The following is a 53,740-nucleotide window of genomic DNA, read 5'->3' as shown; positions in this document are numbered from 1 at the left end:
GGAACGGTGCGTAGCTGTACCCGACGGAATACAACGCAGACGCGTCGCCGTCGGCGATCGCCTGGCCCACCAATTCGACGCGCTCTGCTGACACCGGCAAGCTGATCACGCCGAAGAAAGTCTCAACCAGCACCGCCGCCTGTTCGTTGGGCCGCTGCAAGACATCCAACTCGGCTACTGCCTGCACAGCCCGGCTGGCGGCGCCGTCGACGGCGTCGCCAGGGGTGACGAAGTGCACGCGGCCCGCCGGCGCGCCACAGATCGCGCAGCTGATGTCAGGGAAGGCAGTAGCCACCGTCGATCACCAGGTCCGAACCGGTCATGTAGCTCGACGCCGCGCTGGCCAGGTACAGGTATAAGCCGTTGAGTTCCTCGGGCCGGCCGATGCGACCCATGGGAATCTTCGGCTCCCACAACCGGTGATACTCAGCGAGAGGTTCGACCAGTTCGGTCATGATGTAGCCGGGGCTGATGCTGTTGACCCGGATGTTGTGCGGTGCAAACTCCACCGCCATCGCCTTCGTCAGGTGAATCACCGCCGCCTTGGACGTGCAATAGTGGCCCACCTGCTGCGGGATGTTGATGATGTGGCCCGACATCGACGCGGTGGTGATGATGGAGCCGTCCCGGCCCTGCGCGACCATTGCTCTGGCCGCCGCTTGCGCGGTGAGAAAGACGCCGGTCACGTTGGTGTTCTGGATGCGTCGGAACTCTTCGAGGGACATGTCGAGCATCGGGGTCACCGAGACGATGCCCGCGTTGCACACCGCGATATCGATGCCACCCAATTCTGCGGTCATCCGGTCCACCATCGCCGTCACCTGGTCCGGCTGAGTCACGTCGCACGATATCGGCAACGCCTTGCCGCCGGACCTCGCAATCTGTTCGGCGAGCGTCTCCAGCGCATCCAAATGCCTTGCCACGAGTGCTATCTCGGCACCGGCTTCCGCATAGGCCAGGGCAACTTGCTTGCCGATGCCGCTGGACGCCCCGGTCACCAGGGCCTTCTTGCCGCGCAAGTCGAACAGATCCAAGACGCTCATACCCCTAGTGTGTCCGGTATGGGCAAGTTCGCCAAAGCAGAGATCGAAGATGCCGTCCGGCACTACACCACCGTCGTCGAAGGGTGTAGCGCTTCAGGCGACTGGCGCCCGTTCGCCGACCTGTTCACCCAAGACGTCGTTTACACCGAACACCACTACGGAGTCTTCCACGGCCGCGAGGAGGTGCGGCAGTGGATCGTCGATGTCATGGCGCCTTTCCCGCACATGCGATTTCCGTCGGGCTGGACGGCATACGACGAGGACAACGACGCCGTTGTCATCATGATCAAGAACCTGCTCGACCATCCGACCGACCCGGCCGGTGAGCCGTTCTGGTTCCCCAACTGGACTCGCCTGGTCTACGCCGGTGACGGCCTGTTCTCCAGCGAGGAGGACATCTACAACCCCAACCGCGACGTGCCGGGCGTGGTCGGAGCGTGGATACGGGCCGGCGGGAAACTCGCCACCGACGCGATCCCCGCGCCTAAACGCTGACCGTTTGGCGCCTGCGCCGCCGGGAGCGCGCCGCCGACAGCGCCTGCTCCCAGGCCAGCAGCATGGTGGCCTTCATATTGGCCGGCTGAACGCTGTCCTTGGACAACAGGGCGGTCGCGGCCGCCTTGGTAGTTGACGAGGCCTTCGAGATGTGGCCGGAGTCGAACGGGGGCTGCGGGTCGTACTCGATCGCCAACTGGATCGCTCTGGCGCGGCTGTCTCCGGCCAGCTGCCCGGCCAACCACAACGCAAGGTCGATTCCCGCGGAAACGCCTGCACTGGTGATGATGTCGTCTTCGTGAACGATACGCTGATCGCCGACCGGAGTGACGCCGAAAGCTCTCAGCGCCGGAAGCGCAATCCAGTGCGAGGTGGCGCGTTTATCCCGCAGCAGGCCGGCGGCCGCCAATATGACCGATCCGGAGCACACCGAAGCGGTCCAGGTCGCGGTTCGGTGGGCCTGCCGTAGCCAGGCGAGGAGCTTCTCGTCGCGCGCATGCACCGGAGTCGCCGGGCCGCCAGGCACGAGAATGACGTCGGGGGAGGGCGTTTCGGTCAGGGAGTGGGTGGCTCCCAGGACTAGTACCCCGGAGTCGGCGGTGATCGGTCCGGCCTCATGCCAGACGAACCGTACGTCGGCGTCCGGCAGTTGACGTAACACCTCGTAGGGGCCGATCATGTCCAACGCGGTGAACCCCGGGTAGGCCACGAAAGCGATCTGAGTCATTGCGGTTTTCCTTTCTAGGCGAAAGCTTTTCGGTACTGGTCGGGCGGGATGCCGATGCGGCGGATGAAGTTGCGCCGCATGGTTTCCGCGGTGCCGAAGCCGCAGCGGGAGGCGATCGCCACGACGGTGTCGTCGGTCTCCTCCAGCTGCCGGCGGGCCGCTTCGGTGCGCACGCGCTCGACGTAGTGCCCGGGCGCCTCACCGACCTCCTCGGTGAAGATCCGGGTGAAATGTCGCGGACTCATCGCGGCCCGCCGGGCGAGCTCCTCGATGCTGTGCGCGCCGCCGGGTTCGGCGTCGATGGCTTCTTGCACGTCGCGGATAGACGGTCGTTTCGCGCGAGGCATCCACACCGGGGCGGCGAACTGTGTCTGGCCGCCCGGCCGGCGCAGATACAGCACCAGCCACCGGGCGACCGTTTGGGCTACCTCGGTGCCGTGGTCGTCCTCGACGAGCGCAAGCGCGAGGTCGATTCCGGAGGCGACACCGGCGGCTGTCCAGATCTGGTAGGAGCTGCGGATGAAGATTGGATCCGGATCGACCTCGACCTCCGGGAATTCTTCGGCAAGCCGGTCGGCGAAAGCCCAGTGGGTGGTGGCACGATGCCCGTCCAGCAATCCAGCTTGTGCCGCCAGAAACGCCCCGGTACAGACGGTGACGATGCGGCGAGCCGTACCGGCGATCGCCTTGATCCATCCCAGAAACTCGGCATCGGTGCGAGCGGCATCGACACCGGATCCTCCTGGCAGGACGACAGTGTCGACCGGTTCAGCCGGAGAGGGCAGCGGTGCGGCCACAAAACCCAGACCGGTGCCGGTGTTGATCGGTTGTCCGTCACGGGAGGCGACGGTCACCTCATAGCCGCCCTTGGTCAGCAGCGACGCGCCGGTGAAGACCTCGTAGGGTCCCACCAGATCGAGGGCCTGAACGCCGGGAAAGCCGGCGATGACCACCTTGCGAACCATGACAACAGTGTTGGGCACAACCGACCGTGTCGTCTACGCCACGTAGCCCACAAATCAAGACATCGGACCTCGGCGCACCGCTGTCGCAGGGCTTTGGCAGACTGAGCGGATGGCACAGATAACCTTGCGCGGAAATGCGATCAACACCGTCGGCGAGCTCCCCGCCGTTGGATCTCTAGCACCAGCCTTCACGATGACCGGTGGCGATCTGGGCCCCTTCAGCAGTGATCAATTCAACGGAAAAGCCGTGCTGCTGAACATTTTTCCGTCGATTGACACCCCGGTGTGCGCAACCAGCGTGCGGACCTTCAACGAGCGCGTCGCCGGCAGCGGTGCGTCGGTGGTGTGTGTGTCCAACGATCTGCCATTCGCCCAGCAGCGCTTCTGCGGTGCGGAAGGCATCGAGAACGTCAGCGTGGCGTCGGCGTTCCGGGACAGCTTCGGCCAGGACTATGGCGTCACCATGGCCGACGGCCCGATGGCCGGCCTGCTGGCCCGGGCGGTCGTCGTGATCGGGGCCGACGGCAAGGTCGCACACACCGAGCTGGTGCCGGAGATCGCGCAGGAGCCCGACTACGACGCGGCGATCGCCGCATTGGGCGGTTAGCGGCTCGCGGGGAGCAGCGGTCGGCGCCGATCGACGGTCACGCGCCACCGTAGCCGCGGCGGGCGGTGCAAGAGGCGGTTGGCGTGCAGCAGCGGTAGCCGGGCCAGCAGCTTGGAGTCCAGGGTGGTCGTTTCCGTGTGCTTGGAGTAGTAGGCGCGCAGGTCCGCGGACTGGGTGGTGGGCACCATCGAAATCGGGCGCCGCGCCGGCGAAACCAGGACGCGACCGGGGCCCATTCGTTGCGGGTCGGCTCCATCACCACACGCAACGTGTCCTGCTCACCCGAGTCCGATGTCTTTCCAGAGTTTTCGAGCTCGGCAGGCCGAGTGAAGAACTTGCGTCCGGTCCACAGGAATGTCCCGCCGCAGCTGGCCAGCGAGTCTTGGTGGGCAGCGCGGCAGGCCAGGTCGTTACCCAAAGTCGGTTCCACAAACCTCCTTTCGTCGGGGGTCAGACAGTCCGAGTCCCGACGGGCATAGCCCAGACATTCCGTAAGCAGAAGTCCGCTGTCACGCGGCTCCAAGTTCCCGAACAGAGACGCCTGCCGGCTCAGACCGTGCCCCGCGGACGACCACTCAAGAACACAGAAATCACCAGGGTGTTCCAGTCGGTGGTTAGGCCGTTCTTAGGCACGCACCAAACCTAAATGTCGGTGGTCCTTCGTAGAATTCGGGTATGGCCGTCAGTTCGCGTGAGGAGATCGTGGAGGTCTTCGATGCACTGGATGCTGTGACGGACCGGTTGTGCGCGTTGACCTTTGAGGCCCTGACTACCCCGGAGCTGCTGCGGGCCCTGGAACGTGAAGAACGCCGGGAACGTCGCTCGCGGGCGGTGCGCCACGCCTTGATCAACCAACTCGCCGCCCAAGCCACCGAAGAAGAACTCGGCGGCAAACTCCCCGCAGCGCTGGTTGACCGGTTGCGAATCACCAAAGCCGACGCCAACCGCCGCATCGCCGAAGCCGAGGCTCTGGGCGAGCGCCGCGCCCTCTCCGGGGAACACCTGGGCCCGCTGTTGACCGCCACCGCCGCCGCCCAACGCAACGGCCGCATCGGCGACGCGCACATCAAGGTGATCCGCAACTTCATCGCCCACCTACCTACCACCATCGACGTCGGCACCTGGGAAGCCGCCGAAAAAGACCTGGCCGGCAAAGCCTGCGACTTCCGCCCCGACCAGGTCGCCAAGTACGCCCACGAACTCATGGCGCACTGCACCCCGACGGCGACTACACCGACGAGGAACGCGCCCGCAAACGCGGCCTGATCCTGGGCCCCCAGCAATACGACGGCATGTCGCGCATCAGCGGCCTGATCACCCCCGAACTCCGCGCCCTGATCGAAGCCGCCTGGGCCAAACTGGCCGCCCCCGGTACGTGCAACCCTAAGGACGAGGAGCCGGTCGTCGACGGCGCACCTGACGAACAAGCGGCCCGCCGCGATACCCGCAGCCAATGCCAGCGCAACCACGACGCCCTGGTCACCGGCATTCGCGAACTCTTCGCCTCCGGCGAACTGGGCACCCACAACGACCTACCCGTCAGCATCATCGTCATCACCACCCTGCAGGACCTCGAGCGCGCTGCCGGCCGGGCCCGCACCGGCGGCGGCACCCGCGTACCGCTGCCGACACTGATCCGCTGGGCCGCCACCTCCCATCATTATCTGGCAGTCTACGACCACGCCAAGCCCCTGGCGCTGTTCCACACCAAGCGCTTCGCCAACTTGGCTCAGCGAATGATGTTGCTGGCCAAAGAAGGTGACTGCACCCGACCTGGCTGCGACACCCCGGGCTACCACTCGGAAGTCCACCATGCCAGCGGTTGGACGAACACCCACGTCACCGACATCCACGACCTCACATCTGCTTTTGGGGGCCTACGGCCCCGATAACCGCCTCGCCGAAAAAGGCTGGAGCACCCGCAAGAACGCCAAAGGCGACACCGAATGGCTGCCGCCAGCCCACCAAGACCACGGGCAACCGCGAATAAATACATTCCACCACCCCGAAAAACTCTTCGCACCCGATGATGACGAACCCGATTGACCACAGTCGAAGTGGTTCTGCGCCTTCGGCTTAGCCGCCGCTGCAGGGAATCGGCGCATGCGAACAGCGTCGTGGTTAACCGCGGCCCCGTTACGCTCATGACAAGCACCGATAGCCGCATTGCCGCTGGCGTGATCGCCGGCCTGGTGGCATTGTCGTTGTCCGGCTGCAGCAGCAAGTCGACGATCAAGCCCGAGGGGGCCGCGCAGTCCGTCGTCGACGTCGTCGCCAAGCAAACCGGTTTCCGCCCTGTGGATGTCAGCTGCCCGTCGGGAGTGGAAGCCAAGGTGGGCCAGCAATTCGACTGTCACTTCACCGGACCCGAGGGCAAGCCCTACACCGCGCGCATGCAAGTCACCAAGGTCGACGGCGAGCAGGTGTTGTTCGACGTCAACTCCCGGCCGAGCTAGGCAGCCGATCGGCGGTGTCGGCCAACACTTGCCGGCATCCCGTCCACATTCGGGCAATGATGTCGGCGGCCGGTGGAAGATCGTCGATGCGCCCGGCTACCTGACCGGTATTGGCAACGCTGGCGTCCATGTCGCCGTCGAAGTAGAGCCGCTGCACCCGCTGCAATGCCGCACCGCCGGCCTCGAGAGAGGCAGCCGCATCCAGTTTTTCAGCGGCTGGCGTTCGAATCACGCGCATCATCCGCCTGCCGTCCAGGGGGAGTAGTACCGTGGACGTCTCGTTGGCGCTGACCACCGCCTGCTTGAGGTTGCCGTGTACCGGCGAGTCCGCCGAGGCGAGCAGTCGGGTGCCCATCTGCACACCGTCGGCGCCCAGTACCAGCGCTGCGGCCATCGACCGGGCGTCGCAGATGCCACCCGCGGCCACGATCGGGACGTCGACATGTGTTGCCACCAAAGGCAGTAGCACCATCGTCGAGGCGCCGAAGCGATTCTTGAACCCGCCTCCTTCAACGCCTTCGACCACCAGGCCGTCCACGCCGGCGTCGACGGCTTTGCGCGCCGCCGCCAGCGTGCCGACCACGTGGAATACGGTGATACCGGCGTCGTGCAGTCGGGCGGTGAACAGCGACGGGTCGCCTGCCGACGTCGTCACGAAACGAATGTCGTTGGCATATAACAGATCTACGACGACGGGGTCGCGATTAAACGGCAGCGCGATGTTGGCTCCGACGGGCCGGTCGGTGAGTTCGTGTACCCGCTGCACATCGGCACGGCCCTGTTCAGACGTGGTTTCAATGATGCCGAGCGCCCCGGCATTGGACACCGCCGCCGCCAATTGAGCACCGGCAATGTAGGTCATCGGCGCCTGAATGATCGGTATGTCGATGCCCGCCAGCGCACATAACCGGTTGGTCTCATCAATCGGCATGGCGCCCTAGACGTTTGGCGTCGCGCGGGTCGATCAGGTCGCGGAAACCTTCGGAGCGAATAACCGACGCGCCAAGGCTCCGGACCCGATCGGTCAGCGCCCGGTCCGATGTGACGACCTGAATTTCACCAGGCTGCCGGTCTGCTTTCACCAGCCGTACGATCTCGTCGTCGGCCGAGTTGGCCGCCGCCCTCGGCGCATACGTCACCTCGATCACCGACGAACGGATTGGCGTCGACGGCGGTCGTTCGAACACCACCGTGACGATCTCCTGGTGAGCCTGTGCCCAATCGTCAAGTTTGTCCGCTAGCACGACCATGGCACGCTGACGGTCTTTCCACCAGCCGTCCGGGCGGGTGCCTATCACGTTCATCCCGTCGACGACCCACCGCCGGCGCTTCAGAACCACCGGCGCCTACGGGTACTCCTGCCATACTTCTGAGCGCTTTCCTCCAACGCCCCCAGCGCGTTGATGACCTCCAGCTGCGACAGGATCATCAGACCGTTCAACTGCTTGAGGCGTTCGGGGTTTGCGGCAATCGACTCCTCATCATCGACATAGATGAGCAGAAAGTCCCGCAGCGCCTGGCTGCCCTTCATCCGCTCGGGGACCTTCATCTGCCGCAGGACAGTCGCCATCTCGGGCTCGTCGGTCACAACAGCGCTCCTTCACGTCGAGTGTCACGCGTTAGCGTAGATGCCTCGACATGGTGAAAGTCAGAGCAGCCGCTCACCAGCCTGTTCGTCGTCCTGGCTCTCAGGCTTACGCTCGTCCTGGTCGTCAGCGGGAGAGGTAGCCGACGCCAAACCGGCTTTCGAGGCGCCACCAGACGTCCCCGCGCCACTCATGCCGCTGCCCAGCGGGGCCGCGCCGCTCATCGCTGATGAGCCGGCGTTGACGGCGGTCGAGGTCAGCGACGACGACGGGGCCTGGGCGAGACCGGCCACGACCGGACTGCGGGCCGCGGCACCGAGTTCGCTCTGCAATGCCGCAGCACTCAAACCGCCACCGCCGCTTGACCCGGCCGCCGAACCGAACCGGGACATCGCAGAGGAGCTGAAGGCCAGCGCGCCGGCCGCGGATTCATCCGATTCGCCATACATGCGGGCGATGTCGGTCAACGCCGTCCCGGCTCGCATCAGTTCTTCTTGAGCTGCGGCGTTGGAAGCCAGCATGGTGGCCGCCTCTTGGGCGAACGCCATCACCGCCTGCATCGACACCTCTTCGCCGCCGGCCGGCACCAGCCCGCTCAACACCGACACGGCCGCCGTCGAGCCGGCACTGATGCCTTGACTGCCGATGTCGACCAACTGTGAACCGATATCGCCGGCCGCCGGATCGTGGGACATGGAATCCATTGCCATCTGCCTGCTGCTCCTGTGTTCGTGCGCGGTTACGACTGCAAACGCGCCCAGTCCAACCGCGCTGGACAACAACTTAATTCTAAGGTCTCCGAGGGGGGTCCCGAAGCACTTTCTGGCACGGGCTCATGACGATGAGCACAATGCGCAAAACCACGAAATCGCATCTTATTCCGTCTATCGCCCACAACCGCGACATGGCTTCCACGGCGTCGTAGGTTCGCTCTTAACGAATTGCGCGGCGGCCCCGCGCAGAGTCTTGAAACAAGAGTCGTCATCCGCGCGTGGCAGTGCCGCCGATTTGCGCATCGCAGTGAAATTCGCGCCAGCACAAAGAGGAGTCACCAATGCAAACCATGACATTTCACCCCGTCGTCGGCGATCTCGCAGCACAGCTCGTTCAGCTGGGTCTCACCAGCGTGCAGGCCGGGGACCATGCGCAAGCCTCGATCACCGGGCTCACACCCGCCGGCGCCGACGAGGTATCGCTGCAGGCAGCGACCGCATTTCACCAGGAGGCCGCGTCAATGTTGAGTCTGAACAAGGCCGCGCAGGAAGAGCTGATGCGGACCGGTGCGGCTCTGGTGCAAATCGCGCAGACCTACACCGACGTGGATCAGTCGGCTGCTGAATCCTTGGTATTCAACGCGCTGCCGATATCGAAGCCCTGGATCAACGAATAATCAGCATCTACACACACACCAGGAGACGTAAATGAATGTGATCGACAATTCGGCTGAATGGCCGCCACTGTCGAACGAAAGCGTCGACAATGTCATCGATCTGGCCGATCAAGCCATGTTTCTCGGCGAGCAGGCCACCGGAGCCACCGGCCTGTTGCAATGCGCTTGGGTTTACCACCGGTCGATCGACCTCGAGGGCCTGCGGACCTTCCATCGCCACCTGCAGCGGGGACGGCTGTGCCGGAGCATCGAACGGTCACCGTTGCCGTTCGGGCGCCACCGTTGGGTGATTCCCCGACACTTAGCCGACATCGAGATCGTCAGGTCGGCCCGACCGCGCGCGGAATTCGATACGTGGCTCGTCGAGCAGGCAAACACTGCACTGGACGCCGAGCACGGACCGCCGTGGCATCTGGCGGTGCTGCCGTTCGTCGAAGGCGGCGCCGGCGTAAGCCTGGTGCTGTCGCATTGCCTGGCTGACGGCCTCGGGTTGTGCGAAGCGCTGGCCGACGCCGCGTCAGGGCGCGATAGCACAATCTGCTGGCCCGCCGCCGGGTCGCGCCGGCGGTCCCGCCTGGTGCGCGCCGACATCCGCCGCATCGCCCGAGACCTCCCCGCTACTGGCCGCGCCCTCGGCGCGCTTGCTCGGATGGCCTGGCGCGGGCAGAGTAACGCAGCGCCAGCGGCCGGCCGATCCGCCGGCCGCAACGAACGGCTCACGATGCCGATGGCGACGGTCTTTCTCGCCGGCGATGAGTGGGACTCTCGCGCGCACGCAACGGGTGGCACGAGTAACGCGTTGTTCGCCGCGGTCGCGGCCCGGCTCGCTCAGCGCGTGGGGCGGGTCGCGGTGGACGGATCGCTGGTGTTGGCGATGCCGGTAAACGAACGCATTCCCGGAGACACTCGTGCGAATGCGGTGAGCAACGCAGACATCGCCGTCGAGCGGGTACCGAACTTTGCCGACCTGCGGGAGATCCGCGCCACGATCAGGGAGGCGCTGATCCGCCACAACGAGGTACCCAATGAGCGGTGGGCTTTGATGCCACTGGTCCCGTTCCTGCCGAAGCGCTTGGTCAAGAGGCTGGTGGGCGTCGCGGCCGGACCCCCGAACACCGTCATTGCGTCAAACCTCGGCGCGCTCGACCCAGCGGTTACCCGCGCGGACGGAACACCAGCCGACTGCTTCGCGATGATGTCGCTGTTCCCGGGTGTGACGACGTCGATGATGCGCACTACCGGGGGACGGTTGGCGCTGGCTTCCGGACGTGTGCACGGCCGGATCTTCATCTCCGTCCTCGCGTACCAGCCGGGCCGGCTCAACACGACTGACGTTCTGCGGCAGGACCTTTTAAGCACGCTGGAGGAGTTCGCATTGACCGCTACCGCTGGCTGGCCACAACCCGGTCCACTCGATGACGCCGCCTGACATGACGAACGACGTCACCTGACAGGCAGTCTTCAGCGGCCGGAGTGAGCCGGCCGGCTGCCGGCGGCGAACTCTTGTTCCGGTCTTCCCGTGGTCCCGTAACGCAACCCCACGCTGACCTCACCGGTGGTCGCCAACGACGCCAGATACCGCTGCGCCGTCGCTCGTGAAATCCCGATCGCACCGGCCACCTCGGCTGCGGACATGGGCGACTGCGCCGTCTGCAAGGCCTGCAGCACCAGCTTTTTGGTGGGGGAGGCCACGGTGGTGGGGGACTGAGCAGGGACGATCCGTGGGCGCAGTGCGTCCAGAGCGGCGTCCACCTCCGCGCCGGTGAGGTTCGGGCTGGACAGGATCTTGCGGTAGCGCGCATATCCCGACAGTCGCGCGGCCAGTTCGGTGGTCGCAAACGGTTTGACCAGATAACTGACCGCACCTGCCGCCACAGCGGCACGGATGGTGTCGGCTTCGGTGGCCGCCGTGAGAACCATGCTGTCACTGTGTAACTCGCGGACGAAGTCGATACCGGAGCCGTCCGGCAGGTAGACGTCGACCAGTGCCAGGTCGACCGGGGCGGCCCGGCGCGCGGCAGCCAGGGTGTTCGCGGTGTCTGCCACTGTGAAACCCGGTAGCGCCGCGACGATTCCGGCGTGCATGTTGGCAACCCGGAAGTCGTCATCCACCACCAACACGGTCAGGTCTGCTCCGCCCATTGCTCCTCCTCGGTCATCACATCCGGCAGACGGGCGATGAACTCAGCACCTGCCAGCCCCTGCCCCGCGGCCGGATTGCCTGGACTCGACAGCCAAAGCTCGCCACCGAGGGAACGGCTGATCTGGCGGGACAACGCGAGTCCGATGCCCCGTCCGCCGGGTATCCCAGAGTCCGGCTTGGTCGAGGTGCCTTCGGTGAACAGTTTCTCGACGAAATCCGGCGCGACACCATCGCCGCTGTCGGCCACCGCGACGTGCAGGGTCGAACCCTCCTGCAGCAGTTCGATTTCCACTTCCTTGACCGGATTCTCGCCGGTCCGGGCGGCGTCGATCGCGTTGTCGATCAGATTGCCGACCACCGTCGTGACGTCCACCGGAAGCTCGAGCCTGCCTGAAACCCAGGTGTTTTGACCGATCTTCAGCGTTACTCCGGCCTCCCGCGCAGCTGCGGCCTTGGCACCCAGGAACGCCTGCAGGTGGTTGTCGCGGATGGAATCGATGCCCGGTACCGCCGAACCGAGCGGACCGGACCCCAGCAACTCCTCCAGGTACTGCAGCCCCTCGTCGACATGACCGCTGTGTAACAGCCCGTTCAGGAGGTGCATCCGGTTGGCGAATTCGTGACGCTGGGCGCGCAACGCGGTGCTCATCACCTGCACGGCATCGAGCTGGCGGGTCAGCGACTCGACGTCAGTACGGTCGCGAACCACCAATACGGTGCCCAGTTGACGACCATCCCGCTGCACCTTGCGGGCCGAGACCACGACGATGCGGTGCCCGACGGTGGCCAGCGTCGGGGCCGAGTCCGCTGTCTCGAAAACGTCGAGAACGCGTGGCGTCAAACCGATTTCGTGGATGCGTCCGCCCAACTCAGTGCCGATCTCCAGCAGCCGGCATGCTTCGTCGTTGACGAAAGTGATGACGCCCGTCTCGTCGGCAGCCAGCACCCCCTCACCGATGCCATGCAGCACGGCCGCCTGCGTGCGCACCAGTTCTGCCATCTCGGCAGGACTCAGACCCAGCGTCATGCCACGCCAGCGGCGCGCCAGCGCTACTGAGCCAACCACCCCGATCAGCAGGGCAGCGCCACCCAGTGGGGCAAGGACCCGAAGGTTGTTGGAGAACTGCTCGTCGAACTCCTTCGTGGAAATGCCCACGCTCACCATGCCGAGCACCCGATTCGTTCCTGGCTCCACCACCGGTACTTTGGCGACGATCGACCGTCCCAGGGTGCCGGACTGGTGGAGTACCTCTTCCTTCCCGTCAAGGACTTTCGAGGGGTCGGTGCTCACCCGAAGTCCCAACTCGTCGCGGCGGGGATGTGCAAGCCGGATGCCACGGTCGTTGGCGATGACGACGAACAGCACATGAGTGCGTTGCTGCACGCGGGAGGCCACGGACTGCAGCGGCCCGGTCGCGAGTTCGTCGATCAATGCCGAAGGCGCGGTCACGGTCGGGGTTAGCGGGACATTCTCGTAGCGCCCGATGTTGTTCAGCACAGTGGGGGACGAGGCGACCACGCGGGCGATATCCATGGCGTGCACGCCGTACTGCAGATCCAGGCGGTGACGATTGAACTGCGCGAACAGCACGAACGCCACGATCAACGTCAACGTAACCAGGACGAGTTGCAGCAGCAGCACCCGGCTGGCGAGTCGCAAGTCGATGCGACCCCCGGTGGCCATGGACGGACCCTACCACGGGCGGTGAGCAGAATGAGCAAAACCGTGCGCATCATGTGCTGAGCACCGCACCGATACCATCGGCGCATGCGTGCCTCGAAGATCCTCCTCACCGGGGTGACCGGACAGGTCGCCACACCGGTGGCCGTGGCCCTGGCGGCGGACAACGAAGTCTGGGGCATCGCCCGATTCACCGACCCCGCTGCGCGTACCGGCCTCGAGCAGGCGGGCGTTCGATGCGAGCCGCTCAACCTAGCGGACGGCGATTTCGGCCGCCTACCGTCTGACTTTGACTATGTCCTCAATTTCGCCGTGGCTAAGAGCGGCAAGTGGGACAAGGATTTGGCGGCCAACGCCGACGCGGTGGGCCTGCTGATGGCCCATTGCCGCGGCGCGCAAGCGTTTCTGCACTGCTCGTCGGCGGCCGTTTACGACCCGCCGGACGACGCGCCGCGTACCGAACAGAGCGCGCTGGGCGACAATCACAAGCCGTTGTTCCCCACCTATTCGATTTCGAAGATCGCAGGGGAGACCGTCGCCCGCACGATGTCGCGGGTACTGGAGTTACCCACCACAATCGCCCGCCTCAACGTCCCCTACGGCGACAACGGGGGGTGGATGTATTACCACATGGAGATGATCCTGGCCGGAATCCCGATCCCGGTGCCGCCCGGTGAACCGGCGCGCTACAACCCGATCCATCAGGACGACATCATTGCGAGCATTCCGAAACTGCTTGCGGCCGCGTCGGTTCCGGCGACCACGGTCAATTGGGCCGGCGATCAGATCGTCAGCATCCAGGAATGGTGCGCCTACCTCGGCGCACTGATCGGCCGGGAGCCGGTGTTCGTAGAGAGCCCCCAGGCGTTGCGGGGCAATCCTGTCGATGTGAGCCGGCTTCATGAACTGGTCGGTGCTGGCAGCGCCGTCGACTGGCAAGACGGGCTGCGGCGGATGGCCACCAAGTTCCACCCGGAGCTGATCAATGGATCTTGACGACCGCTGCGGCAGATCGACGCGACCCGGGTGTGGGTGCAGAACCGCAGTCGCAAGAATCCGGTTGTGGCGCAACGGTGTTGCCGGTAGACGGGTGGTCTAGCGCTGCCGCGCAGTGGCGCAACCGCCGACACGGTCACCAACGCGACGAACAGCTACGGCGTCACGAACCGAACCGGTGCGGCGAGGCGGTTGAGCCCCATCCAGCGAGCCTGCGGTCTCGCCTGAACGACGCATGGTCCCAGTGACTCGGGACCATGCGGTCTGATCAGGATACTCAGAGCTGTTAAGAATCAGCGCCCTTGTGGTAGCGGGTCAAGAATCCGACGGCGCCCACCGCTGCGGCGGCACCGACGGCGAGCGAGAAAACGATGTGGAAAGCCATCGCCCCGGCGAACACACCGAACGCCATCGTGATGTAGAGCATCCAGATCAAGCGGAACAGGCTACCGACAGCCAGAACGGCTAAGCCGATCCCGATCCACAGGCTCCGCTGCCTGTCGACGCGGTTGATTTGTGCCTCGATGCCGGCGGGGACGATGTTCATCTGCAGCATTCCTTTCCTGGCGCGCCGCCTTGGTGGCGTCGTCGTTGCACCAAGTACAGGGGTGCCGCACGGCTACCGATCCCAAAAAACCTCAGATGCGCTGCAACTCGATCACCGGGATGACCCGGCCGGTCTTGGACTGATATTCGCCGAATCCCGGCGCCTGCTCAACGATCCGCGGGTAGACAGCGTCGCGCTCGTCAGTCGGCAGCTCACGGGCCCGCACGTCATAGGCATCGGTAGCGATTTCGATGTGAGCCACCGGGTGGGCGCGCAGGTTGTGCAGCCACGCGGGGTCGACATCGGCACCGGCGTAGGAACCGACGATCAGCAACTTGCCGTCGACATCGAATGTCATCACCGGATTGACTCTTTCCTTTCCGGATTTGGCTCCGGTGCTGTGCAGCAACAACAGTGTTGCTCCCTCGAAGGGGCCGCCGACCTTTCCGCCGTTGGCGCGGAACTCATTGATGATGTCGGAATTCGCGGAAACATCGGGACGTTCAGCCATGCTCGATACTCCTGCCTGCGGGTGATTGGTCTCAGCTTGGAACATCCGGTATCGCCGGGCTCAACCGGGTCCCGCTGCGGATCCACGCACCACACCGGCGGTTGGTCACATCGCGGTGTAATGCCGTTGCAACAGTGCGGCTTTCGCGCTACGCAAGGTAGACGCCGCCGGAGGTGATGACGTCGCCTGCGGTCAGATCACTCTTGGCGAGCTTGCGAAACAAGACTCCGATAGTGTCACCGGTCCCGGCCCTGTCCACCTTCTTGCGGAACGCCTCGATCCCATCGACAGCCACCGACGGTCCATCGTTGATCCGTACCTGGTCTCCGACCCTCAGCTCGCCGTACTCGACTCGTCCGGTTGCCACCGTGCCTCGCCCCTTGATCGCGAACACGTCCTGCACGGTCATGCGAAACATGATGGCACGCTAATCGGGACTCATCGTCGCGGCGTAGGCGACCGCTACGCGTTGGTGGTAGCAAGCCGGGACAGCAGGACTTCGGCCAGTCGCTCCCCGCGGTCCTCCTGCAGGAAGTGCGCGGCGCCCTCGATCCGCACCTGCTCGCCCGCGGTAGGAATCAGATCGCAGAACAGTTGCCCGGCCTTGGGGTAGGGAAAGATCGGATCCGAATCCGAAAAGGCAACCAGCGCGGGCTTATTCCAGCGGGAGAGTTCGTCGTTGATCGCTCGCATCCGCTCGGCGCCGGGCGCGTCCTCGGTGATCGGAACGAGCAGCGGGAATTGCGCGGCGCCCGCCTTCGATTCGGTCGTGGGGAATGGTGCGTCGTAAGCGGCGAGGATATCGTCGGGGAGGTGGGTGGTGGTGGCGCTCTGGATCACGAAGCCAACCGGGAGGTCGGGGTTCTTCTCCGCGAAGTTGCGCCACGCCATGAAACCCTTGGACACGTTTCCGGTGAACAGACCGGTGTTCATGATCATCAGAGCCTCGACCCGGTCCGAATTCTCGGTCGCCCAACGCAGCCCGATCGGGCCGCCCCAGTCCTGCACGACAGCCGTTGCGTGGCGCAGATCGAGCGAAGAAAGCACCGTCGCTACCAAGTCGCTGTGGCGGTCATAGGTGTACCACCGGCGGTCGGTCGGCTTGTCAGACCGACCGAAGCCGACGAGATCGGGCACAATGACGCGGCGTCCTGCCGCGACCAGCGGTGGCAGCATCTTGCGGTAGAGGTAGGCCCAACTCGGCTCGCCGTGAAAGCACACAACGGGTGCGCCGTCGCGCGGCCCCTCGTCGAGATAGTGCATCCGCAAGCCGTCGACCTCGAGGTAGTTCGGCGCGAAGCCGTATCCCGGCAGATTCTCGAAACGCGCATCCGGGGTGCGGAAAACCTCGGGGGTGGGCGAATTCATCGCGGCGATCTCCATTCGTCTCGGGGGTCGGACCACAACGTAACGGATTTTTGACCGACCAGTCAACTACGATCTACGCTGAGCCCATGCCACGCACCTCGGACGCGCGGAACCGCATCGTGTCGACTGCCGCCCGCCTATTCCTCGAACGCAGCTATCACGATGTGGGCGTCGAGGAACTCTGCGCGGCCGCCGATGTCCGTAGAGGCAGCTTCTACCACTACTTCTCGTCAAAGGCCGATCTCGCCAAAGCAGTAGTCGACCTGCACCTCGGGGTCTTTCAGGCGCGCTTGGCGAGCCGGTCGGGGGCCACGCCGGCCGAGCGCCTGCTGGCGATTCCGGACGCGATCGCAGGGATCCAGACCGGGCTGCACAAACAATTCGGGCGTCTGGTCGGCTGTCCGTTCGGCAACTTGGCCGCGGAGCTATCAACCACCGACGAGGCCGTACGTCGCCACCTCGCCGAGCGGCTGGCCGCACTGGAGGGCCACCTGGCCGGCATCTGCCGGGACGCCGCCGAAGACCGGACGCTGCGTCACGGCGTCGACCCTGACCGACTGGCCCGAGCCCTGTTCGCGCACTACCAAGGACTGATCCTGCTCGCGAAACTGCACGGATCGACCGCGTCGGATCTGGCGCCCGCGTTGCACGAATTCATCGACGGCTATCTGAGTGACCCGCTCGGGACCGGTGGTTAAGTGATCTTCACCATCAGCTTGCCGACGTTCTTGCCGTCGAAAAGCATGTTGATGGCCGTGGGCAACTCCTCGAACCCTTCGACCACGGTTTCCAGTGGCGTCAGTTTGCCCTGACCGATCAGTCCGGCGATCTCGCTGATCGCTTCGGGCGCACGGCCGAAGTGGTCCAGCACGATGAATCCCTGCAGCTTGGCGCGCTGGATCAGCAGATTGCCGAACGCCCGCGGACCGGGCGGCGGATCGGCGTCGTTGTACCCGGAGATCAAACCGCACAGTGCAATGCGTGCATTGATGTTGAGCCGCGCGAAGATGGCGTCCATGATTTGACCCCCGACGTTCTCGAAGTCGACATCGATGCCGTCGGGGGTTGCCGCGACCAGCTGGGCGTGCCAGTCGTCCGCTTTGTGATCGACCGCTGCGTCGAAGCCGAGCTGCTCGGTCAACAGGGCACACTTTTCCGGGCCGCCGGCGATGCCGACGACACGGGCGCCGTCCGCCTTGGCAAGCTGTCCGGCCACCGAGCCGACCGCGCCCGCGGCGGCCGAAACGACCACCGTCTCGCCCGGCTTCGGCTTTCCGATGTCACGGATACCGATCCACGCCGTCAGGCCTGTCATTCCGAGCGCGCCCATGTAGGCACTCGGCGAGACGCCCTCGGCGACCTCGACCGGCATCAATGGCATCTGGTCGGATGCCACGACGTACTCCTGCCAGCCGACCAGACCCTGCACGATCTGACCGACCGGGTAGCTCGGGCTGTTAGACGCGATCACCTCGCCGATGCCGCCGGCGCGCATCACTTCGCCGATCCCTACCGGCGGCAAATAGGTCGGCGCATCGGTGATCCACATCCGGTTGGTGGGGTCAAGGGAGATCCAGTCGACGCGGACCAACGCCTCACCGTCGCCGATCTCCGGTATCGACTGCTCGCTGAGCATGAAGGTGTTGGGTCCGATGCGTCCGGTCGGTCGTTCGTGCAGGAGGAAACGGCGGTTGCGGTCGGCCATGAGCGAACCGTACCCGACGCTGTTATGGCGCGATATGGGCGAACAGGTTGTCACCGCACAGTGCTATAACCCACCGTATGGCAGGCGCCGACTATGTCATCACACACGTTTCCGATACAGCGCGGTGGACGGCATTGCATAGGGCCACCGAATCAGCACGTCCGGATGCGCTGTTCGACGACCCACTTGCCGAGCGGCTCGCGGGTCAGCAGGGTCACGCCATCGTCGCCCGCGTTCCGAGGTCGACCCGCAACGGCTGGTGGCTGGTCGCTCGCACGAAGATCATCGACGACGCGGTTCTGCAGGCCGTGGCCGAGGGGTGCGACCTAGTGCTCAACCTCGCCGCCGGACTGGACACCCGCCCCTACCGGCTGGACCTACCAGCGGATCTCGCCTGGGTTGAAGCGGATCTGCCGCAGCTGTTGGCGCAGAAGACACAGCTGCTCGCCTACGAGCAACCTCGGTGCCGGCTGACCCGGACCGCGGTCGACCTGGCCGACCCTGATGCTCGGGCCACCTTCTTCGATGAAGCGCTCGCAGGAGCCGCCCGGGCGCTCGTGCTCTCCGAGGGGCTGTTGATGTACCTGGACGACGATGACGTCGCGGCCCTTTCGGCCGCGATCAGCCGACCCGAGGTCGCCTGGTGGATGCTCGACTTCGCGGGACCCGGGTTGAAGAAGATGATGAACCGCAAGATGGCCGGACTCTCGGAGAATGCGCCGTTCAAATTCGCACCGGAGAACGGATTGGCCTACTTCGAAGGACTCGGCTGGCACGTAGTGCGAGCCGAATCGCTGTTGATGGCCGCCCGGCGATTCCGCCGCTTACCGGTGTTGATGCGCGCCGCCGCCCGGCTACCACAACCCGATCCGCGGAAACCCGGGCGAAAGCCGTGGAGTGCGGTTGCCCTGCTGGCTCGGTAAGGGCGTGCTCGACATATGTGGCGCAGGTCATCGTCCGGTTTCGAATTCACGGCAAATTCTCATCTTGGGACACGGTTAGGTCACAGGTTTGCTGGGCATCCTGCCTCTCAGAGCTTCAAACCACACGGTTGTAGCTTTCGCGAAGTAAGTCGGAGAGGAGTTGACAATCGTGGCGAGTGAATCAGAGGCAACCGTGATTTACCTGCAGTCCCATCCATTGTGGACGGCAGCGCAGCGCCGAGAGCGTCAGCTCCAAGATGCCATGCGTCGGCATCCCGCCTATATCGCCAGGCAGCGCGCTGCCGCAGCGGGCGGACCCGTCCCCACCGCTCGGCGCACCTTCGGCCGTTACTCGACCGCGGACGCGCCCGCATGACGCCCTCAAACGAACTTCGGGTTTGTCGGCGATAAACCTGACCGCAAATCGTGGAGCGCACATTCCGTCCGCGCTCTTTCTTTGCTGAGAATTTCTCAGGCGCAACCCTCCTATTCTGGAACGAGCCACTAGCAGGGAGCGCCATGTCGCAAACACCGGCCCCGACGACCCGCTGGTAACGGAATCCGGGACGGACTCGGCGGGATCGTCGACGGTATGGGGCGGGCGGCGACGAGCGCGGCCGACTCGGTGGGCCGCAAGATCAACGAATGACGCCAAAAACCCGAATAACGGTCGGCTAACGGGGCGGACGGGAGTCGACGGCAGCGGGTTCACCGATCCATGCGGCGAAAACGGGCACACCGGCCCACGGATCTCGCCTGCCGCGGGCAGGCCTACTACCGACGACAGCGACCACCGCGTAGGGGTGACCGAATCGCAGAGTGGCCGTGCGGCTCAGCCCTGTCGGCATCATCGCACTGCGTAGTGCGACGGCTGTGACCGCCGCCGCTTCGAAACCCCACCGGTTGTAGCGGGCGACCGCCGACTGGCGGGCCTGGATATCGGGTGCCGCCCGCAAGGCTACTGCCAGCGCTTGTCTCACCGCGCCGAACCCGAGTTCGGGATCTGCCGTCAGCTCATGGTTCGACGACGCCTGCCACGCCGGCAACACCACGCGCACCCGGTCTCCGTCCCCTCGGCGGTCCTCGGTAATCGTCCAGAACTGATCATCACCCAGCGGGAGGTCGGAGAGTTCCCGCCGCGCGACGGTCGAACCGGTGGCTTCTCGCCACGCGATGTCATGGGCGGCCGAAAGGACTGCCTCCGGCGGGGCGTCTTCGCGGGCGATCACCGACGTCACCTGCAGCGAATCGCCGCCGACGGCGGTGTGGACGGCCAACGTTCCCAACCCCGCGACGTCGGCGAGATACCCTTCGGTACCGCGGAGTGCCTCGGTGACTCGGGTGCTCCAGGGCGACCTCAAATCGGCGGCGCCAGTGGTGTCGTAGGGCCGCAGCCAGGCAATGCGGGTGGCCAGAGCACTGGCCAGCACCGCCGTCATTCCGGCGCAGTCGACCGGGAACCGATCGATCAGTCCATCGGTGTGATCGCGTGCCCACGCATCAGCCTGCGCCTGGGTGGGCACCGGCCCCGTTTCCACGGCAGCAGGGAGATCGCCGGGCCACTTTGACACCCCCCACACGGCCAGGGCACTGCGGATGACCTCAGGCGGATCACCAAGCAACTCGTCGAGTGCGCGTCGCGCACGCTTGACGTCGACGCCCAGGACTTTCTCGAGATCGTCGCGGACCGAGCCCCTGGCCAGAGGCGCCGCCAGAGCCAACAGCAGCCAAGCACCCAACGGTGAGGACACCGAGTGCCGACCGGCGTGCAGGCGACCAAAACGTTGTGCGTATCGCGTGATCAGCGGCCCAGGGGCGACGCTCATCCCCGAACTGTAGTGGCTACCAGACCCGGACGTAGTCGACGAGCATCTGAGCGGGATAGCTTCCCCGTCCGGGATCGCCGCCACCGGATCCGGCGACCGCGAGATTGAGGATCGGGAAGACCTGGTAGCCGGGGTCGTTGAAGGGCCAGTCCGCCAATGAGTTCGCGGCAACGGTGAAGTACGGTTGCGCGCCGTCGGTGTAGTCCTGCCAGAAGCGCATCCCGGCGTCGTCCCACTGCACTCGCCAGGTGTGCCACGCGCTGTCCAAGGCGATGTTGTGGGTCTTCCACTCCGATCCGTTGGCTTTCGCGTGGACCGTGGTCGCCGAGGGCCAGCTGCCGTTGCCATACCACTCGACGACGTCAATTTCGCCCTGAGCGTCGCTGGACAACCAGAACGCCGGCCATGCCCCGGGGGTCAGGCAGTCGAACTTGATCCGGGCCTCCCAGGTATGGCCGATGCCGCCCTGCCAGGGGCTAAAAACCTTGCCGCCGTAGTAGGTCGGGCCATCCTTGGCGGCACGGATGACGAGGTTGGAGTTGCCGTCGATGAAGACGTTCTGCCGGTCGTCACGGTACTGGCCGACGTGTTCCGGCAGTTCCCAGTAAGTCGGGTCCTTGATCGTCTCGCGGGCTTTCGACACCGTCCACTTGGCCGGATCCGGAGCCGAACCCGCGGGCCCGTCGAATTCGTCGTGGAAGATGTACGGACCCGCGGCACCGCTGGGAGCCACCGGCGCAGGCGGTCGGGGAGAGGGCGAGGCAAGGGCCTTCGGCAGGGGGGCCGCGCCGAGGGCTGCGGCGCCGGTCATCAGGCCCGCCATCATGAGCACGCGGCGACGATCCATTTCGGGCATCAGCAAGGCACCCTAGCAGCCGGGGAGAAACAGGCGGAAATCCGCGAGCGCCTAGCCGGCCGCCGGCGGCCGGGTCATGAAGGTCAACCGGTGCCCGTATGCAGGGTTTTTGCGGCCGTTGCCGGCATTGAAGAACTGTCCGAACGGCGGTGCCACCGGGGTGTTACCAACCACGGCGCCTTCCGCCTCGCCCGGAATCGCGGTGGTGTTGCTGAGCGCAGTCGCGCCCGAACCCGTCGCGGCGTTCACCGAAGAAGTCCAGCTTGCCGGCACCGACAGTCCACTGAGCGGCACTGCTCGACCCAATCCCGCGGTGACGCTGCTGACTTTCGTCCCGACGCCGGCCGCAGATGCTCCCGCGGCTTGTGCGGCGCCTTCGACCGCCTTGGCGGCGGGGGCCAGGCTGTTGGCCAACGCAGTCATGGCTGAGGAGCCGTTGCTGACCTGCCCGAAGGCCTGCCCTGCCTGGAACTCCGAGGCGATGGCCGAGACGTAGGGCGAGAGGTACTTGCTGTACAGCGGAACGATGTCATCAAGGGGAGTGTTCGCGATCAGCCACTTGTCAATCGTCGCGCCGTTCAGTGACATCGACAGCGTCTTGAGGACGTCGGCCAGTCTGCTACTCAGCGGCGCTGCGGCGTTCATGATGTCGGTGTATCCGTTGGTGTACAGATCTTTGAATGCCGTAACGGCCTGGTCAGCAGCCGTATATGGGTCGGCCACATCGGTCGGCTCAGGTAATTCGCTCAGCTGAGCGGCTGCTGCCGAGCTGCCCGCATAGCCGTACATCGCCGCGGCGTCCTGAGCCCAGAACTCCGCGTACAGTGCCTCGGTTGCGGCAATCGCCGGGGTGTTCTGACCCAAGAAGTTGGTCGCCACCAATGCCGCCAGCAGTGCGCGGTTTGCGGCGATCACGGGCGGCGGAACTGAGGCCGCAAAGGCCGTTTCGTGGGCAGCAGCGGCCGCGAAGGCCTGGCCCGCGACATGCTCGGCCTCCGCGGCACTGCTGTCCAGGAAGGCGACGAAGGGAGTCGCCGCTGCGAGCATCGACGCCGACGCCGGTCCCAGCCACGGACCACTGGTCAGCTCGGTGATCACCAACCGATGTCCCGACGCTGCGGCCTGCAGGTCAGCCGCCAGCCCACTCCATGCCGCGGCCGCAGCCAGCATCGGACCCGGCCCCGGGCCGGTGTATATACGACCCGAATTGATCTCGGGCGGCAACGCACCATAATCGACCATTGGTTGTGCCGAGGTGTGGTGGCCGTTACCCGGCGGCCGGCGGCTTGGCCATGACCGAGGGCTTGAACCCGTAGGTCGGCTGATTCCGTCCATAGCCGCCGTTGACGAACTGCCCGAACGGCGGGGCCATCGGGAAACTGTTGGCGCCCTCAGCGGCCGCCGGGATTGCGCTCGCTATTCCCGGATTGCTGGTGGCATGCCACGGCACCCAGTTCGCCGGCACCGACAAGCCGCCGATCGGTAGCGCCTTGCCCAGACCCGCGGCTACGCCTCCGAGGTTGCTCGCGGCGCCTGCCGCCGCCTGCCCGGCACTGGCCGCGGCCGCCCCCGCCGCGGATGCTGCGCCTTCGGCCGCCTTGGCCGCTGAGGCCGCCGGCTTCGCGAAGTTCGCCATGGCGGTCAGACCGTTGCTGACCTGGCCGAACGACTGCGTCGACTGGATCGTGGCCGCCAGGGAGTTGACGTAGGGCGAGAGGTACTTGCTGTACAGCGCAACCACGTCGTCAAGGGGAGTGTTGGCCACCAGCCACTGGTCTATCGCCGTGCCGTTGAGGGGCGTCGACAAGGTCTTGAGCACATCGGCCACCCGGGAAGTCAGCGGATTGGTCATGAGGCTGCTGTAAGTGCTGTTGAACTGGGATTTGAGGACCGCCATGGCCTGGTCGGCTACTCCCAGAGGGTCAACAACCTCCGCCGGCGGGGGCAGCTCCGCCAACCTGGTCGCCGCCGCCGCACTGCCCGCATAGCTGTACATCGCCCCCGAATCCTGCGCCCAGAATTCGGCGTACTGGGCCTCGAGGGTCGCGATCGCCGAACTGTTCTGGCCGAGCAGGTTGGCCGCAATCAACTCTTGCAGCAACGCACGGTTAGCCGCGATCAACGGGGGCGGAACGGTCGCCGCGAACGCCGTTTCGTAGGCATTCACAGCGGCGGTCGCCTGGGTTGCCGCCTCCGCTGCCTGTTCGGCACTATTGTCCAGCCAGTTGAGGAAAGGACTCACGCTGGACGCCAACGACGCCGCCGCTGGCCCGAGCCAGGGACCGCTGGTCAGCGCCGTGATCACCGCGCGATGACCCGTCGCGGCGGCTTGCAGATCAGCCTCCAGCCCACTCCATCCCGATGCAGCGGCCAGCCATGAGCCCGGCCCTGGCCCCGCGTACAAGAGCCCGGAGTTGATCTCGGGCGGCAACAGGCCGTAGTCAACCATTCTCTGTTATTCCCTTAGTCTCTGGTGACCGTGACCGATCAGATCGAAGCCGCGTTAGCAGCTTCAGTCGCCGCGTATGAACCCGCGCTCGTGCCGAGCGTCGCAGCCAGTGCCGCCTGAATCTGGGCGGCGCGCGCCTGCAATTCCTGGAACCTCGCAGCGTGGGTGGCGAATTGCGCCGCTGTCAGTATCGACACGTCATCAGCCGCCGCCGGGACGACGCCGGTCGTGGGCGCGGCGGCAGCCGCATTGCCGACGTTCAACGCCGCGCCCAGCGACTGGAGGTTGCTCGCTGCGGCTGCCAGGTGTTCTGGATAAGTGCGTACAAAAGACATAGTTTCCTCCCCGGAAGCTGTGGGAACGGGTTGTCCCGCTCAGCGTGCTGCCGTTATCTCAGTACGGTATTGACCGCGTCGCGACCGGTTCAATATGGCAAATCCCGCCGAATGGTCTCTGATCTTGCTGTTTATCCAACATTCACCTTGATTTTTAGTCACAAGATCTTCATAGAAACTGCGCAGCATCCTTGCAGCTGGTGGCCGCATAATCCGCACGCCTACCAAACGCCGCCTCGGGTAGCAGTACGGGGAGAGACACCGGACGCGCCCGCATACTCGCGCAGACCTTCGCGACGAACCGAAATAGATTGTCTCCATGTATCTTTGATGTTCACGCAGCAGGTGGCGGTGCCGTCTCGCCGGTGCACCCGCTTGCTGTGGAACCGACGTCTGCGAGCTTTGCAACGGCCGGCGTTTTCCACAGGTGCCGACGACCGCCGAACATGCGCAACGGAAGCCGGTAGTCTTACCCGACGAGCGAGCGTCGCTGAATAGAAACAGACCGGCAAAACATATGAATACCGATGTCTGACATAAAAACTCAAGGTGATCATATCTGTCTGATCGGTGTTCCCGGCGCGCCGAAGGCAGCCCTCCCTTTATTTCAGCCTGATTTTTATAGTGATGCGGGCGCCCCGGGGACTGGGCGAACGGAACGCGCCTGGATTTCTTGGCCGATGCGTGGCTGTCGTGTGACCGTACCGCGACGGCGGCCAAGCACGCTCTTGTACATGACGGTGCTGGTCGGCCTCGCGCTGGTGACGGCCCTGTGCACCGGGTACTTCTTCGGGCGGCGCACCGGCACCAAATACCCGACGTGGCACAAGCGGACCAGCAGACTGGCTCTGGGCAGGCTTACCGCCAGTCTGGTCGCGCTGGTAGTCGCCCGCAGAATGCAACGAATCCTGTTCGCGCAACGTGGGTTTACCGCGGTCGCCGGCCGCTGCGGGCAATTGCCGGCGCCACGGCGCCTACCCCGACGCAACAGAGGCCGTTAGCCGGCGGCTACAGCTTGCCGGCCACGAAGTCGGCGGCCTGACTCGCCATGCCGGCCTGCACGTAGGCATTGGCCAGGTGCTGCGGCCAGTTGTCCTTCCAGGTGTTGGGGTCGGCGGGGTTGCACACCGGGTCCGCTCCGTGGCAAAGCTCGATGGTGCGGTCGCCGTAGAGCGGGCTGAAATTCGTGATGGGCCCGACCCACTGACTTCCGTTGCCGAACAGGGCGACCGCCGCGATGTGCTGATCGGCGCCTTCAGGAAGTGGGCTGTCGAATCCGAATGCTGACATGGGAACCGCGAGCACCACGTCGGTTACCGCGGCGCCCAGCGAGTAACCGCCCAGCACCAGCCGCGTGCCGGGACAGCTGTTGATCATGTACTGGATGTGCCGGCTCATGTCGTTGGCGCCGATGTCGATCTCGGAGTCGGCGGGATACTTCACCGCATAAGTGCCCATGCTCCGCCCGCCGATTCTGGAACTGAGCGAGTTGATGAACGCGTTGCCGAGGACGCCCGGCCCCGCCGATTCAAGACGCCCACGGGCGAAGACGACCTCAACCTGTGGGCAGTTGGCGGCGGCCGCCCATCCGGGAGCCCCGGGTGTTCCGGGCGACAGCACCACACCGGGGAAGAGCACCGCGGCTGCCGCCGCGATCCGGGTAACTAGTCGGCGCACAACACATGATGGTAGCGAGTCATGTTGCCGCGGTGTGCCGCTTAACGAGTTTGTTTCACCGGCCCTGATGCCACTGGCCTTTTGCGCTGCCGTGGACATACTTACCTGATGGGCGATGACGAGACGACGGACGTGGAGTTTCTTCGCGAAACGGGTCGAATTGCCATGGCGCACAGGGGTTTCACGTCTTTCAAATTCCCGATGAACAGTATGGCCGCCTTCGGTGAGGCGGTGAAACTGGGTTTCCGGTACATCGAGACCGACGTGCGCGCGACCCGCGACGGCGTCGCAGTGATACTGCACGACCGCCGCCTCGGGCCGGACTGCGGGGTACGCGGCGCAGTCGACGAGCTGGATTGGCAGGTGGCCCGAACGGCAGATCTCGGTGCGGGGGAGTCGATCCCGACTCTGGAGGATCTGCTGACGACGCACCCCGACATCCGAGTCAACATTGACATCAAGGTGGCATCAGCGGTCGAACCCACCGTCGAAGTTATCGAGCGGACGAACGCCCACGACCGGGTGTTGGTGACGTCATTCTCCGAACGCCGCCGACGGCGTGCGTTGGGTCTGTTGTCCAAGCGGGTCGCCAGCGCGGCCGGGACGGGAGCCTTCCTGGCGGTTCTGGCGGCGAAGACGTCCCGCAATGACGCGTACGCCTGGCGACTCATGCGCGACAGCGATTGCCTGCAGCTTCCGTCACGATTGGGGACCGTGCCCGTGATCACACCCGCACTGGTGCGGACGGCCCACGAGATGGGCCGTCAGGTGCATGCCTGGACAGTCGATGACCCAGCAGAGATGGAAGCACTTTTCGACATCGGCGTGGACGGCATCATCACCGACCGCGCTGACCTGCTACGCGAGGTGCTGGTGGCGCGCGGCCAGTGGTGGCAGCACTGATAGCAAACACGAGGCAGACCAACACCCAGACCATCGTTCTTCGCTGCGCATTGAGAGTCGAGCGTTTTCGCGCGCTGAGTCTGCGAGCCTGGTCCTCACCGAGCACATGCACGTTCCGCGGTATCGAAAGCATTGCTGCACAGCTAACGCGCCTGATACGCAACCCGCCTGTCAGCAAACGGCTCAGGGATTCCAGGATTTGCCACAGGTGCCGGTGGGAGGTCGTCGTAGCCGCTTGGCGAGAGTACGAATCTTGCTAACATCGCGCGATGCCCGAATCGGCTCCGCCCCGCGGTCTGCGTTCCCTGTCACGACGCACCTTGTTCTCGTACGCCCTCGCGCCAGTGTTCTTCGGGGCGCTGGCATCCACCGTCGAGCCACCCAGAGCATCGGCCGGCAGCGGCCAGTTGATCGATTTCGCCTTGCACACGATCCCGCCGGAAGAGATCAAAGCGGCCGGCTACGACGGCGTGGTGAACTATGTGTCCGAGTCACGGCCGGGCATGAACTTCGAGGCCAAGCCGATCACCCGCCAGTACGCCGACGCGTTGCGCGCTGCGGGGTTGCACATCGTCAGCAACTTCCAGTACGGCAAGCCCGGCGGATCCGCGCCGTCGGATTTCACCCGCGGCTACGACGGCGGCGTGGCGGATGCCCAGACAGCGCTGGCCCTGCACAACGCGGCGGGGGGAGGGGCCTCGGCGCCGATCTTCTTCAGCGTGGACGACAACATCGATCAGGGCACCTGGAATAGTCTTGCCCTGCCGTGGTTTCGGGGAATCAACTCGGTGCTCGGCGTGGGACGCACCGGCGTCTACGGGCATTCCCGTGCGTGCGCGTGGGCGATCAGCGACAACGTTATCGGGCGCTCGACCACGCCCGGTTACCGGTGGGCGTGGCAGACGAGGTCCTGGTCCAACGGAGAACGCGAATCGGCCGCCGTGCTCTACCAGGGCGTGGTCAATGGTCCGCTGCTCGCCGGGACGCAGATTGACATCGACGACATCCTCGCCGCGGATTACGGGCAATGGGATCTCGCTCGATAACGGCACTGGTCGGCTTGCTCGGCGTCGTCGCCGTCTCGGCGTGTACTCCGGCAACTCCGTCGACCATGGCATCGCCGCAGTCGCAGGTGAGTATCAGCGTCACGTTCGCCAGTACGGCACCGGCACTGCCCAGCATCACGTCGACGACGGTGAGCCGCACGGGTGTTTACGGTGATCCCGCTGCGGCCGCCCAGTACTGGCAGCAACAGTCACTCGAAGACAACTGCGGCCTGTTGTCGGTGGCCGACGTGGTCGGGCAGATCACCGGTCACGCACCGACCGAGCAGCAGATGATCGCACTGGCGGTCAACACACCCTCGGGGACCAACCCCGGTCCGATATACGCGCCGGTGAACGACCCGAGCCACGCCAACGGCACCGGCGGCATCGAAATGGCGGACGAGGTGGTGCTGCTCGCGCACTACGGCATCCAGTCGGCGATGATTGACGCCGCGACACATCCCGGTCAGACCGGGATGCCCGCGCTCGAGCGGTATCTCACCGACAACCGCAAGATCATCGCGTGGGTCAATTCCGCGGTCATCTGGAACACCGGCGACCAGCGCACCGCGGCCGATCACTTCCTGGTGGTCACCGGCATCGATACCAACGCCGAAGTGGTCCACCTCAACGACCCGGCCGCCGAACATGCTGATGAGCAGGTGTCGATCAGCACCTTCACCACGGCCTGGCAGACCGGGGGCGACTCCATCGTTGTCACCGCTGCGGCTTGAAGTGACGAACACCCCGCGAGCGCCTGGCTCGCGGGGTGCCGTCAGACGGACGCGGACTATTTCAGGTCGAACCGGTCATTGTTCATCACCTTGACCCAGGCAGCGACGAAGTCCTCCACGAACTTCCCGTGGTTGTCATCCTGGGCGTACACCTCGGCCAGCGCGCGCAACACTGAATTCGAGCCGAACACAAGGTCGTTCGCCGTCGCGGTCCACTTGAGTTCGCCGGTTGCCCGGTCGTGGCCCTCGTAGACGTTCTCGCCGGTCTTCGACGCTTTCCACTCGGTGCCCATGTCGAGCAGGTTGACGAAGAAGTCGTTCGTCAGCTTGCCGATCTGTTTGGTGAACACGCCGTGCTTGCTGCCGCCGTGGTTGGCACCCAGGGCCCGCAGCCCACCGATCAGTACCGTCAGCTCCGGCCCGGTGACGCCCAGCATGTAGGCCCGGTCCAGCAACAGTTGCTCGAGCGGAGCCTTCTCGCCGGGACGGACGTAGTTGCGGAAACCGTCGGCACGGGGTTCGAGCACCGCGAACGACTCCACATCGGTGTCTTCCTGGGTGGCGTCGGTACGGCCCGGCGCGAAGTGCACCGAAATCTCATACCCCGCGTCCTTGGCCGCCTTCTCCACCCCCGCGGAACCGGCCAGCACGATCAGGTCAGCCAGCGAGACCTTCTTGCCGCCGGACGCGGAGCCGTTGAAGTCCTGCTGGATCTCGGTAAGTACCGGCAACACCTTGTCCAGCTCGGAGGGCTCGTTGACCTCCCAGCTCTTCTGCGGTTCGAGGCGTATCCGTGCCCCGTTGGCTCCGCCGCGCTTGTCGGTCTTGCGGAAACTGCCCGCCGAAGACCAGGCCACTTTCACCAGTTGCGGAATCGACAGGCCCGACGCGAGCACCTTGGCCTTCAGGGCGGCGATGTCACTTTCGTCGACCAGCTCGTGATCGACCGCCGGCACCGGATCCTGCCAGAGTTGCGGCTCGGGAATCCACGGCCCGAGGTAGCGGCTGATCGGTCCCATGTCGCGGTGCAATAGCTTGTACCAGGCCTTGGCGAACGCCTCGGACAGCTCCTCCGGGTTTTCCAGCCAGCGCTGGGTGATCTGCCGGTAGATCGGGTCCTCGCGCAGCGACAGGTCGGTGACCAGCATGGTCGGGTTGCGGCCCGGCCCCCCGAAGGGGTCGGGAATAGTGCCGGCGCCGGCACCGTCCTTGGCGGTGAACTGCCATGCCCCGCCGGGACTCTTGGTCAGCTCCCACTCGTAGCCGTAGAGAGTCTCCAGGTAGGTGTTGTCCCACTTCGTCGGGGTGGGCGTCCACACTACTTCCAGGCCAGAGGTGATGGCGTCTTTGCCGCTGCCGGTGCCATACGTGCTCTTCCAACCCAACCCCTGCTGCTCGATCGGGGCGGCCTCCGGCTCCGGGCCGACCGGATCTGCGCTGGCGCCGTGGGTCTTACCGAAGCTGTGACCACCCACGATGAGTGCCGCGGTCTCCTCGTCGTTCATGGCCATCCGCCCGAACGTCTCCCGGATATCACGCGCCGCGGCGACCGGATCCGGCTTGCCCTCGGGGCCTTCCGGGTTGACATAGATCAGGCCCATGGTGGTCGCGCCATAGGGCTGCGCGAGTTCTCGCTCGCCGGAGTACCGCTTGTCGGTGCCCAACCATTCGTCCTCCTCGCCAAAGAGGATTTCTTCCGGTTCCCAGACGTCGGCACGGCCGAAGGCGAAACCGAAGGTTTGGAAGCCCATGTCTTCCAGGGCAACGTTTCCGGCGAAGACCAGCAGGTCTGCCCAGGAGATCTTGTTGCCGTGCTTCTTCTTGACCGGCCACAGCAGCCTGCGCGCCTTGTCCAGGCTGGCGTTGTCCGGCCAACTGTTCAGCGGGGCGAACCGCTGCATGCCCTGGCCGGCACCGCCGCGACCGTCGAAGATGCGGTAGGTACCGGCCGCATGCCAGCTCATCCGGATGAAGAAGCCGCCGTAGTGCCCGTAATCGGCCGGCCACCAGTCCTGAGACGTGGTCATGACCGAGACGAGGTCGGCCTTGAGTTGCTCGACGTCGAGCTTGGCGAACTCTGCGGCGTAGTCGAAGTCTTCGCCGAGGGGACTGGCCTGCGGTGAGTGCGTATGCAGCCTCGACACGTCAACCTGGTTGGGCCACCAGTCCTGATTGGTACGCGGAGCATGCGATTTGGGTGTCGGCGACGGGATTGCCGGGTTCTCGCTCTCGCTCGTGCTCGCCGAGTCGTTGGCGTGAGGAGGTCGGCTGTCGGATGTATCGGATGACACTGCATTCCTTCCGGGGTTATCTGAAACGGGCTGTGATCACGGTTGCGATCAGGAATCAGTACTCGAGCAGTCGGGGCAGAAGCCCCAATAGATGACCTCGGCCTCATCGAGGACGAAGCCATCCAAAACGTTGTCGTCGTCCGACGGGGTCAGACACGGCGTATCTCCGACGGCACAATCGACATCGGCGATTACCCCGCAGGATCTGCACACGACGTGGTGATGGTTGTCGCCGACGCGCGATTCGTAACGCGCCACCAGCCCCGAGGGTTGTATCCGGCGTATCAGGCCGGCCCCGGTCAGTGCGTTGAGCACGTCATAGACGGCCTGCCGGGATACTTCCGGCAGGACGACGCGTACGGCCGAGAAGATCGTGTCGGTGTCGGTGTGTGGATGAGCATGGACAGCCTCCATCACTGCAATTCGTGGCCGCGTTACCCGCAAATTGGCCATTCGCAACTGTTCGGCGTGGTCCGAGGACACATGCTCATACTCCGCACTTATCTGGAGTCAGTCAAGACTTTGCGCAAAGCCAGGGTGCATACTCGCCTAGGAGTTTTCCACGGCGTAGTCACCACTCAGGTAACCGCCCAACCGCTCGGGGTTCAATGGCTACCCAGCACCTTCATTGGACGCCGTCCGGCGTACGAATGCGTCTGCACCGGGTTCGCGACGGTGAGGCCAATTGGCTATTCCTCCCAGGCGGTCCGGGGATCGGCTCGGAGCGCTTGCGCGAACTCGTCGACGCGGTCGCGGTCTCGGGATGCTCGTGGCTGGTCGAGCGCCCCCGCGACGGATCCAACGCCAACGCTCCGGGCGCGCCGGCCAATCCCTGCAGCCTGTGGGATCGTCAATATCGATTCGCCTGGTGGCCAACCACATTGCCCACCCTTGTCGTCAGCGGCTCAGCGACCGGATCGTCACGCAGTCGTTGTGGCGGCGCTTTCGCGGGCGAGAACGCGATTTGGCGTGTCATCTCCGACGCTGGTCACTTTCCCTGGATTGAGCAACCCGACGTGGTGCGCGAGGTTTTCGCCGAACTCGAGCAGCGGATCGGACTCACTGCGTGACCGAGCGCTTGAGGGCCGCCAGCGAAGCCCTCAGATACTCTTCGGGAAAAGGTGGCATCCCACCGATCTGGTCTCGGAACTCTTGAGGCGTGGCCGTCCAGTCATAGGTCAGCGTGACATCCGTCCGGTCGCCGTGTGGGACGAGGTCGTAGCGCCAGAACCAACCGCCGAGGGCATGGTTGCCGGCCTCGTCGAGTCGCCCGGTCATCCACGCGATCACCCGGTCCGGCTCGAATTCGGTGACCAGATTGTGCGTTACATAGTCACCGCCGGCCGCGTCGAGATGCATGTTCATTGCGAAGATCTGGCCGATACCGGTGATCGGATCGACGGCCACCGCGTCGCGCACCCAGTCTCCGGGCTCGGTGTCGCGGTGGCGGGCCGGATCGGCCAGCACGGCGAAGATCGCCGCCGGGGAAGCCGGGATGGTGCGGGTGACGATGAGGCATTCGCTGCTCATCGGTCCTCTTCGGTTCCGTACGCACGCGCAATGTCCGGCGAGGCCGGCCACCCGGAATAGGTGGGCCGCGACGGCCATCCCGGCGGCGAATCCAGCCACTCCTCCTGACGGCCCCAGGGCAGGATGTCGATCAGCGCAAACGAGTGGCTGAGCTGCTCGGTGCCTCGCCCCGTGGTGTGCCAGGTGCGGTAGACGGTGTCGCCGTCGCGCAGGAACACGTTCACCGCGAAGCCGCCGCCGGGTGGTGCGTCCATGTCGGTGCCGAAAGCGCTGTCCGACGCCGAGTACCAGGGCATCTGATTGCCGACTTTGCGCCGGTATGCGAGCGCTTCGCCGATGGGTCCGTTGGTCACGATGACGAAACGGGCGTCGTAATTGTCGAGAAACTCCAGCCGGGTGAATTGCGAGGTGAACCCGGTGCACCCAGCGCACTGCCACTCTTCACCCGGAAACCACATGTGGTGGTAAACGATGAGCTGCGCGCGGCCGTCGAAGACATCCGCCAGACGTACCGGCCCGTGGGCACCGACCAGGGTGTATTCGGGCAACTGCACCATCGGCAGCCGGCGACGCTGGGCGGCGATCGCGTCCAGTTCCCGCGTGGCGGCCTTCTCACGTATGCGCAGTTCATCGAGCTGCGCCCGCCAGGTCTCCAGATCGACGATGGGCGGCTTGGCATTGAGCATGGACTCCACCTTCCCTCCTGAGGTATTCAATGCGAAGGTATGACCGGCCACACGTTCAAAAGTCATCGTCGCGGCGGTGTGACGCAAACGGTGTTTTCGCCGGGGATCGGCGGGGAACTAGCTATCCGCCGGCGTAGGGCATGCCGGACTCCTCACGGAGCTCAGGCGCCAGAAAGGCATACTCGCGTGTCTCAGCGATTGAACCCGCACTTTGCCGATGTGCAGGCTCACTACGACCTGTCCGACGACTTTTTCCGCCTGTTTCTGGATCCGACTCAGACCTACAGCTGCGCCTATTTCGAGCGCGACGACATGACGCTGGAAGAGGCCCAGATCGCCAAGATCGACCTGTCCCTGGGCAAGCTGGGCCTGCAGCCCGGCATGACGCTGCTCGACGTCGGGTGCGGGTGGGGTGCCACCATGCGCCGCGCCATCGAAAAGTACGACGTCAACGTCATCGGCCTGACCCTGTCCAAGAACCAAGCCGCCCACGTCCAAAGGACGTTCGACGAAATGGACACCACCCGCGACCGCCGGGTGCTGCTGCAGGGCTGGGAGCAATTCAACGAGCCGGTCGACCGCATTGTCTCCATCGGCGCGTTTGAGCACTTCGGTCACGATCGCTATCAGGATTTCTTCTCGCTGGCCCACGAGCTTTTGCCGGCGGACGGCGTGATGCTGTTGCATACCATCTGCGGACTGACCCGAGAACAGCTCCGCGAAACCGGGCTGCCTATCTCCATGAACATCATCCGGTTCGCCAAATTCATTGTCACCGAGATCTTTCCGGGTGGCCGGTTACCGGACACCGACATCGTCGCCGAGTGCTCGCAGAAGGCGGGTTTTCGGCTCACCAGACGTCAGTCGCTGCAGCAGCATTACGCCAAGACTCTTGATCTGTGGGCAGCGGCCTTGTCGGCACGGCGCGACGAAGCCATCGCCGTACAGTCCGAAGAGGTGTACGAGCGCTACATGAAATACCTGACCGGTTGCGCGGACCATTTCCGCATCGGCTATATCGACGTCAATCAGTTCACCCTGGAAAAATAACTTCGCCGGGTTCGCGGTACGCAATTCGTCCCGCGTTTGGGAATGCTCGCTGCGGTGTATAGATAACTACGTCTCACACTCAGAAAGGCAAGATGATGAAACCCCTCGCATCAGCCGTGCTCGTCATTGCCGCGCTCATCTTCAGCGGATGTTCGGCTTCGAAAGTCATCAATACCGGCGGCGACACCAAGTGCAAGGACTTCACGACGCAGGACGAGAAGAAGCAGAGCGAGGAAGTCAGCAAGATGCTCAAGGATAAGAGCGGCGCTGAGCCGAGCTCACTGGAGATCTCCGCAACCAGGCTTTCGGCGCAGACGTACTGCCAGACCGTGGGCAAGCCGGACAGCAAGATCTCCGAGGCGCCGCACGGCTGATCCGAATGGCCTTACGGGCAGCCGGACGACTGTCCAGAAGGACCTCGCCGCTTGTCGCCCCAGCAAGGCCGCCGACCGTGCGACGACGTCGCTCGCGGGCCCGATAGGTTCAGCTGATGGGTGATGACGAGGTCGGCGGAACCGAGCATCTGTTCGCACTCGCCGAGCAGGTGAGAGGCTTCATGCCCCGGGATGAAGGGCGCGCGTTGTATGACGCGGCCATGCGTTATCTCGACGGCGGCATCGGCGTGGAGATCGGCACCTACTGCGGCAAGTCGGCCCTGCTGCTCGGCGCTGCGGCCCGACAACGCGGAAGCGTGCTCTACACAATCGACCATCATCACGGGTCAGAGGAGCACCAGGCCGGCTGGGAGTTTCACGACACGTCGTTGGTTGACGAGGTCACCGGGCTCTTCGACACCCTGCCGACCTTTCGCCGAACGCTGGATGCCGCGCAACTCGATGACCACGTGGTCGCCATCGTGGGCAAATCTCCCGTCGTCGCCAGCGGATGGCGTTCACCCCTGCAGTTTCTGTTCATCGACGGCGGTCACACCGAGGCGGCGGCTGCGCGCGACTTCGAGGGCTGGGCCAAATGGGTGGTCCCCGGCGGTGGGCTGGTCATCCACGACGTGTTCCCCGACCCTAACGACGGGGGTCGTGCTCCCTACCAAATATACTGTCGCGCAATCGATTCCGGTCAGTTCGGCGAGGTCGGTGCGACGGGGTCGCTGCGGGTGCTGCAACGCACCGGCGGGCAGGCAGGACAAGCGGTCGAGACTACCGGCCGGGGCCGGCCGTAACGCATTCGCAGTCAAAGTCGGTCCGCAGGCCGACCGGCAGCGTGTGTCCCCGGAAGATGCCACTGCCCGGCGTGTTGCCGGACAACGCGTCGGCCGCCAAGATCATCGCCGCCCCCGTCCAGGTGGTGCGCTCCTCTGGCCAGCGCTTCCCGTCGGCGAACACCAAACCCGTCCAATAGGACCCGTCGCCGTCACGCAGATGCTGCATCGCGCCGAATTGCCGGTACGCTGCCGACCGGTGGCCGATGGCGTCCAGGGCCATCACCAGTTCACAGGTCTCCGCACCGGTGACCCAGGGGCGGTCCACAACACAGCGAATCCCAAGATCGCCCACCACGAAATCGTTCCAGCGCTGCCGGATTCGGGCCGCGGCCGCCGGACCCCGCAACGCGCTACCGAGGATCGGGTAATACCAATCCATCGAGTAGCGGTCTTTCTCGGTGAACGCTTCGGGATGTGCGACGATCGCGTGTCCCAACCGGCCCAGGGCGAGTTCCCATTCGGGTTGCGGTTCCCCGATCAGCGCGGCAAGCGCCAGCGCGCAGCGGATGCTATGGAAGATGCTGGCACATCCGGTCAGTAGGGCTTCCGGCAGCGGGCCGGCTTCACTTCGGGCCCAGGATATTTCGCCGTAACCGACCTGCAAGTCGATGACGAAGTCGATCGCCTTGTGCACAACCGGCCACATCAGGTCTGCGAAGTCTTTGTCACCGGTGACCAGCACATGGTGCCACACGCCGGTCGCGATGTAAGCGCAGAAGTTGCTGTCGCTGTTGGCATCTTCGACGATGCCGGACCGGATCTGGATGGGCCAGGAGCCGTCCGGCCGCTGCATGCGGCGACACCAGTCGAAAGCCGCCCGCGCAGGTTCGAGCAGACCGGCAGCAGTGAGCGCCATGGCGTTCTCCACGTGATCCCACGGGTCGGTGTGACCCCCCGAAAACCAGGGAATGGCTCCCGTCGGCTCCTGCGCCGCCGCGATGGAAAGCGCGGTCTGTCGGCACTGCTCCGGAGTCAGAATATTGGCCACGAACGGCGGATTGCTATCCCGATGCAACGGCATACCTCTGAGCCCGCAGACTTTGCACCCGACGAGGCTTGGTGAAGTACATGGCGACGCTCTTGCCCACCAGTGGATTGAGCACCGATTCGGTCAGTTGCGTGATCTTGGGCCGCCGCATCAGATCCCACACCAGCAGCTTGTGATAAGCCGCCACGGCGGGATGGTCGTCGTTGGACGGCCCGACGGCGCACTTGAGCCACCAGAACGGCGAGTGCAGCGCGTGTGCGTGATGGGTGTGCGTCAATTGCATTCCACGGCCGGCGATCTTGGCGCGCAGCGCACTGGCTCGGTAAACCCGTACATGTCCGCCCTCGTTGCTGTGATACTCCTCGGACAGCAGCCAGCACACCCGCTCGGGCAGCCACCGCGGTACGCTGACGGCCAGGGTGCCGCCGACTTTGAGCACCCGGATCAGCTCAGCGATGGCGGTATCGTCATCCGGTATGTGCTCCAAGATCTCCGATGCGATGACGCAGTCGAAGGTTTCGTCGGCGTAGGGCAAGTTGAGCGCGTCGCCACGAACCACCTTGGCTGCGGCACTTTTCGGCGCCTCACCGGTCTCCGCCATCGCGCGCAGCAGGGTGGCGACCGAATGCAGTTCGGTTGCGTCCTGGTCGAATGCGATCACATCAGCGCCACGCCGGTAGGCCTCGAAGGCATGGCGACCCGCGCCGCAACCCACGTCGATGACCGTGCTTGCGGGGCCGATTCCGAGCCGGTCGAAATCGAGGGTCAGCATCGCGGCCCGCCCCGGCGTGCAATCGCCTGCCGGTAAACCCGCGCGGTCTGCGCCGCCACCGCGTCCCAGCTGAACACGCCAACCGCGCGTTGCCGTCCGGCCGCACCCAGCCTGCGGCGACGATCCGGAGAGTCCAGGAGATCCCCGAGTGCTTGCGTCAGAGCGCGCACATCGGCAGGTTTCACCAACTCGGCGCACGCACCATCGGTTCCCAGCACTTCGGGTAGCGCACCCACGCGACTGGCCACGATCGGGGTCCCACTTGCCATGGCCTCCACCGCCGGCAATGAAAACCCTTCGTAAAGCGAGGGAATGCACGCGACCTCGGCCGACGCGAACAGGGCCGCAAGCTCGGCGTCGGTGAGCCCGCTGGCGATGTGGACGATGTCGGAGATGCCCAGTTCGGCGATGAGCTTATGCGTGGGGCCGTTGGTTTCCACTCGCGCGACCAGCCGCAGCTCGAGGTCCCGGCTGGTACGCAGTTCGGCGACGGCGTGCAGCAGTGTGCTCACGCCTTTGAGGGGGGTGTCGGCGCTGGCGATCGCGATCACCCGGCCCGGTTGGCGTGGCGATGCACCCGGCTTGAACAAACCGGTGTTGACGCCCAAGGGCACCACATGCAGTTGATCGGGCGAGACACCGAAGTCGCTGACGATGTCCCTGGCCGACGACGTGGAGACCGTCAGCAGATCCGGTATCCGGCGCGCCACCTGCTTTTGCATACGGGAGAAGCCATACCAGCGGTGTACCAATGGTTTTCGCCACCACCGGGCCGCGGCAAGGTCGAGTAAGCGGTCGCGGGTGATGGGGTGGTGCACGGTAGCCACCACCGGCATGCCTGAGTCAGCGATTGCCAACAGTCCGGTTCCCAAGCTTTGGTTGTCGTGGACGACGTCGAAATCGTCTGCGCGGCATGCCAATAGCCGGGCCACCCGCAACGTGAATGTGCGCGGCTCCGGAAAGCCCGCCGTCCACATGGTGGCCAATTCGAGCAGGTCGATGGAGTCGCGAATCTCGCTCGGTCGCGGTACCCGGAAGGGGTCCGGCTCGCGGTACAGGTCCAGGCTGGGGACCTTGGTGAGTCGCACCCGGGGATCGAGCAGTTCGGGGTACGGCTGCCCGGAGAACACTTCCACTTCGTGACCGAGGTCTACCAGTCCGCGGCTGAGGTGCCGCACGTACACACCCTGCCCGCCACAGTGGTCCTTGCTGCGGTAGGACAGCAGAGCTATTCGCATACGCAACCCTTCGCCGCCAGCGACCAACCGCGGAAAGGCGTCAATCCCATTGCTGTCAACCCAACCGCGAACGACGGGACAGCAAACTGGACATGTGTCCAGATGATAGTTCGGTCAGCTAATGGACGCAAACGCACCCCCTTACCTGTGACCATGATTGGCCACGCCGTGATGACTGGCCGAACACGGATCCAATACAGCCTCGTCAGTCGCATCGGCATGCAGCAGTCCCCGTTCCGGGCCCCCGGTTCTGAACCGGTCCGAAGCTACTCAGAATCTTGTCTCAAGTTACGACACCCACGGCTCTGCGCGCGAACCGGCAAGCCCGTTTCGGCTCGCCGCGGAATGTCGCGTCGCCTTTCTGTTCGCGTCAACTGCGGTCAAAAACCGTCGAATCGGTTTAGTCTCAGCGGGATGACCCGGCAACGACTCCCCAAGGATCTTCGCCACCGCGATCCGGAGTTCATCAGGGCCGTGTTGCCGCCGCTCTGGCTGGCCTCGACCGTGTGGTTTCGAGCCGAAGTCAACGGATTCGAGAACGTGCCCGACGAGCCCGTGCTATTCGTGGGTAATCACAGCGGTGGCGGCGCCACCCCGGACACCTTCGTGTTCCTGCTTGCCTATAACACGTACTTCACCGTAGAAGGCCGTCCGCTCTACGCGCTGGCCCATGACACCATCACCGCCGCGCCGGTCATCGGCCGGCTGAGCCGCAAGCTCGGTGTGGTCCCGGCCGCCAACTCCTTCGCCGAGCGTGTTTTCGAAAGCGGTGGCTCAGCGCTGGTGTATCCCGGTGGCGATGTGGAGGCGCTGCGCCCTTGGCGGGACCGCAACAAGATCATCTTCTCGGGGCGGAAGGGATTTCTGCGCCTGGCCCACAAATGCAACGTGAAGATCGTGCCGGTGGTGGCCACAGGTGGTCATGACACTTTGATCGTGCTGAACGACGGTCGACGCACCGCCCGGTTGCTGCGGTTGGACAAGATTGCCCGCGTGAAGAGCATGCCCATGACCCTCAGCATCCCGTGGGGTCTGTCACCACTTCCATTACCGCACTTCCCGCTGCCGGCCAAGATCCGCATGCAGGTATTCGAGCCGATCGATGTCCGCGCGCGGTTCGGCGCCGATCCGGATTGGGACCGTGCCCTGGCCTACGTGACGAGCGTCATGCAGGTCGGGCTGTCGAAGCTGGCCAGCAAGACCATCGTTCCGATGATCCGGTGAGATGACCCAGACCGTCACCGTCTCCCGTCACATCAACTGCCCGTTCGCCACTGCCGCCGGCATCGTCACCGACCCGCACCAGCTGTTTCCCAAGGTGTCCACCTTCAGCCGATGCCGCTTCGTCAAGTCCCGCGACGACGGCGAACTGTGGGACGTCTATCTGGACAGCGGCACTATTCAGCTCGGCGGCCGCGTCCTGATCACACCGCCGACCGGCAGCCTGCTGAAGTGGCGAGCGGTCCGGGGAACACGGCACTCCTTCGCGGCGCTCGTCGAACCGGAGGGGGACGGGAGCCGGCTGACCCTCACCTTGACATTCTCGACCACGGGGCTGGGCGTCGCCCGAATCAGCGAGTGGCTCGGACGCGGCCTGGCCGCTCGCAACCTCGAGGCCGCGGCCGAGGAAATCCGGCACTACCTCGAATTCGAGAGGTAGTTGGAACGCGCTTCCAGCGCCGCCGGTCCGGGAGTTGCATTTCAGCCATGAACCGCATCTGTGCTTTATAGGTAAAGGCTGTGCGAACAACAAGCGACAACCAGTTGTTCCGGCGTGACGCTACAAGGCGTTTTCTCGCTCACAGGTTCTAGCGGGGCGATCCACGCCGACCGGATCTGAGCGACACCGAAGCGCGGCTGCCGGCCGACCACACCGATCGGAGGAAGCGCCATGGACTTCGCGTTGTTGCCGCCGGAGATCAATTCGGCGCTGATGTACGCCGGACCGGGCTCAGCATCCATGTTGGCCGCCGCCGTCGCGTGGGACGAACTGTCCGCCGAACTGTACGCGACCGCCAGTGCTTACGAGTCGGTGATCGCGACCTCACAGCCGGGCCGTGGATAGGTCCGGCATCGGCTGCGATGGCGGGTGCGGCCGCCCCGCACGTGGCCTGGTTGCAAGTTACCGCGCTCAAGGCTGAAGACACCGCTGAGCAGGCCAAAGCCGCGGCGATTGCATACGAGACGGCATTCGCCGAGACGGTGCCGCCGCCGGTGGTCGCGGCCAACCGGAGGGTGCTGATGACGTTGATAGCGACGAACTTCTTCGGCCAGAACACTCCGTTGATAGCCCTTACCGAAACGCAGTACAGCGAAATGTGTCGGCGCGGGAGGATCCGGCGGAGCACGCACCCGGGAGCGGGCCGGGGTGGCCAGGCGGCCCGCGCACACCGCGGCCGCATCCGAGGTTACGGAGGAGCCTACGACACCTGCGGTGCTGCCGGGCGGCCCGATCACGAGCATTGCCGCCGAACTACGCGAGCTGGCATCGCTGCGCGATGCGGGCATCCTCACCGAGCAAGAGTTCATCGAGCAGAAGCAACGCCTGCTTCCGCACTAGCCTGCCGGCGGCACCGGCGCGAACAGACGTCGGGCAGAGCTACTTGAGTCGATTGGCGGCGAAGGTCGCGGCCTGTGTCGTCATACCGTTCTCGATGTAGGAGACGTGCGCCATGATGTTGCCTCCGCCGGTGCAGATCGGGTCATCGGTGGCGCACAGGCTGATGAGTTTGGCGCTGTAGAGCGGGTTGATCGTCGGCAACGGGCCACCGCCCCACAGTGCACTGGAGAATCCGCTGGACGGCTCGCCGAAGAAGGCAACCGCGGCGACGTGGTCGGCAACCGGGGCAGGCATCTGGGTGCTGGCCAGATTGATCACAGTCGCGCCCTGTGAATACCCGCCCATGACAATCTTGGTGCGGGGGCAGCTGGAAACGGTGCTTTGGACGTGTGCACTTGCGTCGTCGGCGCCACCGGTTGCGCTGTTGTGGTAGTCGTCGTTCGCGGGGTAGTTGACCGCGTACACCTCGACAGAGCGCCCAGCCACCTGCGAAGTGAGCGAGTCGACGAATGCCTGACCCACATTCCCCAGCCCCGGTTCCTGATGGGTGCCGCGAGCGAAGACGATCGAAACATCGGCGCACGGATCGGCGGAGGCGGTGGCCGGGCGGGCGGGGGGCACGCTCAGCAGGGTCCACGTCGTGATGACGAAGACACCGAAGAAGCGGGCAAGGCTGCGTGCAGTCATGCCCCAGATCCTGACATACCGACAGCGACGGCGTTGCCGGCGCCTTACGGGCCCCGCCTGAAGTTCAGCTGAATCGACCATAGGCGCACGTCAAGACACTGATCGACGCAGACCGGATACCTGCGGGTCCCGGCGCCCGAGCATCTGTCCCGCCGGTCGCGCACCGTCACGGCCGGACTCCGGCTCGTGATTGCCGAACCATTTCAACGTTTCCAGGGCTGTCGCGACCCGGACGGTGCAGTGGTCCAAGGGTCTGGGCAGTAGTCGTTGAGCGGCATCGAGTCAGCTCAACGGCGATGGCGGAACTGCTGGCCACGGCGGCTCGGTCCAGCTCTGCCAACCATTCGGGAGCGGGGATCAACGCGATCCAGGCCCCTCGCCGGATCAGCTCACGGACCCGCGGGGTCAACGTGCTCTCGGTCCCGTAAACCCCTTTGGTCGTCGGCGCGTTCTGAATATTCACCGATTTCTTTCGAGGCGGAGGGGACTTTAGGCCAGGTGCGAACGAGTTCGAGCGGTGTCGGGTCGATCGTCGCACCTACAACTACACTACCAAATCCTATACAAATACGCATTATATGCGTGTTCGTATCTGATGTAGCCGTCCGAATGCGGACTACGCCGAGCGGGCAAACCACGGATGTCGAAGAGGGGCTGTGCGGTCTAGAGTTCCACACGATGCGCCGCGTGTGGACCTGGACATTCGACCTGCCTCCAGAGGAACTCTGGCCGGTCCTTGCCGACACCAACCGCTTGAACGAAGCCCTTGGACTACCGCCCTACACACTGGAAGAAACACCGCAACCCGACGGGACGGTCCTGCGGCGCGGCCGTGGCAAAGCCGCGGGCTTCACCTTGGAGTGGGAGGAGAAGCCGTACGAGTGGATCTCCGGTCGGCACTTTCGTCAGTCACGGGTGTTCAGCAAGGGCCCTTTCCGCCGCTTCGGGCCCGTGTTCGACATCGAGTCGGACGGCCGAGGCGGCTCCCGCATTTCGTATGCGCTGGAGTGGGAGCCGCTGAATCTCACCGGCCGGGTGTTCGGCGCGCGACTTGCCGCTCAGGCGGGGGAGAACGTCGGAAAGCGCATCCTGGAGGCCGTCGCCTTCACTCGCGGCGAGAGCGAACCCGATCGCTTGACGCCGTTCGAGCTGCCGGACCCGATACTGCCCCACGGCGCGCGCGAACGGGCTATCGCGATGGCCCGTGAAATCGACCGCAGCCCGTACGGAAACGGACTCGGGCAACGACTTGCCGAGCGGGTCCTGGGCGCCATGGCCGCCGATCTCGCCCGTCTGAGACCCAAGGTTCTGGCGAGCGACCTGGATGTGAAGCCGCGTGCCGCGACGGAGGCCTGTTTCACCGCGGTCAAGGCTGGATTGCTCGGGATGAAATGGGATCTGTTGTGCCCCAACTGCCGCGGCGCCAAATTGAGCGTGCCAACGCTTGCCGACCTGCCCCACGGTGCGCACTGCTCGTCGTGCAACATCGATTACGACCGGGACTTCGAGCGTAACGTCGAGCTGACTTTTGCCCCGTCCCCGTCGGTACGTCCACTGCCGGAAGGCAACTTCTGCCTGTCCGGTCCGATGAGTACCGAGCATGTGGCCGTGCAGGTCTTGCTGGCTCCGGGCGAGCGACGCACCGTGGCCGTCGACTTGCCTGCCGGCCCCTACCGGCTGCGTACATTGCATCCGGGCACCACCGTCGACGTCGACCACAGTTCGGGCGCATTCCCGGGTCTGCGTATCACGAAGTCCGGTGTGGAAATGCTGTCGTCCGAACAGAGAGTCGACGAACCGAACACCGTGACGTTCGTCAACGATGCGGACTTCGAGTTGGCGGCGGTGATCGAAGAACGAAACTGGACAACGCAGGCGCTGACCGCACCGGAAGTGATTACGCTGCAAGCGTTTCGCGATCTGTTCGCCGAGGCTACCCTGCGGCCGGGTGACGACGCGGGCGTCAGCCAGGTGACGCTGCTGTTCACCGACCTGCGCGGATCGACCGCCCTCTACGAACGGGTCGGCGACGCCACGGCCTACAACGTGGTACGAGAGCACTTCACACTGCTCGCCTCGATCGTGCGCGATCATGACGGCGCGATTGTCAAGACAATTGGCGACGCGGTGATGGCGTCGTTCGACGATCCCGCACAAGCGGTCCGGGCGGCGTTGGCCATGCAGGCGCGGATCGCTTCCTCGGCATATGCCGGTGAGCATCTGGTATTGAAGGTGGGTATCCATGCCGGTCCCAGCGTCGTCGTGACGCTGAATGGTCGTCTGGACTACTTCGGGTCGACCGTCAACATGGCTGCGCGCCTGCAGGGCCAGAGCGACGGTGAGGACATCGTGCTCTCACAGGCAGTCGCCGCCGACCCGGCAGTGCAGGAGATATTGGCCGGTGTGCCCATGCGCCGAGAGAGCGTTGCTCTGAAAGGCTTCGCGGAACCGGTAGGCTTCCTTCGTTTGGTGAGTTTGGGATCTGGCCGCGGCGGGGAAGACGGCACTTGAATCTGCTCGCACGATAACGAGGTGTGCCATGTGGACGATCATTTGTCGGCTGATATCCGTCGCCGCCATGGTGCTGGCACCACTGGCGGTGGTCACGATCGCGACGCCCGCGGTCAGTTCTGCGCAGTGCGCTGATGGCGAATGGTGGGATCCCACGGGTAAAGTGTGCCGCCCCTTGGGCGTTGGGCCGCAACCACTGGCCTGCGATGCCGGCCAGTGGTGGGATCCCACCGCCAACGTCTGCCGTCCCCTGGGCGTCGGGCCGCAACCACTCGACTGCCAGAACGGCGAGTGGTGGGACCCTGCGGCCAATGTATGCCGCCCGCCGCTGGTAGCACCTGCCGGGTGAATCACCGCACTACTTCGGCGGGAAACCACCGGTGGCAACGGGTCCCCACCGGCGCGGTGTGACGCGGATCAGGCACTTGTTCTGGTCGAGCATCGCGCGGCGGTAGTCATCCCAGTCCGGGTGTTCGCCGGCGATCGCGCGGTAGTACTCGACAAGTGGTTCGAGTGCCTCGGGGAGCTTGATCATCACGGTATCGCCATCGAGCTGCACGTAGGCGCCGTTGAAGTCGTCGGAAAGGACAACCACGCTCGCCTTCGGCGTCCTGCGGATATTGACACTCTTGGCGCGTTGGGGATAGCTCGCGACCACTATCCTGCCGTGCGCGTCGACTCCGCCGGTCACCGGCGAACTCTGTAGCGATCCGTCGGCACGAAAGGTGGTCAACACCATTCGGTGTCGTGGCCGGACGAAATCGAGCAACTCGGACAATCCCACCACCTCGGCGGTCGCAAACCTCGCGGCCATCAGACCAACCTAGCCTGATGGCCACGCCCATTACTCTGGCCCGGGTGGCCGATCCGACCGTCAGGGACTTACGAAAACGCCTCGACGGGCTGACCATCCGCGATGCCGCCCGTTTACGCAGGCGCATGCAGAACCTGGGTGGGGCAAAGCCCGAGAAGCTGCAACAGCTCCGCAACCAGGTCGCCGCCGCAGAATCCCTGGTGAACGCGCGCCAGACCGCGGTGCCCACCATCGGTTATCCCGGCCTGCCGATCAGCGAGCGCCGAGCCGAAATCACCGACGCTGTACGCAAGCACCAAGTGGTCGTCGTGGCAGGCGAAACCGGATCCGGCAAAACCACTCAGCTGCCGAAGATCTGCCTGGACATGGGCCGGGGCGTTCGCGGCACCATCGGGCACACCCAGCCGCGCCGCCTGGCCGCCCGCACCGTCGCGCAACGCATTGCCGACGAGCTAGGCAGCCCGCTGGGCGACATCGTCGGATACACCGTGCGGTTCACCGACCACGCCAGTGATCGCACCCTGGTGAAACTGATGACCGACGGCATCCTGCTCGCCGAGATTCAGCGCGACCGCCGCCTGCTTCAATACGACACTCTCATCCTCGACGAAGCGCACGAACGCAGTCTCAACATCGACTTTCTGCTGGGATACCTGCGTGAGTTGTTACCGCGGCGTCCCGAACTCAAGTTGATCGTCACCTCGGCGACCATCGAACCTCAGCGATTCGCAGCGCATTTCGGTGACGCACCGATCGTCGAGGTATCCGGCCGGACCTATCCGGTGCAGATCCGTTACCGGCCGCTGGAGGTTCCCGTTTCGGTCGGGACGAACGACGATCCCGACGACCCGGATCACGAGATCATCCGCTCCGAGACGCGCGACGAGATCGAAGCGATCGCTGAAGCCATCGACGAATTGGCCGCAGAACCACCGGGCGATGTCCTGGTTTTCTTATCCGGTGAGCGTGAAATCCGCGATACCGCTGAGGCTTTGGCCGGACTCGAACACACCGAGGTGCTGCCGCTCTACGCCCGCTTGCCTACCGCAGAGCAACAGCGGGTGTTCGCGCCGCACACCGGTCGGCGCGTGGTGCTGGCGACCAATGTCGCCGAGACGTCGCTCACCGTGCCCGGGATCCGCTACGTCGTCGATCCGGGGAATGCGCGCATCTCCAGGTACAGCCGTCGCCTGAAGGTACAGCGCCTGCCGATCGAAGCAATCTCGCAGGCATCCGCCGCCCAGCGGGCCGGCCGGTGCGGCAGGGTGGCGCCGGGGGTGTGCATCCGTCTGTACTCCGAGGAGGACTTCGAAGCCCGCGCGCGCTATACCGAACCGGAGATATTGCGAACCAACCTCGCCTCGGTGATCCTGCAGATGGCGGCGCTGCAACTCGGGGAGATCGAAAACTTCCCCTTCCTCGACCCGCCGGATCGCCGCAGCATCAGCGACGGCGTGCAACTGCTGCAGGAACTCGGCGCCTTCGACCGGCAGGGCAGGATCACCGAACTCGGACGTCGGTTGGCGCGGCTGCCCGTCGACCCGCGGCTGGGGCGGATGATCTTGCAGGCCGACACCGAGGGATGCGTGCGGGAGATCCTGGTGCTCGTCGCGGCACTGACCATCCCAGACCCGCGGGAACGACCCTCCGACCATGAGGAGGCGGCGCGCCAGAGTCACGCCCGCTTCGCCGACGAACACTCCGACTTCATTGCTTACCTCAACCTCTGGCAGTATCTGCGAAGTCAGCGGAAAGAGTTGTCCGGCAGCGCTTTCCGGCGGATGTGCCGGAAGGAATTCTTGCACTACCTGCGCATCCGGGAGTGGCAGGATCTGGTCGGCCAGCTGCGCAGTATCGCCCGCGACCTGGGCATCGTGGAGTCTGACGAGCCGGCCGGTCCGCCGGAGATTCACGCGTCCCTGCTCTCCGGTCTGCTGTCGCACGTGGGTTTGCGCCGGGAGGATTCACGAGAGTACCTGGGTGCGCGCAACGCACGATTTGTCCTGGCGCCAGGTTCAGTGCTCACCAAACGCCCGCCACAGTGGGTCGTCGCTGCCGAGTTGGTCGAGACCAGCCGCCTCTATGGCCGGACGGCGGCGCGCATCCAGCCCGAGGTCGTCGAGCGGGTCGCGGGTGACCTGGTGCAGCGCACGTACAGCGAACCGCACTGGGACGCCAAGCGCGGTGAGGTGCTGGCCTACGAGCGCGTGACGTTGTACGGTCTGCCGCTGGTTGCGCGCCGCAAAGTCGGATACGCGCGCGTGGAACCCGCGGTCGCTCGCGAGCTGTTCATCCGGCACGCGCTTGTCGAGGGGGACTGGCAGACCCGCCACCACTTCATTCGCGACAACGCCCGGCTTCGCGCCGAACTCGAGGAACTCGAAGAGCGCGCACGCCGCCGCGATCTGCTCATCAGCGATGACGACGTGTACGCGTGGTATGACGCCCGGGTGCCCGCGGAGGTGGTGTCGGCGCGTCATTTCGACGGGTGGTGGAAGAAGCAGCGGCACCGGACCCCGGAGCTGTTGACCTTCCGCCGCGACGACTTATTGCGCACGAACCAGGCGGCCGACAACCACGATCGTCCGGACACCTGGCGGACGGGCGATGCCGCCCTGCCCTTGAGCTACCGGTTCGAACCGGGCGCCGCCGACGACGGCGTGACGGTGCACGTCCCCATCGATGTCTTGGCCAGGCTCGGCGGAGACGAATTCGCATGGCAGGTACCGGCTTTGCGCGAGGAGCTGGTCACCGCTCTCATCCGCTCACTACCAAAAGATCTGCGGCGCAACTTTGTTCCCGCCCCGGACACCGCCCGCGCGGTGCTGCGTGACATCGACCCGGCCGGCGAGCCGCTACTGGCGGCATTGCAGCGCGAATTGCGCCGTCGCACCGGCGTCGTGGTGCCAGCCGAGGCCTTTGACCTCGAGAAGCTACCGGCGCACCTGAGGGTGACATTTGCGGTCGAGTCCGCGGACGGCACCGAGGTCGCCCGCGGAAAGGATCTGCAGGCGTTGCAGGACCGGCTCGCGGCACCGGCCCGCCAAGCCGTCGCCCACGCGGTCGCCGGCGAGCTGGAACGAACCGGATTACATGCTTGGCCCGACGACTTGGCAGAACTGCCGCACGTGGTCGAGCGTCCGGTCCAGGGACGGACGGTACGCGGGTTCCCCGCGTTCGTCGACACTGGCTCCGCGGTTGACCTGCGCGTGTTCACCAATTCCGTTGAGCAGGCGAGCGCGATGCGCCTTGGCCTGCGCCGGCTGCTACGGCTTGGCTTGCCGTCACCGGGCAAAACTGTTGAGCGCCAGCTTGACCCGCGAACTCGCCTGGTCCTGGGCACGAACCCGGATGGTTCGTTGGCCGCCCTTCTCGAGGACTGCGCCGACGCGGCGGTAGACGCGCTGATGCCCCAGGCGGTGTGGACACGTGAGGCGTTCACCGCGCTGCGAAATCGGGTGGAGGCCGCACTGTTGCCGACCACCATCGACGTCGTGAGCCGTGTCGAGCACATCGTCTCGGCCGCGCGCGAGGTAGAACTAGCCCTGCCCGCTCAGCCACCCCCCGCACACGCCGATGCGATCTCGGACATCCGCGCACAGCTGGACCGGCTCTTACCACCTGGATTCGTAGCGGCCCACGGGTTGGCGCACCTCAACAGCCTTGCTCGTTACCTCACCGCGGCCCGGCGGCGGCTCGACAAGCTGCCTCAAACAATTCAGGCAGATCGGGACCGGATGCGACGGGTGCACGGGGTGCAGAACGCCTTCGACGAACTTGTGCATGCGCTGCCGCCCGGCCGCGCCGAAGCCGACGATGTCCGTGATATCGGTCGCCAAGTCGAGGAGCTGAGGGTGAGCTTGTGGGCACAGCAGCTCGGAACCCCGCGTCCGGTCAGCGAACAACGCATCTACCGGGCAATTGACGCCGCGCGTCGGCAGTGAAAGTAACTGCGGCAAGAGCGCCGGCATCCAGCGCGTGCACATTACCCGCCACGGTGGAAGTATCGCGAGCGTGGCCACTAAAAAACCGCAGACCATCTCATACCCCGCGCCAGAGGCGCGTCCCCGTCACCACGAGAATGCCCCGGTGGAACCGCACGTCATCGTGTTGTTCGGCGCGACAGGCGATCTGGCTAAACGCAAGTTGATTCCCGGCCTCGCGCACCTGGACCAGTCCGACCTCGCCCCCAATATCCAGATCATCGCCACGTCGCTGGAAGACCTGAACGACGACGAATTTCGGACACTGGCCAAAAACGCGATCGACGAGTTCGGCGCCCACAAGCTCACGCCCGAGCAATGGGATGAATTCGCAAAAACCCTGACCTACGTTCCCCAGGACGCCGGGTCCGAAGCGCTTGCCGACGCGGTGGCGAAAGCCGAAGAGGACCTTGGCGAAAACGTGCGGCGCCTCCACTACCTTTCCGTCCCGCCGAAAGCGGCGCGCGACGTCATCGACATGCTGCGCGATGCCGATCTGGTCGATCGCTCGCGGGTGGTCATGGAGAAACCGTTCGGCACTGACTTCGACAGTGCAGTGGCGCTCAACGACTTCGTGCACGAAACCTTCGACGAATCTCAGATTTTTCGCATCGACCATTTCCTCGGCAAAGAGGCCGCACAGAATATCCTGGCGTTCCGCTTCGCCAACGGCCTGTTCGAACCGATCTGGAACCGCAACTTCATCGACCACATTCAGATCGACATTCCCGAAACCCTCGGCTTGGACCAGCGGGCGAACTTCTACGAAAACACCGGTGCTTACCGGGACATGGTCGTTACCCACCTGCTTCAGGTAATGGCCTTCGTCGTGATGGAGCCACCGACGGCGCTCGAGCCCCGGGCGATCAGCGAAGAAAAGAATAAAGTCTTTCGCTCCATGCTGCCGATCAAGACCTCCAATGTGGTGCGCGGCCAATACAACGGTTACCGCCAAGAAGACGGAGTATCAAAAGATTCCGATACCGAGACCTTCATCGCGCTCAAGGTCGGCGTCGACAACTGGCGTTGGGCCGGGGTGCCGATCTACCTGCGTACCGGCAAGAAGATGGCCGAAGGCATCCGCATTATCTCCATCGCGTTCAAAGAGGCACCCCGCACCATGTTCCCGCCCGGATCCGGAGTGGGGACACAGGGCCCTGACCACCTGACGTTCGACCTCGCCGACAACTCGAAAGTCTCGCTGTCCTTCTACGGAAAACGGCCGGGCCCGGGAATGAAACTCGACAAACTGTCGATGCAGTTTTCGACTCAGGAGATCGACTCGGCTGCGGATGTTCTGGAAGCCTACGAGCGGCTGATTCTGGACGCGATGCGCGGCGACCACACGCTCTTCACCACCGCCGAGGGCATCGAATCGTTGTGGGAGCGATCGCAGGATCTGCTCGACGACCCCCCGCCGGCCAAGATGTACCAACCCGGCACCTGGGGCCCCAATGCCATCCACCAATTGATCGCACCGAACGCATGGCGATTGCCGTTCGAGCGGGAGTGGCGCGAACGCAATAACGGCTCGTAGCCACCCAGAGGATTCTCGCGCCTGGCTCCGTCCTCAGTCCGGGATGTGGTCGAACTTGTCGGGGTTCGGCCCGGTGCGACCGTTCTCGCCCCGGTCCAGGCCGCTGATCGACGCCACGTGCTGATCGGAGAGCTCGAAGTCGAAGATGTCGAAGTTCGCCTTCATCCGCTCCGGCGAAACCGACTTGGGAAAGACGATGTCGCCACGCTGAATGTGCCACCGCAACACCACCTGTGCCGGTGTCTTGCCCAGCGCCTTTGCGATGCCCGTGATGACCTCGTCATCGAGGACCTTGCCCTGGGCGATCGGGGACCAAGCCTCGGTCGCGATGCCGTGGGCTTTGTCGTATGCCCGCACCTCCTCGTTGCCGAAGTAGGGGTGCACCTCGATCTGATTGACCGCGGGCACGGTCTGAGAGCCGCCGGCAAGCCGATCCAGGTGCGCCGCTTGGAAATTCGAGACACCGATGCTCCGGGCGCGCCCGTCGGTCACGAATTCCTCCAGGGTGTTCCAGGTCGACACGAAATCGCCGTCATAGAGCGTCGGCAGCGGCCAATGGATGAGAAAGAGGTCGATCTGGTCAGTTCCAAGCGCCGAGAGCGTCGCATCGAACGCCCTGCGCGCATCGTCGGGCCGGTGCAAGCCGTTGTTGAGCTTGCTCGCGATGAACACCTCGCTGCGCTGCACGCCTGCGTCGCGAATGCCCTGGCCGACCTGTTTTTCATTGCCGTACATCTCAGCGGTGTCGATGTGGCGGTAGCCCACCTCGAGCGCGGCACGCACTGCGGCGGCCGTCTGATCGGGCTCGATCTGGAAGACGCCGAACCCCAATTGCGGGATCGAGTTTCCGTCGTTGAGTTTGATTGACGGGACAGTGGTCATACTGCAGCCTCCTGGTGTCTCGAACGATCGCTGGAGGGGATGCCCACTTCCGGGCCGAACCCAACACCAGGACCGTCGTCGTCAACTCCAATCGGCGGTGATGTAGCTGACGGTGCCGCGATATTCCGCGAGAATTTCGTTGTCCGGCAGCGCAAAGCCGTGCTGGGCATACAACTGGTCGGTGGGGTAGTCGGTGACGATCCAGCCACCGGCGGTCAAGTACTCGGCGGCTTGACGGCGTTCGCCAAGCCACACCAGTTCGGCGACGTCGACATCCAGTCCGTGCTTACGCCAGCTTTCGCGGATGATCCGGGCACGTTCGTCGGTAAAGACTCCCATGTCGCTGATGTTTTCTGTAGCCAGCCGGCTACCGGGCGCACTGAGTGCCGTGACGTTGTCCAGCAACCGGTCCTGCGCCTCGGGTGGAAGGTAGGGGAGCAGCCCTTCTGCGATCCAGGCAGTCGGTTCGCTCTTGTCAAACATGTTGTCCAACAGAGCATTAGGCCAATCATCACGCAGGTCGACGCCGACCGGGCGACGTTCGGCGGCAGGTTCGGCGCCGATCTGGGCCAGCGTCAGGCTCTTGAAGGTGATGACCTCGGGCTGATCGACCTCGAACACCGCCGTGCCCTCCGGCCACGGCAGACGATAGGCCCTGGCGTCGAGACCGGCCGCCAGGATGACGGCTTGTCGAATGCCGTCTGCGGTCGCCGTGAGAAAGAAGTCGTCGAAGAACCGGGTGCGCACGGTGATCTGCTCGCGACGCTGCTGGAAGTTCATCGGCATGTCCGGGTCTTCCGGGACCTCGCCGTCCAGCATGCGGGTGAAGAACGGATGCCCGACGGCGCGGACCAGCGGTTCAGCAAATCGGTCGTCCAGCAACGGATCCGGGTCGCGAGAGGCCAACGCCCGGGCGGCGGCCACCATCGTTGCCGTCGCGCCTACGCTCGAGGCGAGGTCCCAGCTGTCTCCCTCGGCGCGCACCGACTCAAACGATGACATCCGCTGCTCCTGTCCCGGCCGGCGATTCGATATGGGTCAGCGTAGCCGTGGCACGCCGACCTGGCAGTCCCGCCTTGAGGTCTGATGACATGATCGAAGGCACCATGGCATCCACCCTGCGGCCGCGCCGATCGGCGCTGTATCTGCCCGGCAACAACAGCCGGGCGTTAGAGAAGGGGCGAACGCTGCCGGCGGATGTGTTGATCTTCGACCTGGAAGACGCCGTCGGCCCGGAGGCCAAGTCTGAGTCCAGGACGACGGTGTGCTCAGCCGTTTCGTCCGGGAACTACCAACCCCGCGAAGTGGTGGTGCGCGTCAACGGTTTGGGCAGCGACTGGCACGACGACGACCTGGGGGCTGTGGCAGATTGCGGCGCTGACGGCGTGCTGGTACCGAAAGTTGAGACAGGACAACAGGTTCACAAATTAGTCGATGCCCTGGGCGCGCTGGGCGCACCGCAATCGCTACAGCTGTGGGTGATGATAGAGACACCCCGAGCCTTCCTGCGGATCGAGGAGATCGCCTCGGCGAGCGATCGCCTGGCGGCGTTGGTGGTCGGCACCAACGATCTGGTCAACGAGGTGCACGGCCTATCCGTACCCGGGCGCGCCCCCGTCGTGCCGGCGTTGTCCATGGCGGTGTTGGGTGCGCGGGCGGCGGGCAAGGCCGTACTCGATGGGGTGTTCAACGACATCACCGACGGAGAAGGCTTCGCCGCCGAGGCTCGCCAGGGGCGCGAGATGGGTTTCGATGGCAAGACGCTGATCCATCCGTCGCAGATCGCCCCCGCCAACGACGCGTTCGGCCCGTCAGCGGCAGAGTTGGAGCACGCCCGCAAGGTCGTTTCCGCGTATGAGGAGGCGCAGGCCTCTGGGCGAAGCGTCACCACGGTGGACGGCCGCATGATCGAGAATCTGCACGTCCGCGACGCCCAGCGGATCCTTGCCCTCGCTGATCTGATCTGCAGACTGGAAGCCGCCGCTAGCGGTTGATGTGCAGTGGGCCGATGCCGATCAGGTGA

The 53,740-nt window shown here is 64.8% G+C and carries 58 protein-coding genes and 3 pseudogenes (1 of these 61 cut by a window edge); 28 read left to right on the top strand and 33 right to left on the bottom strand.

All coding sequences use genetic code 11. From position 1 onward, the window contains the following. Nucleotides 1–295: the 5' portion of a hypothetical protein gene (locus ACX9NE_RS23985; protein ID WP_459363998.1), read on the bottom strand. Its footprint begins 125 nt before the window's first position; 295 of the gene's 420 nt are visible here — the first part of the coding sequence; its start codon is at nucleotides 293–295; the stop codon falls past the left edge of the window. Next, nucleotides 276–1,043, bottom strand: a complete 768-nt coding sequence (locus ACX9NE_RS23980) for an SDR family oxidoreductase (RefSeq protein ID WP_459363999.1) — start codon at nucleotides 1,041–1,043, stop codon at nucleotides 276–278. Before ACX9NE_RS23980 ends, ACX9NE_RS23985 begins: the two co-directional genes overlap by 20 nt. Nucleotides 1,044–1,061: 18 nt before the next feature. Between ACX9NE_RS23980 and ACX9NE_RS23975 the strand changes: the two genes are divergently transcribed. Further along, nucleotides 1,062–1,538 (top strand): nuclear transport factor 2 family protein, encoded by a 477-nt coding sequence (locus ACX9NE_RS23975; protein ID WP_459364000.1) that lies wholly within the window; start codon nucleotides 1,062–1,064, stop codon nucleotides 1,536–1,538. Here ACX9NE_RS23975 and ACX9NE_RS23970 read toward each other — a convergent pair. Beyond that, on the bottom strand, nucleotides 1,528–2,265 hold the full coding sequence (locus ACX9NE_RS23970; protein ID WP_459364001.1) for a DJ-1/PfpI family protein: 738 nt from the start codon (nucleotides 2,263–2,265) through the stop codon (nucleotides 1,528–1,530). The two genes, ACX9NE_RS23975 and ACX9NE_RS23970, sit on opposite strands and share 11 nt — an antisense overlap. Before the next feature lie 14 nt (nucleotides 2,266–2,279). Then, complete coding sequence (locus ACX9NE_RS23965; RefSeq protein ID WP_459364002.1) at nucleotides 2,280–3,230, bottom strand: GlxA family transcriptional regulator; 951 nt, start codon at nucleotides 3,228–3,230, stop codon at nucleotides 2,280–2,282. Between the two features lie 109 nt (nucleotides 3,231–3,339). Between ACX9NE_RS23965 and tpx the strand changes: the two genes are divergently transcribed. After that, nucleotides 3,340–3,837 carry a thiol peroxidase gene (gene tpx, locus ACX9NE_RS23960; RefSeq protein ID WP_459364003.1) on the top strand — a complete coding sequence of 166 codons (498 nt, stop codon included), beginning with the start codon at nucleotides 3,340–3,342 and terminating at the stop codon, nucleotides 3,835–3,837. On the opposite strand, the gene ACX9NE_RS23955 is transcribed toward tpx, so the two are convergent. Next, complete coding sequence (locus tag ACX9NE_RS23955; protein ID WP_459364004.1) at nucleotides 3,834–4,073, bottom strand: hypothetical protein; 240 nt, start codon at nucleotides 4,071–4,073, stop codon at nucleotides 3,834–3,836. The two genes, tpx and ACX9NE_RS23955, sit on opposite strands and share 4 nt — an antisense overlap. A gap of 439 nt (nucleotides 4,074–4,512) precedes the next feature. Here ACX9NE_RS23955 and ACX9NE_RS23950 point away from each other — a divergent pair. Then, nucleotides 4,513–5,729 (top strand): annotated as a pseudogene (locus ACX9NE_RS23950) (13E12 repeat family protein). A gap of 252 nt (nucleotides 5,730–5,981) precedes the next feature. Then, nucleotides 5,982–6,293 carry a DUF4333 domain-containing protein gene (locus tag ACX9NE_RS23945; protein ID WP_459364005.1) on the top strand — a complete coding sequence of 104 codons (312 nt, stop codon included), beginning with the start codon at nucleotides 5,982–5,984 and terminating at the stop codon, nucleotides 6,291–6,293. Here the strand turns inward: ACX9NE_RS23945 and ACX9NE_RS23940 are convergent. Genes ACX9NE_RS23940 through ACX9NE_RS23925 form a run of 4 tightly spaced genes read right to left on the bottom strand, consistent with a single transcriptional unit; the run spans nucleotide 6,274 to nucleotide 8,583 of the window. Then, nucleotides 6,274–7,224: an NAD(P)H-dependent flavin oxidoreductase gene (locus ACX9NE_RS23940; protein ID WP_459364006.1), complete on the bottom strand. Its 951-nt coding sequence runs from the start codon at nucleotides 7,222–7,224 to the stop codon at nucleotides 6,274–6,276. The genes ACX9NE_RS23945 and ACX9NE_RS23940 overlap by 20 nt on opposite strands. Next, entirely contained in the window at nucleotides 7,214–7,597 is a 384-nt protein-coding gene (locus ACX9NE_RS23935; RefSeq protein ID WP_459364049.1) for an NYN domain-containing protein, read from the bottom strand. Before ACX9NE_RS23935 ends, ACX9NE_RS23940 begins: the two co-directional genes overlap by 11 nt. A gap of 26 nt (nucleotides 7,598–7,623) precedes the next feature. Further along, nucleotides 7,624–7,881, bottom strand: a complete 258-nt coding sequence (locus ACX9NE_RS23930; RefSeq protein WP_459364007.1) for a hypothetical protein — start codon at nucleotides 7,879–7,881, stop codon at nucleotides 7,624–7,626. Nucleotides 7,882–7,941: 60 nt separating this feature from the next. After that, a complete protein-coding gene (locus ACX9NE_RS23925; RefSeq protein ID WP_459364008.1) occupies nucleotides 7,942–8,583 on the bottom strand; it encodes a PE family protein in 642 nt (213 codons plus the stop codon). A gap of 350 nt (nucleotides 8,584–8,933) precedes the next feature. Between ACX9NE_RS23925 and ACX9NE_RS23920 the strand changes: the two genes are divergently transcribed. After that, complete coding sequence (locus tag ACX9NE_RS23920; protein ID WP_459364009.1) at nucleotides 8,934–9,269, top strand: PE family protein; 336 nt, start codon at nucleotides 8,934–8,936, stop codon at nucleotides 9,267–9,269. A gap of 31 nt (nucleotides 9,270–9,300) precedes the next feature. Continuing rightward, the gene (locus tag ACX9NE_RS23915; protein WP_459364010.1) at nucleotides 9,301–10,698 is read left to right on the top strand and encodes a WS/DGAT/MGAT family O-acyltransferase; all 1,398 of its coding nucleotides are present in this window, start codon (nucleotides 9,301–9,303) and stop codon (nucleotides 10,696–10,698) included. Nucleotides 10,699–10,730: 32 nt separating this feature from the next. On the opposite strand, the gene ACX9NE_RS23910 is transcribed toward ACX9NE_RS23915, so the two are convergent. Together ACX9NE_RS23910 and ACX9NE_RS23905 are read right to left on the bottom strand one after the other, a co-directional pair. Further along, nucleotides 10,731–11,411 carry a response regulator gene (locus tag ACX9NE_RS23910; protein ID WP_459364011.1) on the bottom strand — a complete coding sequence of 227 codons (681 nt, stop codon included), beginning with the start codon at nucleotides 11,409–11,411 and terminating at the stop codon, nucleotides 10,731–10,733. After that, nucleotides 11,393–13,096 carry a sensor histidine kinase gene (locus ACX9NE_RS23905; RefSeq protein ID WP_459364012.1) on the bottom strand — a complete coding sequence of 568 codons (1,704 nt, stop codon included), beginning with the start codon at nucleotides 13,094–13,096 and terminating at the stop codon, nucleotides 11,393–11,395. Before ACX9NE_RS23905 ends, ACX9NE_RS23910 begins: the two co-directional genes overlap by 19 nt. Nucleotides 13,097–13,180: 84 nt before the next feature. Here ACX9NE_RS23905 and ACX9NE_RS23900 point away from each other — a divergent pair, with 84 nt between their 5' ends. Further along, a complete protein-coding gene (locus ACX9NE_RS23900; protein ID WP_459364013.1) occupies nucleotides 13,181–14,089 on the top strand; it encodes an NAD-dependent epimerase/dehydratase family protein in 909 nt (302 codons plus the stop codon). Between the two features lie 286 nt (nucleotides 14,090–14,375). Here ACX9NE_RS23900 and ACX9NE_RS23895 read toward each other — a convergent pair whose 3' ends face one another. The 4 genes from ACX9NE_RS23895 to ACX9NE_RS23880 all read right to left on the bottom strand — a co-directional run bounded on the left by ACX9NE_RS23895 (nucleotide 14,376) and on the right by ACX9NE_RS23880 (nucleotide 16,515). Further along, complete coding sequence (locus ACX9NE_RS23895) at nucleotides 14,376–14,636, bottom strand: hypothetical protein (RefSeq protein WP_459364014.1); 261 nt, start codon at nucleotides 14,634–14,636, stop codon at nucleotides 14,376–14,378. Between the two features lie 91 nt (nucleotides 14,637–14,727). Continuing rightward, nucleotides 14,728–15,147, bottom strand: coding sequence for a nitroreductase family deazaflavin-dependent oxidoreductase (locus ACX9NE_RS23890; RefSeq protein ID WP_459364015.1), 420 nt, complete (start codon nucleotides 15,145–15,147; stop codon nucleotides 14,728–14,730). A gap of 148 nt (nucleotides 15,148–15,295) precedes the next feature. After that, nucleotides 15,296–15,565, bottom strand: coding sequence for an EF-Tu/IF-2/RF-3 family GTPase (locus ACX9NE_RS23885; protein ID WP_459364016.1), 270 nt, complete (start codon nucleotides 15,563–15,565; stop codon nucleotides 15,296–15,298). 44 nt (nucleotides 15,566–15,609) lie between these two features. Continuing rightward, on the bottom strand, nucleotides 15,610–16,515 hold the full coding sequence (locus tag ACX9NE_RS23880) for a haloalkane dehalogenase (protein ID WP_459364017.1): 906 nt from the start codon (nucleotides 16,513–16,515) through the stop codon (nucleotides 15,610–15,612). A gap of 86 nt (nucleotides 16,516–16,601) precedes the next feature. Here ACX9NE_RS23880 and ACX9NE_RS23875 point away from each other — a divergent pair, with 86 nt between their 5' ends. Then, nucleotides 16,602–17,213 carry a TetR/AcrR family transcriptional regulator gene (locus ACX9NE_RS23875; protein ID WP_459364018.1) on the top strand — a complete coding sequence of 204 codons (612 nt, stop codon included), beginning with the start codon at nucleotides 16,602–16,604 and terminating at the stop codon, nucleotides 17,211–17,213. On the opposite strand, the gene ACX9NE_RS23870 is transcribed toward ACX9NE_RS23875, so the two are convergent. Continuing rightward, nucleotides 17,210–18,220 carry an NADP-dependent oxidoreductase gene (locus ACX9NE_RS23870; protein WP_459364019.1) on the bottom strand — a complete coding sequence of 337 codons (1,011 nt, stop codon included), beginning with the start codon at nucleotides 18,218–18,220 and terminating at the stop codon, nucleotides 17,210–17,212. The genes ACX9NE_RS23875 and ACX9NE_RS23870 overlap by 4 nt on opposite strands. Nucleotides 18,221–18,297: 77 nt before the next feature. On the opposite strand from ACX9NE_RS23870, the gene ACX9NE_RS23865 reads away from it, so the two are divergent. The 3 genes and pseudogenes from ACX9NE_RS23865 to ACX9NE_RS23855 all read left to right on the top strand — a co-directional run. Further along, the gene (locus ACX9NE_RS23865; RefSeq protein WP_459364020.1) at nucleotides 18,298–19,143 is read left to right on the top strand and encodes a class I SAM-dependent methyltransferase; all 846 of its coding nucleotides are present in this window, start codon (nucleotides 18,298–18,300) and stop codon (nucleotides 19,141–19,143) included. A 169-nt stretch (nucleotides 19,144–19,312) separates the two neighbouring features. Next, nucleotides 19,313–19,519 (top strand): hypothetical protein, encoded by a 207-nt coding sequence (locus ACX9NE_RS23860; RefSeq protein WP_459364021.1) that lies wholly within the window; start codon nucleotides 19,313–19,315, stop codon nucleotides 19,517–19,519. Between the two features lie 168 nt (nucleotides 19,520–19,687). Beyond that, a pseudogene (locus tag ACX9NE_RS23855) lies at nucleotides 19,688–19,792 on the top strand (hypothetical protein); the annotation flags it as partial. 25 nt (nucleotides 19,793–19,817) lie between these two features. On the opposite strand, the gene ACX9NE_RS23850 reads toward ACX9NE_RS23855, so the two are convergent. Genes ACX9NE_RS23850 through ACX9NE_RS23830 form a run of 5 tightly spaced genes read right to left on the bottom strand, consistent with a single transcriptional unit; the run spans nucleotide 19,818 to nucleotide 24,609 of the window. Then, nucleotides 19,818–20,969 (bottom strand): hypothetical protein, encoded by a 1,152-nt coding sequence (locus ACX9NE_RS23850; protein WP_459364022.1) that lies wholly within the window; start codon nucleotides 20,967–20,969, stop codon nucleotides 19,818–19,820. 16 nt (nucleotides 20,970–20,985) lie between these two features. After that, entirely contained in the window at nucleotides 20,986–21,825 is an 840-nt protein-coding gene (locus ACX9NE_RS23845) for a glycoside hydrolase family 16 protein (RefSeq protein WP_459364023.1), read from the bottom strand. Nucleotides 21,826–21,876: 51 nt separating this feature from the next. Continuing rightward, nucleotides 21,877–23,067: a PPE family protein gene (locus ACX9NE_RS23840; RefSeq protein WP_459364024.1), complete on the bottom strand. Its 1,191-nt coding sequence runs from the start codon at nucleotides 23,065–23,067 to the stop codon at nucleotides 21,877–21,879. Nucleotides 23,068–23,092: 25 nt separating this feature from the next. Then, nucleotides 23,093–24,274 carry a PPE family protein gene (locus tag ACX9NE_RS23835; protein WP_459364025.1) on the bottom strand — a complete coding sequence of 394 codons (1,182 nt, stop codon included), beginning with the start codon at nucleotides 24,272–24,274 and terminating at the stop codon, nucleotides 23,093–23,095. A 38-nt stretch (nucleotides 24,275–24,312) separates the two neighbouring features. Next, complete coding sequence (locus ACX9NE_RS23830; RefSeq protein WP_459364026.1) at nucleotides 24,313–24,609, bottom strand: PE family protein; 297 nt, start codon at nucleotides 24,607–24,609, stop codon at nucleotides 24,313–24,315. 734 nt (nucleotides 24,610–25,343) lie between these two features. On the opposite strand from ACX9NE_RS23830, the gene ACX9NE_RS23825 reads away from it, so the two are divergent. Continuing rightward, nucleotides 25,344–25,610 (top strand): hypothetical protein, encoded by a 267-nt coding sequence (locus ACX9NE_RS23825; protein WP_459364027.1) that lies wholly within the window; start codon nucleotides 25,344–25,346, stop codon nucleotides 25,608–25,610. Between the two features lie 7 nt (nucleotides 25,611–25,617). Here the strand turns inward: ACX9NE_RS23825 and ACX9NE_RS23820 are convergent, their stop codons facing one another. Beyond that, the gene (locus tag ACX9NE_RS23820; RefSeq protein ID WP_459364050.1) at nucleotides 25,618–26,265 is read right to left on the bottom strand and encodes a cutinase family protein; all 648 of its coding nucleotides are present in this window, start codon (nucleotides 26,263–26,265) and stop codon (nucleotides 25,618–25,620) included. Nucleotides 26,266–26,418: 153 nt separating this feature from the next. Between ACX9NE_RS23820 and ACX9NE_RS23815 the strand changes: the two genes are divergently transcribed. The 3 genes from ACX9NE_RS23815 to ACX9NE_RS23805 all read left to right on the top strand — a co-directional run bounded on the left by ACX9NE_RS23815 (nucleotide 26,419) and on the right by ACX9NE_RS23805 (nucleotide 28,969). Continuing rightward, nucleotides 26,419–27,189, top strand: a complete 771-nt coding sequence (locus ACX9NE_RS23815) for a glycerophosphodiester phosphodiesterase (protein ID WP_459364051.1) — start codon at nucleotides 26,419–26,421, stop codon at nucleotides 27,187–27,189. Nucleotides 27,190–27,458: 269 nt separating this feature from the next. Continuing rightward, nucleotides 27,459–28,235, top strand: a complete 777-nt coding sequence (locus tag ACX9NE_RS23810; RefSeq protein ID WP_459364028.1) for a DUF1906 domain-containing protein — start codon at nucleotides 27,459–27,461, stop codon at nucleotides 28,233–28,235. After that, nucleotides 28,217–28,969 carry a C39 family peptidase gene (locus ACX9NE_RS23805; protein ID WP_459364029.1) on the top strand — a complete coding sequence of 251 codons (753 nt, stop codon included), beginning with the start codon at nucleotides 28,217–28,219 and terminating at the stop codon, nucleotides 28,967–28,969. Before ACX9NE_RS23810 ends, ACX9NE_RS23805 begins: the two co-directional genes overlap by 19 nt. Before the next feature lie 56 nt (nucleotides 28,970–29,025). On the opposite strand, the gene katG is transcribed toward ACX9NE_RS23805, so the two are convergent. Together katG and ACX9NE_RS23795 are read right to left on the bottom strand one after the other, a co-directional pair. After that, entirely contained in the window at nucleotides 29,026–31,260 is a 2,235-nt protein-coding gene (gene katG, locus ACX9NE_RS23800) for a catalase/peroxidase HPI (protein WP_459364030.1), read from the bottom strand. Between the two features lie 48 nt (nucleotides 31,261–31,308). Further along, nucleotides 31,309–31,713, bottom strand: coding sequence for a Fur family transcriptional regulator (locus ACX9NE_RS23795; RefSeq protein WP_459364052.1), 405 nt, complete (start codon nucleotides 31,711–31,713; stop codon nucleotides 31,309–31,311). 155 nt (nucleotides 31,714–31,868) lie between these two features. On the opposite strand from ACX9NE_RS23795, the gene ACX9NE_RS23790 reads away from it, so the two are divergent. Then, a complete protein-coding gene (locus ACX9NE_RS23790; RefSeq protein WP_459364031.1) occupies nucleotides 31,869–32,330 on the top strand; it encodes an alpha/beta fold hydrolase in 462 nt (153 codons plus the stop codon). On the opposite strand, the gene ACX9NE_RS23785 is transcribed toward ACX9NE_RS23790, so the two are convergent. Together ACX9NE_RS23785 and ACX9NE_RS23780 are read right to left on the bottom strand one after the other, a co-directional pair. Continuing rightward, the gene (locus tag ACX9NE_RS23785; protein WP_459364032.1) at nucleotides 32,320–32,790 is read right to left on the bottom strand and encodes an SRPBCC family protein; all 471 of its coding nucleotides are present in this window, start codon (nucleotides 32,788–32,790) and stop codon (nucleotides 32,320–32,322) included. The genes ACX9NE_RS23790 and ACX9NE_RS23785 overlap by 11 nt on opposite strands. Next, the gene (locus ACX9NE_RS23780) at nucleotides 32,787–33,476 is read right to left on the bottom strand and encodes a DUF899 domain-containing protein (protein ID WP_459364053.1); all 690 of its coding nucleotides are present in this window, start codon (nucleotides 33,474–33,476) and stop codon (nucleotides 32,787–32,789) included. Before ACX9NE_RS23780 ends, ACX9NE_RS23785 begins: the two co-directional genes overlap by 4 nt. Before the next feature lie 186 nt (nucleotides 33,477–33,662). On the opposite strand from ACX9NE_RS23780, the gene ACX9NE_RS23775 reads away from it, so the two are divergent. From ACX9NE_RS23775 to ACX9NE_RS23765, 3 genes are all read left to right on the top strand, one after another. Beyond that, nucleotides 33,663–34,526 carry a cyclopropane mycolic acid synthase family methyltransferase gene (locus ACX9NE_RS23775; protein ID WP_459364054.1) on the top strand — a complete coding sequence of 288 codons (864 nt, stop codon included), beginning with the start codon at nucleotides 33,663–33,665 and terminating at the stop codon, nucleotides 34,524–34,526. 92 nt (nucleotides 34,527–34,618) lie between these two features. Beyond that, the gene (locus tag ACX9NE_RS23770; protein WP_459364033.1) at nucleotides 34,619–34,900 is read left to right on the top strand and encodes a hypothetical protein; all 282 of its coding nucleotides are present in this window, start codon (nucleotides 34,619–34,621) and stop codon (nucleotides 34,898–34,900) included. A 116-nt stretch (nucleotides 34,901–35,016) separates the two neighbouring features. Then, on the top strand, nucleotides 35,017–35,703 hold the full coding sequence (locus ACX9NE_RS23765) for a class I SAM-dependent methyltransferase (protein ID WP_459364034.1): 687 nt from the start codon (nucleotides 35,017–35,019) through the stop codon (nucleotides 35,701–35,703). Here the strand turns inward: ACX9NE_RS23765 and ACX9NE_RS23760 are convergent. From ACX9NE_RS23760 to ACX9NE_RS23750, 3 genes are read right to left on the bottom strand one after another with little or no spacing between them, the layout of a single operon-like run. Further along, nucleotides 35,681–36,760 (bottom strand): prenyltransferase, encoded by a 1,080-nt coding sequence (locus tag ACX9NE_RS23760; protein WP_459364055.1) that lies wholly within the window; start codon nucleotides 36,758–36,760, stop codon nucleotides 35,681–35,683. The two genes, ACX9NE_RS23765 and ACX9NE_RS23760, sit on opposite strands and share 23 nt — an antisense overlap. Then, nucleotides 36,747–37,505 (bottom strand): class I SAM-dependent methyltransferase, encoded by a 759-nt coding sequence (locus ACX9NE_RS23755; RefSeq protein WP_459364035.1) that lies wholly within the window; start codon nucleotides 37,503–37,505, stop codon nucleotides 36,747–36,749. The genes ACX9NE_RS23760 and ACX9NE_RS23755 overlap by 14 nt, the downstream gene beginning before the upstream one ends. Next, entirely contained in the window at nucleotides 37,499–38,743 is a 1,245-nt protein-coding gene (locus ACX9NE_RS23750; protein WP_459364036.1) for a glycosyltransferase family 4 protein, read from the bottom strand. Before ACX9NE_RS23750 ends, ACX9NE_RS23755 begins: the two co-directional genes overlap by 7 nt. Nucleotides 38,744–39,157: 414 nt before the next feature. On the opposite strand from ACX9NE_RS23750, the gene ACX9NE_RS23745 reads away from it, so the two are divergent. The 4 genes and pseudogenes from ACX9NE_RS23745 to ACX9NE_RS23730 all read left to right on the top strand — a co-directional run bounded on the left by ACX9NE_RS23745 (nucleotide 39,158) and on the right by ACX9NE_RS23730 (nucleotide 41,303). After that, entirely contained in the window at nucleotides 39,158–39,967 is an 810-nt protein-coding gene (locus ACX9NE_RS23745; RefSeq protein WP_459364037.1) for a lysophospholipid acyltransferase family protein, read from the top strand. Between the two features lies 1 nt (nucleotide 39,968). Further along, nucleotides 39,969–40,403: an SRPBCC family protein gene (locus ACX9NE_RS23740; RefSeq protein WP_459364038.1), complete on the top strand. Its 435-nt coding sequence runs from the start codon at nucleotides 39,969–39,971 to the stop codon at nucleotides 40,401–40,403. 231 nt (nucleotides 40,404–40,634) lie between these two features. Continuing rightward, nucleotides 40,635–41,062: pseudogene (locus ACX9NE_RS23735) on the top strand (PPE family protein); the annotation flags it as partial. 49 nt (nucleotides 41,063–41,111) lie between these two features. After that, nucleotides 41,112–41,303, top strand: coding sequence for an SHOCT domain-containing protein (locus ACX9NE_RS23730; RefSeq protein ID WP_459364039.1), 192 nt, complete (start codon nucleotides 41,112–41,114; stop codon nucleotides 41,301–41,303). 39 nt (nucleotides 41,304–41,342) lie between these two features. On the opposite strand, the gene ACX9NE_RS23725 is transcribed toward ACX9NE_RS23730, so the two are convergent. Continuing rightward, nucleotides 41,343–41,990, bottom strand: coding sequence for a cutinase family protein (locus ACX9NE_RS23725; protein WP_459364040.1), 648 nt, complete (start codon nucleotides 41,988–41,990; stop codon nucleotides 41,343–41,345). 678 nt (nucleotides 41,991–42,668) lie between these two features. Between ACX9NE_RS23725 and ACX9NE_RS23720 the strand changes: the two genes are divergently transcribed. Both ACX9NE_RS23720 and ACX9NE_RS23715 read left to right on the top strand, forming a co-directional pair. Beyond that, nucleotides 42,669–44,501 (top strand): adenylate/guanylate cyclase domain-containing protein, encoded by a 1,833-nt coding sequence (locus tag ACX9NE_RS23720; RefSeq protein WP_459364041.1) that lies wholly within the window; start codon nucleotides 42,669–42,671, stop codon nucleotides 44,499–44,501. Nucleotides 44,502–44,529: 28 nt separating this feature from the next. Next, nucleotides 44,530–44,850 carry a hypothetical protein gene (locus ACX9NE_RS23715; RefSeq protein WP_459364042.1) on the top strand — a complete coding sequence of 107 codons (321 nt, stop codon included), beginning with the start codon at nucleotides 44,530–44,532 and terminating at the stop codon, nucleotides 44,848–44,850. Between the two features lie 9 nt (nucleotides 44,851–44,859). Here the strand turns inward: ACX9NE_RS23715 and ACX9NE_RS23710 are convergent, their stop codons facing one another. Continuing rightward, entirely contained in the window at nucleotides 44,860–45,315 is a 456-nt protein-coding gene (locus ACX9NE_RS23710) for a PPOX class F420-dependent oxidoreductase (protein ID WP_459364043.1), read from the bottom strand. Nucleotides 45,316–45,332: 17 nt separating this feature from the next. Between ACX9NE_RS23710 and hrpA the strand changes: the two genes are divergently transcribed. Together hrpA and zwf are read left to right on the top strand one after the other, a co-directional pair. Beyond that, nucleotides 45,333–49,259: an ATP-dependent RNA helicase HrpA gene (hrpA, locus tag ACX9NE_RS23705; RefSeq protein ID WP_459364044.1), complete on the top strand. Its 3,927-nt coding sequence runs from the start codon at nucleotides 45,333–45,335 to the stop codon at nucleotides 49,257–49,259. Nucleotides 49,260–49,329: 70 nt separating this feature from the next. Then, the gene (gene zwf, locus ACX9NE_RS23700; protein WP_459364056.1) at nucleotides 49,330–50,835 is read left to right on the top strand and encodes a glucose-6-phosphate dehydrogenase; all 1,506 of its coding nucleotides are present in this window, start codon (nucleotides 49,330–49,332) and stop codon (nucleotides 50,833–50,835) included. Nucleotides 50,836–50,868: 33 nt separating this feature from the next. Here the strand turns inward: zwf and ACX9NE_RS23695 are convergent, their stop codons facing one another. Continuing rightward, nucleotides 50,869–51,717: an aldo/keto reductase gene (locus ACX9NE_RS23695; protein ID WP_459364045.1), complete on the bottom strand. Its 849-nt coding sequence runs from the start codon at nucleotides 51,715–51,717 to the stop codon at nucleotides 50,869–50,871. Between the two features lie 81 nt (nucleotides 51,718–51,798). Then, complete coding sequence (locus ACX9NE_RS23690) at nucleotides 51,799–52,719, bottom strand: class I SAM-dependent methyltransferase (protein ID WP_459364046.1); 921 nt, start codon at nucleotides 52,717–52,719, stop codon at nucleotides 51,799–51,801. Nucleotides 52,720–52,823: 104 nt separating this feature from the next. Between ACX9NE_RS23690 and ACX9NE_RS23685 the strand changes: the two genes are divergently transcribed. After that, the gene (locus tag ACX9NE_RS23685; protein ID WP_459364057.1) at nucleotides 52,824–53,711 is read left to right on the top strand and encodes an HpcH/HpaI aldolase/citrate lyase family protein; all 888 of its coding nucleotides are present in this window, start codon (nucleotides 52,824–52,826) and stop codon (nucleotides 53,709–53,711) included. Nucleotides 53,712–53,740: the final 29 nt, after the last annotated feature.

The organism is Mycobacterium sp. ML4, from assembly GCF_054515735.1.
This window is presented reverse-complemented; position numbering and strand designations above follow the sequence as displayed.

Excerpts from the sequence above, each read along its gene's own strand:
- ACX9NE_RS23980 (WP_459363999.1), bottom strand. The coding sequence starts at position 1,043 with ATGAGCGTCTTGGATCTGTTCGACTTGCGCGGCAAGAAGGCCCTGGTG.
- ACX9NE_RS23975 (WP_459364000.1), top strand. The coding sequence starts at position 1,062 with ATGGGCAAGTTCGCCAAAGCAGAGATCGAAGATGCCGTCCGGCACTAC.
- ACX9NE_RS23970 (WP_459364001.1), bottom strand. The coding sequence starts at position 2,265 with ATGACTCAGATCGCTTTCGTGGCCTACCCGGGGTTCACCGCGTTGGAC.
- ACX9NE_RS23965 (WP_459364002.1), bottom strand. The coding sequence starts at position 3,230 with ATGGTTCGCAAGGTGGTCATCGCCGGCTTTCCCGGCGTTCAGGCCCTC.
- tpx (WP_459364003.1), top strand. The coding sequence starts at position 3,340 with ATGGCACAGATAACCTTGCGCGGAAATGCGATCAACACCGTCGGCGAG.
- ACX9NE_RS23955 (WP_459364004.1), bottom strand. The coding sequence starts at position 4,073 with ATGGGCCCCGGTCGCGTCCTGGTTTCGCCGGCGCGGCGCCCGATTTCG.
- ACX9NE_RS23945 (WP_459364005.1), top strand. The coding sequence starts at position 5,982 with ATGACAAGCACCGATAGCCGCATTGCCGCTGGCGTGATCGCCGGCCTG.
- ACX9NE_RS23940 (WP_459364006.1), bottom strand. The coding sequence starts at position 7,224 with ATGCCGATTGATGAGACCAACCGGTTATGTGCGCTGGCGGGCATCGAC.
- ACX9NE_RS23935 (WP_459364049.1), bottom strand. The coding sequence starts at position 7,597 with ATGAACGTGATAGGCACCCGCCCGGACGGCTGGTGGAAAGACCGTCAG.
- ACX9NE_RS23925 (WP_459364008.1), bottom strand. The coding sequence starts at position 8,583 with ATGGATTCCATGTCCCACGATCCGGCGGCCGGCGATATCGGTTCACAG.
- ACX9NE_RS23920 (WP_459364009.1), top strand. The coding sequence starts at position 8,934 with ATGCAAACCATGACATTTCACCCCGTCGTCGGCGATCTCGCAGCACAG.
- ACX9NE_RS23915 (WP_459364010.1), top strand. The coding sequence starts at position 9,301 with ATGAATGTGATCGACAATTCGGCTGAATGGCCGCCACTGTCGAACGAA.
- ACX9NE_RS23910 (WP_459364011.1), bottom strand. The coding sequence starts at position 11,411 with ATGGGCGGAGCAGACCTGACCGTGTTGGTGGTGGATGACGACTTCCGG.
- ACX9NE_RS23905 (WP_459364012.1), bottom strand. The coding sequence starts at position 13,096 with ATGGCCACCGGGGGTCGCATCGACTTGCGACTCGCCAGCCGGGTGCTG.
- ACX9NE_RS23900 (WP_459364013.1), top strand. The coding sequence starts at position 13,181 with ATGCGTGCCTCGAAGATCCTCCTCACCGGGGTGACCGGACAGGTCGCC.
- ACX9NE_RS23895 (WP_459364014.1), bottom strand. The coding sequence starts at position 14,636 with ATGAACATCGTCCCCGCCGGCATCGAGGCACAAATCAACCGCGTCGAC.
- ACX9NE_RS23890 (WP_459364015.1), bottom strand. The coding sequence starts at position 15,147 with ATGGCTGAACGTCCCGATGTTTCCGCGAATTCCGACATCATCAATGAG.
- ACX9NE_RS23885 (WP_459364016.1), bottom strand. The coding sequence starts at position 15,565 with ATGTTTCGCATGACCGTGCAGGACGTGTTCGCGATCAAGGGGCGAGGC.
- ACX9NE_RS23880 (WP_459364017.1), bottom strand. The coding sequence starts at position 16,515 with ATGAATTCGCCCACCCCCGAGGTTTTCCGCACCCCGGATGCGCGTTTC.
- ACX9NE_RS23875 (WP_459364018.1), top strand. The coding sequence starts at position 16,602 with ATGCCACGCACCTCGGACGCGCGGAACCGCATCGTGTCGACTGCCGCC.
- ACX9NE_RS23870 (WP_459364019.1), bottom strand. The coding sequence starts at position 18,220 with ATGGCCGACCGCAACCGCCGTTTCCTCCTGCACGAACGACCGACCGGA.
- ACX9NE_RS23865 (WP_459364020.1), top strand. The coding sequence starts at position 18,298 with ATGGCAGGCGCCGACTATGTCATCACACACGTTTCCGATACAGCGCGG.
- ACX9NE_RS23850 (WP_459364022.1), bottom strand. The coding sequence starts at position 20,969 with ATGAGCGTCGCCCCTGGGCCGCTGATCACGCGATACGCACAACGTTTT.
- ACX9NE_RS23845 (WP_459364023.1), bottom strand. The coding sequence starts at position 21,825 with ATGCCCGAAATGGATCGTCGCCGCGTGCTCATGATGGCGGGCCTGATG.
- ACX9NE_RS23840 (WP_459364024.1), bottom strand. The coding sequence starts at position 23,067 with ATGGTCGATTATGGTGCGTTGCCGCCCGAGATCAATTCGGGTCGTATA.
- ACX9NE_RS23835 (WP_459364025.1), bottom strand. The coding sequence starts at position 24,274 with ATGGTTGACTACGGCCTGTTGCCGCCCGAGATCAACTCCGGGCTCTTG.
- ACX9NE_RS23830 (WP_459364026.1), bottom strand. The coding sequence starts at position 24,609 with ATGTCTTTTGTACGCACTTATCCAGAACACCTGGCAGCCGCAGCGAGC.
- ACX9NE_RS23825 (WP_459364027.1), top strand. The coding sequence starts at position 25,344 with ATGACGGTGCTGGTCGGCCTCGCGCTGGTGACGGCCCTGTGCACCGGG.
- ACX9NE_RS23810 (WP_459364028.1), top strand. The coding sequence starts at position 27,459 with ATGCCCGAATCGGCTCCGCCCCGCGGTCTGCGTTCCCTGTCACGACGC.
- ACX9NE_RS23805 (WP_459364029.1), top strand. The coding sequence starts at position 28,217 with ATGGGATCTCGCTCGATAACGGCACTGGTCGGCTTGCTCGGCGTCGTC.
- ACX9NE_RS23795 (WP_459364052.1), bottom strand. The coding sequence starts at position 31,713 with ATGGCCAATTTGCGGGTAACGCGGCCACGAATTGCAGTGATGGAGGCT.
- ACX9NE_RS23790 (WP_459364031.1), top strand. The coding sequence starts at position 31,869 with ATGGCTACCCAGCACCTTCATTGGACGCCGTCCGGCGTACGAATGCGT.
- ACX9NE_RS23785 (WP_459364032.1), bottom strand. The coding sequence starts at position 32,790 with ATGAGCAGCGAATGCCTCATCGTCACCCGCACCATCCCGGCTTCCCCG.
- ACX9NE_RS23780 (WP_459364053.1), bottom strand. The coding sequence starts at position 33,476 with ATGCTCAATGCCAAGCCGCCCATCGTCGATCTGGAGACCTGGCGGGCG.
- ACX9NE_RS23770 (WP_459364033.1), top strand. The coding sequence starts at position 34,619 with ATGATGAAACCCCTCGCATCAGCCGTGCTCGTCATTGCCGCGCTCATC.
- ACX9NE_RS23765 (WP_459364034.1), top strand. The coding sequence starts at position 35,017 with ATGGGTGATGACGAGGTCGGCGGAACCGAGCATCTGTTCGCACTCGCC.
- ACX9NE_RS23755 (WP_459364035.1), bottom strand. The coding sequence starts at position 37,505 with ATGCTGACCCTCGATTTCGACCGGCTCGGAATCGGCCCCGCAAGCACG.
- ACX9NE_RS23750 (WP_459364036.1), bottom strand. The coding sequence starts at position 38,743 with ATGCGAATAGCTCTGCTGTCCTACCGCAGCAAGGACCACTGTGGCGGG.
- ACX9NE_RS23745 (WP_459364037.1), top strand. The coding sequence starts at position 39,158 with ATGACCCGGCAACGACTCCCCAAGGATCTTCGCCACCGCGATCCGGAG.
- ACX9NE_RS23740 (WP_459364038.1), top strand. The coding sequence starts at position 39,969 with ATGACCCAGACCGTCACCGTCTCCCGTCACATCAACTGCCCGTTCGCC.
- ACX9NE_RS23725 (WP_459364040.1), bottom strand. The coding sequence starts at position 41,990 with ATGACTGCACGCAGCCTTGCCCGCTTCTTCGGTGTCTTCGTCATCACG.
- ACX9NE_RS23720 (WP_459364041.1), top strand. The coding sequence starts at position 42,669 with ATGCGCCGCGTGTGGACCTGGACATTCGACCTGCCTCCAGAGGAACTC.
- ACX9NE_RS23715 (WP_459364042.1), top strand. The coding sequence starts at position 44,530 with ATGTGGACGATCATTTGTCGGCTGATATCCGTCGCCGCCATGGTGCTG.
- ACX9NE_RS23710 (WP_459364043.1), bottom strand. The coding sequence starts at position 45,315 with ATGGCCGCGAGGTTTGCGACCGCCGAGGTGGTGGGATTGTCCGAGTTG.
- hrpA (WP_459364044.1), top strand. The coding sequence starts at position 45,333 with ATGGCCACGCCCATTACTCTGGCCCGGGTGGCCGATCCGACCGTCAGG.
- ACX9NE_RS23695 (WP_459364045.1), bottom strand. The coding sequence starts at position 51,717 with ATGACCACTGTCCCGTCAATCAAACTCAACGACGGAAACTCGATCCCG.
- ACX9NE_RS23690 (WP_459364046.1), bottom strand. The coding sequence starts at position 52,719 with ATGTCATCGTTTGAGTCGGTGCGCGCCGAGGGAGACAGCTGGGACCTC.
- ACX9NE_RS23685 (WP_459364057.1), top strand. The coding sequence starts at position 52,824 with ATGGCATCCACCCTGCGGCCGCGCCGATCGGCGCTGTATCTGCCCGGC.